General features: G+C 34.1%; 48 protein-coding genes, 2 pseudogenes and 3 riboswitches. Of the genes and pseudogenes, 23 read left to right on the forward strand and 27 right to left on the reverse strand.

From position 1 onward, the window contains the following. Nucleotides 1–565, forward strand: a 565-nt coding sequence (locus V7056_RS12535) for a MurR/RpiR family transcriptional regulator (protein WP_499702397.1), incomplete at its 5' end; no start/stop codon positions are given. A 157-nt stretch (nucleotides 566–722) separates the two neighbouring features. On the opposite strand, the gene V7056_RS12540 is transcribed toward V7056_RS12535, so the two are convergent. After that, the gene (locus tag V7056_RS12540) at nucleotides 723–1,331 is read right to left on the reverse strand and encodes a TetR/AcrR family transcriptional regulator (protein ID WP_499702399.1); all 609 of its coding nucleotides are present in this window, start codon (nucleotides 1,329–1,331) and stop codon (nucleotides 723–725) included. Between the two features lie 178 nt (nucleotides 1,332–1,509). Between V7056_RS12540 and V7056_RS12545 the strand changes: the two genes are divergently transcribed. Beyond that, nucleotides 1,510–2,697, forward strand: a complete 1,188-nt coding sequence (locus tag V7056_RS12545; RefSeq protein WP_499702400.1) for a YhgE/Pip domain-containing protein — start codon at nucleotides 1,510–1,512, stop codon at nucleotides 2,695–2,697. A gap of 66 nt (nucleotides 2,698–2,763) precedes the next feature. On the opposite strand, the gene V7056_RS12550 is transcribed toward V7056_RS12545, so the two are convergent. The 6 genes from V7056_RS12550 to V7056_RS12575 all read right to left on the reverse strand — a co-directional run bounded on the left by V7056_RS12550 (nucleotide 2,764) and on the right by V7056_RS12575 (nucleotide 8,260). Further along, nucleotides 2,764–3,585 carry an MBL fold metallo-hydrolase gene (locus V7056_RS12550; RefSeq protein ID WP_499702474.1) on the reverse strand — a complete coding sequence of 274 codons (822 nt, stop codon included), beginning with the start codon at nucleotides 3,583–3,585 and terminating at the stop codon, nucleotides 2,764–2,766. Nucleotides 3,586–3,714: 129 nt separating this feature from the next. Then, nucleotides 3,715–4,023: a YbaK/EbsC family protein gene (locus tag V7056_RS12555; protein ID WP_499702402.1), complete on the reverse strand. Its 309-nt coding sequence runs from the start codon at nucleotides 4,021–4,023 to the stop codon at nucleotides 3,715–3,717. 15 nt (nucleotides 4,024–4,038) lie between these two features. Next, a complete protein-coding gene (locus V7056_RS12560; protein ID WP_499702404.1) occupies nucleotides 4,039–4,197 on the reverse strand; it encodes a hypothetical protein in 159 nt (52 codons plus the stop codon). A gap of 66 nt (nucleotides 4,198–4,263) precedes the next feature. Beyond that, nucleotides 4,264–5,355 carry an MBL fold metallo-hydrolase gene (locus tag V7056_RS12565; protein ID WP_499702406.1) on the reverse strand — a complete coding sequence of 364 codons (1,092 nt, stop codon included), beginning with the start codon at nucleotides 5,353–5,355 and terminating at the stop codon, nucleotides 4,264–4,266. Between the two features lie 444 nt (nucleotides 5,356–5,799). Further along, nucleotides 5,800–7,545, reverse strand: coding sequence for a sensor histidine kinase (locus tag V7056_RS12570; protein ID WP_499702408.1), 1,746 nt, complete (start codon nucleotides 7,543–7,545; stop codon nucleotides 5,800–5,802). Between the two features lies 1 nt (nucleotide 7,546). After that, nucleotides 7,547–8,260, reverse strand: a complete 714-nt coding sequence (locus tag V7056_RS12575; RefSeq protein ID WP_499702409.1) for a response regulator transcription factor — start codon at nucleotides 8,258–8,260, stop codon at nucleotides 7,547–7,549. Between the two features lie 199 nt (nucleotides 8,261–8,459). Between V7056_RS12575 and V7056_RS12580 the strand changes: the two genes are divergently transcribed. Together V7056_RS12580 and V7056_RS12585 are read left to right on the forward strand one after the other, a co-directional pair. After that, the gene (locus V7056_RS12580) at nucleotides 8,460–9,491 is read left to right on the forward strand and encodes a M23 family metallopeptidase (protein WP_499702410.1); all 1,032 of its coding nucleotides are present in this window, start codon (nucleotides 8,460–8,462) and stop codon (nucleotides 9,489–9,491) included. Between the two features lie 12 nt (nucleotides 9,492–9,503). After that, nucleotides 9,504–10,262 (forward strand): alpha/beta fold hydrolase, encoded by a 759-nt coding sequence (locus V7056_RS12585; protein WP_499702412.1) that lies wholly within the window; start codon nucleotides 9,504–9,506, stop codon nucleotides 10,260–10,262. Nucleotides 10,263–10,306: 44 nt separating this feature from the next. Here V7056_RS12585 and ribH read toward each other — a convergent pair whose 3' ends face one another. From ribH to V7056_RS12610, 5 genes are all read right to left on the reverse strand, one after another. Continuing rightward, nucleotides 10,307–10,768, reverse strand: coding sequence for a 6,7-dimethyl-8-ribityllumazine synthase (gene ribH, locus V7056_RS12590; protein WP_087999656.1), 462 nt, complete (start codon nucleotides 10,766–10,768; stop codon nucleotides 10,307–10,309). Between the two features lie 14 nt (nucleotides 10,769–10,782). Next, nucleotides 10,783–11,976, reverse strand: coding sequence for a bifunctional 3,4-dihydroxy-2-butanone-4-phosphate synthase/GTP cyclohydrolase II (locus V7056_RS12595; RefSeq protein WP_499702414.1), 1,194 nt, complete (start codon nucleotides 11,974–11,976; stop codon nucleotides 10,783–10,785). Between the two features lie 12 nt (nucleotides 11,977–11,988). Beyond that, nucleotides 11,989–12,636 carry a riboflavin synthase gene (ribE, locus tag V7056_RS12600; RefSeq protein ID WP_499702416.1) on the reverse strand — a complete coding sequence of 216 codons (648 nt, stop codon included), beginning with the start codon at nucleotides 12,634–12,636 and terminating at the stop codon, nucleotides 11,989–11,991. A gap of 1 nt (nucleotide 12,637) precedes the next feature. After that, nucleotides 12,638–13,723, reverse strand: coding sequence for a bifunctional diaminohydroxyphosphoribosylaminopyrimidine deaminase/5-amino-6-(5-phosphoribosylamino)uracil reductase RibD (gene ribD / locus V7056_RS12605; protein WP_499702418.1), 1,086 nt, complete (start codon nucleotides 13,721–13,723; stop codon nucleotides 12,638–12,640). A gap of 236 nt (nucleotides 13,724–13,959) precedes the next feature. Then, nucleotides 13,960–14,112, reverse strand: a riboswitch (FMN riboswitch). A 232-nt stretch (nucleotides 14,113–14,344) separates the two neighbouring features. Beyond that, nucleotides 14,345–15,616 carry an APC family permease gene (locus tag V7056_RS12610; protein WP_499702419.1) on the reverse strand — a complete coding sequence of 424 codons (1,272 nt, stop codon included), beginning with the start codon at nucleotides 15,614–15,616 and terminating at the stop codon, nucleotides 14,345–14,347. Nucleotides 15,617–15,744: 128 nt separating this feature from the next. On the opposite strand from V7056_RS12610, the gene V7056_RS12615 reads away from it, so the two are divergent. Next, nucleotides 15,745–16,668, forward strand: a complete 924-nt coding sequence (locus V7056_RS12615) for a LysR family transcriptional regulator (RefSeq protein ID WP_499702421.1) — start codon at nucleotides 15,745–15,747, stop codon at nucleotides 16,666–16,668. A gap of 45 nt (nucleotides 16,669–16,713) precedes the next feature. On the opposite strand, the gene V7056_RS12620 is transcribed toward V7056_RS12615, so the two are convergent. Beyond that, nucleotides 16,714–17,673, reverse strand: a complete 960-nt coding sequence (locus V7056_RS12620) for a LacI family DNA-binding transcriptional regulator (RefSeq protein ID WP_499702423.1) — start codon at nucleotides 17,671–17,673, stop codon at nucleotides 16,714–16,716. Between the two features lie 274 nt (nucleotides 17,674–17,947). Here V7056_RS12620 and V7056_RS12625 point away from each other — a divergent pair, with 274 nt between their 5' ends. Next, nucleotides 17,948–18,127 carry an H-type small acid-soluble spore protein gene (locus V7056_RS12625; protein WP_087999650.1) on the forward strand — a complete coding sequence of 60 codons (180 nt, stop codon included), beginning with the start codon at nucleotides 17,948–17,950 and terminating at the stop codon, nucleotides 18,125–18,127. 86 nt (nucleotides 18,128–18,213) lie between these two features. On the opposite strand, the gene V7056_RS12630 is transcribed toward V7056_RS12625, so the two are convergent. Beyond that, the gene (locus V7056_RS12630) at nucleotides 18,214–19,104 is read right to left on the reverse strand and encodes a LysR family transcriptional regulator (RefSeq protein ID WP_499702424.1); all 891 of its coding nucleotides are present in this window, start codon (nucleotides 19,102–19,104) and stop codon (nucleotides 18,214–18,216) included. 121 nt (nucleotides 19,105–19,225) lie between these two features. Here V7056_RS12630 and V7056_RS12635 point away from each other — a divergent pair, with 121 nt between their 5' ends. The 5 genes from V7056_RS12635 (at nucleotide 19,226) to V7056_RS12655 (ending at nucleotide 23,004) form a co-directional block, all read left to right on the forward strand. Further along, on the forward strand, nucleotides 19,226–20,263 hold the full coding sequence (locus V7056_RS12635) for a YeiH family protein (protein ID WP_499702426.1): 1,038 nt from the start codon (nucleotides 19,226–19,228) through the stop codon (nucleotides 20,261–20,263). A gap of 318 nt (nucleotides 20,264–20,581) precedes the next feature. Continuing rightward, the gene (gene bcaP, locus V7056_RS12640; protein ID WP_499702428.1) at nucleotides 20,582–21,988 is read left to right on the forward strand and encodes a branched-chain amino acid transporter BcaP; all 1,407 of its coding nucleotides are present in this window, start codon (nucleotides 20,582–20,584) and stop codon (nucleotides 21,986–21,988) included. A 141-nt stretch (nucleotides 21,989–22,129) separates the two neighbouring features. Continuing rightward, nucleotides 22,130–22,351 carry a hypothetical protein gene (locus tag V7056_RS12645; RefSeq protein ID WP_499702430.1) on the forward strand — a complete coding sequence of 74 codons (222 nt, stop codon included), beginning with the start codon at nucleotides 22,130–22,132 and terminating at the stop codon, nucleotides 22,349–22,351. Nucleotides 22,352–22,376: 25 nt separating this feature from the next. Next, a complete protein-coding gene (locus V7056_RS12650; protein WP_499702432.1) occupies nucleotides 22,377–22,658 on the forward strand; it encodes a hypothetical protein in 282 nt (93 codons plus the stop codon). 220 nt (nucleotides 22,659–22,878) lie between these two features. Further along, complete coding sequence (locus tag V7056_RS12655; protein ID WP_499702434.1) at nucleotides 22,879–23,004, forward strand: YjcZ family sporulation protein; 126 nt, start codon at nucleotides 22,879–22,881, stop codon at nucleotides 23,002–23,004. A 56-nt stretch (nucleotides 23,005–23,060) separates the two neighbouring features. Here V7056_RS12655 and V7056_RS12660 read toward each other — a convergent pair whose 3' ends face one another. Together V7056_RS12660 and V7056_RS12665 are read right to left on the reverse strand one after the other, a co-directional pair. Continuing rightward, complete coding sequence (locus V7056_RS12660) at nucleotides 23,061–23,366, reverse strand: hypothetical protein (protein WP_499702436.1); 306 nt, start codon at nucleotides 23,364–23,366, stop codon at nucleotides 23,061–23,063. A gap of 84 nt (nucleotides 23,367–23,450) precedes the next feature. Beyond that, complete coding sequence (locus tag V7056_RS12665) at nucleotides 23,451–23,600, reverse strand: hypothetical protein (RefSeq protein WP_499702438.1); 150 nt, start codon at nucleotides 23,598–23,600, stop codon at nucleotides 23,451–23,453. A gap of 348 nt (nucleotides 23,601–23,948) precedes the next feature. On the opposite strand from V7056_RS12665, the gene V7056_RS12670 reads away from it, so the two are divergent. Then, the gene (locus V7056_RS12670) at nucleotides 23,949–24,128 is read left to right on the forward strand and encodes a small acid-soluble spore protein H (protein WP_499702440.1); all 180 of its coding nucleotides are present in this window, start codon (nucleotides 23,949–23,951) and stop codon (nucleotides 24,126–24,128) included. 522 nt (nucleotides 24,129–24,650) lie between these two features. Here the strand turns inward: V7056_RS12670 and thiC are convergent. After that, nucleotides 24,651–26,426 carry a phosphomethylpyrimidine synthase ThiC gene (gene thiC, locus V7056_RS12675; RefSeq protein ID WP_499702476.1) on the reverse strand — a complete coding sequence of 592 codons (1,776 nt, stop codon included), beginning with the start codon at nucleotides 26,424–26,426 and terminating at the stop codon, nucleotides 24,651–24,653. 132 nt (nucleotides 26,427–26,558) lie between these two features. After that, a riboswitch (TPP riboswitch) is annotated at nucleotides 26,559–26,674 on the reverse strand. Nucleotides 26,675–26,930: 256 nt separating this feature from the next. Further along, a riboswitch (TPP riboswitch) is annotated at nucleotides 26,931–27,040 on the forward strand. Nucleotides 27,041–27,158: 118 nt separating this feature from the next. Between thiC and V7056_RS12680 the strand changes: the two genes are divergently transcribed. From V7056_RS12680 to V7056_RS12700, 5 genes are read left to right on the forward strand one after another with little or no spacing between them, the layout of a single operon-like run. Continuing rightward, nucleotides 27,159–27,761, forward strand: coding sequence for a thiamine phosphate synthase (locus V7056_RS12680; RefSeq protein ID WP_499702442.1), 603 nt, complete (start codon nucleotides 27,159–27,161; stop codon nucleotides 27,759–27,761). Then, nucleotides 27,758–28,849 (forward strand): glycine oxidase ThiO, encoded by a 1,092-nt coding sequence (gene thiO / locus V7056_RS12685; RefSeq protein ID WP_499702444.1) that lies wholly within the window; start codon nucleotides 27,758–27,760, stop codon nucleotides 28,847–28,849. Before V7056_RS12680 ends, thiO begins: the two co-directional genes overlap by 4 nt. Nucleotides 28,850–28,872: 23 nt before the next feature. Next, on the forward strand, nucleotides 28,873–29,076 hold the full coding sequence (gene thiS, locus V7056_RS12690; RefSeq protein WP_499702446.1) for a sulfur carrier protein ThiS: 204 nt from the start codon (nucleotides 28,873–28,875) through the stop codon (nucleotides 29,074–29,076). A gap of 2 nt (nucleotides 29,077–29,078) precedes the next feature. After that, nucleotides 29,079–29,846 carry a thiazole synthase gene (locus V7056_RS12695; RefSeq protein WP_499702448.1) on the forward strand — a complete coding sequence of 256 codons (768 nt, stop codon included), beginning with the start codon at nucleotides 29,079–29,081 and terminating at the stop codon, nucleotides 29,844–29,846. Continuing rightward, entirely contained in the window at nucleotides 29,843–30,856 is a 1,014-nt protein-coding gene (locus tag V7056_RS12700; protein ID WP_499702450.1) for a ThiF family adenylyltransferase, read from the forward strand. Before V7056_RS12695 ends, V7056_RS12700 begins: the two co-directional genes overlap by 4 nt. A 44-nt stretch (nucleotides 30,857–30,900) precedes the next feature. Here the strand turns inward: V7056_RS12700 and V7056_RS12705 are convergent, their stop codons facing one another. From V7056_RS12705 to V7056_RS12720, 4 genes and pseudogenes are all read right to left on the reverse strand, one after another. Beyond that, nucleotides 30,901–31,710 (reverse strand): DUF8832 domain-containing protein, encoded by an 810-nt coding sequence (locus tag V7056_RS12705; RefSeq protein ID WP_499702451.1) that lies wholly within the window; start codon nucleotides 31,708–31,710, stop codon nucleotides 30,901–30,903. A 79-nt stretch (nucleotides 31,711–31,789) separates the two neighbouring features. After that, nucleotides 31,790–31,990, reverse strand: coding sequence for a cation transporter (locus V7056_RS12710; protein ID WP_499702453.1), 201 nt, complete (start codon nucleotides 31,988–31,990; stop codon nucleotides 31,790–31,792). Between the two features lie 69 nt (nucleotides 31,991–32,059). Further along, nucleotides 32,060–32,389 (reverse strand): annotated as a pseudogene (locus V7056_RS12715) (copper ion binding protein); the annotation flags it as partial. Between the two features lie 15 nt (nucleotides 32,390–32,404). Next, entirely contained in the window at nucleotides 32,405–32,704 is a 300-nt protein-coding gene (locus V7056_RS12720; RefSeq protein WP_499702454.1) for a metal-sensing transcriptional repressor, read from the reverse strand. A gap of 116 nt (nucleotides 32,705–32,820) precedes the next feature. Between V7056_RS12720 and V7056_RS12725 the strand changes: the two genes are divergently transcribed. Further along, complete coding sequence (locus V7056_RS12725) at nucleotides 32,821–33,369, forward strand: hypothetical protein (protein WP_499702455.1); 549 nt, start codon at nucleotides 32,821–32,823, stop codon at nucleotides 33,367–33,369. Between the two features lie 73 nt (nucleotides 33,370–33,442). On the opposite strand, the gene V7056_RS12730 is transcribed toward V7056_RS12725, so the two are convergent. The 5 genes and pseudogenes from V7056_RS12730 to V7056_RS12750 form a co-directional block, all read right to left on the reverse strand. After that, nucleotides 33,443–34,615: a murein hydrolase activator EnvC family protein gene (locus tag V7056_RS12730; protein WP_499702457.1), complete on the reverse strand. Its 1,173-nt coding sequence runs from the start codon at nucleotides 34,613–34,615 to the stop codon at nucleotides 33,443–33,445. A gap of 177 nt (nucleotides 34,616–34,792) precedes the next feature. Further along, on the reverse strand, nucleotides 34,793–36,454 hold the full coding sequence (locus V7056_RS12735) for an acyl-CoA dehydrogenase family protein (RefSeq protein ID WP_499702459.1): 1,662 nt from the start codon (nucleotides 36,452–36,454) through the stop codon (nucleotides 34,793–34,795). Between the two features lie 12 nt (nucleotides 36,455–36,466). Beyond that, nucleotides 36,467–36,833, reverse strand: a pseudogene (locus tag V7056_RS12740) (class I adenylate-forming enzyme family protein); the annotation flags it as partial. 85 nt (nucleotides 36,834–36,918) lie between these two features. After that, nucleotides 36,919–37,299 (reverse strand): MerR family transcriptional regulator, encoded by a 381-nt coding sequence (locus tag V7056_RS12745; protein ID WP_499702461.1) that lies wholly within the window; start codon nucleotides 37,297–37,299, stop codon nucleotides 36,919–36,921. A 159-nt stretch (nucleotides 37,300–37,458) separates the two neighbouring features. Next, nucleotides 37,459–37,914, reverse strand: coding sequence for an SRPBCC family protein (locus V7056_RS12750; protein WP_499702463.1), 456 nt, complete (start codon nucleotides 37,912–37,914; stop codon nucleotides 37,459–37,461). A gap of 249 nt (nucleotides 37,915–38,163) precedes the next feature. On the opposite strand from V7056_RS12750, the gene V7056_RS12755 reads away from it, so the two are divergent. From V7056_RS12755 to V7056_RS12775, 5 genes are all read left to right on the forward strand, one after another. Then, entirely contained in the window at nucleotides 38,164–38,934 is a 771-nt protein-coding gene (locus V7056_RS12755; protein ID WP_499702465.1) for an isocitrate lyase/PEP mutase family protein, read from the forward strand. 23 nt (nucleotides 38,935–38,957) lie between these two features. Beyond that, nucleotides 38,958–39,527 (forward strand): bifunctional transcriptional activator/DNA repair enzyme AdaA, encoded by a 570-nt coding sequence (locus tag V7056_RS12760; RefSeq protein WP_499702466.1) that lies wholly within the window; start codon nucleotides 38,958–38,960, stop codon nucleotides 39,525–39,527. A gap of 202 nt (nucleotides 39,528–39,729) precedes the next feature. Continuing rightward, complete coding sequence (locus tag V7056_RS12765) at nucleotides 39,730–39,876, forward strand: hypothetical protein (RefSeq protein WP_158093232.1); 147 nt, start codon at nucleotides 39,730–39,732, stop codon at nucleotides 39,874–39,876. 203 nt (nucleotides 39,877–40,079) lie between these two features. After that, nucleotides 40,080–40,277 (forward strand): hypothetical protein, encoded by a 198-nt coding sequence (locus tag V7056_RS12770; protein ID WP_499702469.1) that lies wholly within the window; start codon nucleotides 40,080–40,082, stop codon nucleotides 40,275–40,277. 880 nt (nucleotides 40,278–41,157) lie between these two features. Next, nucleotides 41,158–41,409 carry a hypothetical protein gene (locus V7056_RS12775; RefSeq protein ID WP_499702470.1) on the forward strand — a complete coding sequence of 84 codons (252 nt, stop codon included), beginning with the start codon at nucleotides 41,158–41,160 and terminating at the stop codon, nucleotides 41,407–41,409. A gap of 268 nt (nucleotides 41,410–41,677) precedes the next feature. Here V7056_RS12775 and V7056_RS12780 read toward each other — a convergent pair whose 3' ends face one another. Further along, nucleotides 41,678–43,000 (reverse strand): ArsB/NhaD family transporter, encoded by a 1,323-nt coding sequence (locus tag V7056_RS12780; protein ID WP_499702472.1) that lies wholly within the window; start codon nucleotides 42,998–43,000, stop codon nucleotides 41,678–41,680. Nucleotides 43,001–43,349 lie beyond the last annotated feature (349 nt).

Consider the following 43,349-nt stretch of genomic DNA (forward strand, 5'->3'; position numbering starts at 1 on the left):
TACAATTGCTAATAAAATATTCAAATCTAATATAAGAACATTGGAAAATACAGCACAAATTTTGGAAGGTTCTTCATTTAAAAAAGCAGTTGAATTAATTCTTTCTGCTAACCGTGTAGAACTTTATGGAATAGGTGGATCATCTGTTATTGCTATGGACGCATTCCATAAATTCATTCGAACTGGCATAAAAGCAAATTCATACACAGATTCACATTTTCAATTAATGGCCGCTTCACAGCTTTCAAAAGATGACTTAGCAATCGTCATCTCCCATTCAGGTTCAAACAAAGATACAATTCGTATACTACAAGTATTAAAAGACTCAGGTGCCAAAACAATTGGAATTACTGGTTTTCCAAAATCAGCATTAAGTCAAAATGTAGACGTTGCACTCTTTACATCATCAGAAGAAACAGAATACCGTCCTGAGGCACTTGCATCTAGAATTGCTCAATTAAGTATTATCGATGCTTTATATGTAAACGTCATGATTCTAAACGAACACAAAGCCAAAGCCTCATTTGAAAAAGTTCGCACTGCAATTTCTGAAACAAGGTCATAAACCATTAATGGGTTTGGATTAACAAATATATAATTAGACAAGTAATTAGAAGACCAAATATCATTTGATTTGGTCTTTTAATTTTTAGCTCAGGGGGTCAGCACCATCCCAGAAAGCGAGCATTCTGGAGTGGAATTCAACGCATTCTTTTATCTATTTATTTAACCATTCCCCCAAGTATTTGACTCATAAATTTAACAATCTTCAAATGCACAATTCCCATTTCCTCCGGTGTATGAGGTACATCTCTTTCTAACCATTGTTCAATTACTCCAAAAAAGGCTGAAGAAATAAAAGCAGTAGAATATTCATACGGTATCGTGAGCGAATGTTCAGTACCAATTAACTTTACTAACTTCTCATATAACGCAGTTTTTAAGATATTCTTCATTTTCTTTGGAAATGCTGGGTCACCCTTCGAACTAATAAGCACTTTAATAAAACGAGCATTTTCGGTTAAATATTCAAATACTTTTATGATTGGTGGATATTTTAAATCATTGGAATAATGCTCAAAAAGGTCCGACGGATTCATATCCTTCATAGCATCTTTTAAACCAACAAGTATTTCAGTTTGATTTTTATCCATTAGATCATACTTATCTTGATAATGAAGGTAAAAAGTCCCTCGATTTAAACCAGCCTTCATTGTTATATCTCTTACTGAAATTGATTCAAATCCTTTTTCTTCAATTAATTCTACGAATGTATCTCTGATTAATTGTTTTGTTTTTGCCACCTTTATTTCACGTAATGTTTGTGTCATTTTTAACATCCTTATACATTTTTTCGTTTTACTGATCATATTATGAGAAAGTGTTCATTAATGAACATTTTCTATTTAATTGGTTATTGTGATTGATTAGAATCCAATGTAATATTTCTTCATGAGAATAGTCAACACGGTGTTTAGTAATTTACCAAAGCAATAAGGAGGCATAAAAATGAATTTACTAAAACAAAAACAAGCGTTACTTGCTCCAATCTTAGTATTAGTTGTTGTCGTTATCTTTTCACTTACTTTAGCTTCATCTGTTAACCCAACACCAAAAAACCTGCCCATCGCAATTGTAAATGAAGATGAAGGAGTAACTGTTCCAACAAAAGGTGAGATCAATCTAGGAAAAATCATGGTTTCAAAAATAAATGAAGTAACAAACTCCCAAAATGAGAGTGCTGTTAATTGGATTCATGTATCAAGTGAGGATAAAGTAAGAAGAGGTTTAGATGATAAAAAGTATTATGCAGCACTGATTCTTCCAAAGGATTTAAGTCAAAAACAAGCTACATTAAAGACAGCTAATCCATCTCCTATTGAGATAAAAGTATTGTTAAATCAAGGAATGAATGCCAATGCATCTACAATATCTGGCCAAATTCTAAACAATGTAGTGAACCAATTAAGTATGAATATACGTACCGAAGTATTAAGTGAATTAGAGAAAAATAACAGTTTAATTTCAGCAAAACAAGCTAGCGTTTTAGCAAGTCCAATAATAAATAATATCGAAAATGTAAATGAAATCGGCACAAATACAGCGAATGGAAATGCACCAGTCATTTTAATTACCCCTTTATGGATGTCTAGCTTAATTGGAGCAGTCATTATCTTTTTAGGTAAAAAGAAAATAAATATGACAACATCAGTTAATAAATTTAAAGTAATACTTGAACAAGTAGCTTTAGCCATTATTTTAGCATTAGTTGCTGGGTTCGGAATCACATACATGGCTGATTGGATTGGCTTTATAATTCCTAACTTTATGGATACTGCACTATATTTAACGATTGCATACTTTAGTTTCCATATATTAATATCTGCAGTCATGTCTTGGGTTGGTTTTGGAGGAGTTGGTCTATTCGCTCTAATTTTCTTCTTTGCCGGATCAATTATTGGAATGGCACCAGAGCTTCTACCAAAATTTACACATGACTGGATTTATTCATGGGTTCCAATGCGATTTGGAGCAGATGGTTTAAGGGAAATTTTCTACTTTGGAAAGGAACTATCATTCAGTCATTCAATGGTCATATTAGTATGGATTGCATCAGTTTCTACTATTATATTATTTGCATCTACATTCAAACAAAATAAGATTGCAAAGGAACAACAATTATCAATAAATGAATAAGAATTTCATATATCCGAATACAACAAAAGGACCATTCATTATGGTCCTTTTGTTCTGTTAAGAATCTTAAGTGTTAAATAGTTTACCCTTTAACGCATCTATATATCTGCTTGCAGATTTTCTTACCACAGTTTTTGCATTGTCTTTTACGACTCCATGAAACGCATTATATACTCTATCAAATGTCATCTCATTTACAGTATTTGAAATGTCTTGAACCTTACTTGCTGGAAGTGGGATTAGATTTGGGTAACTGTACATAAAACTAACCCAATTCGGGTCGGCAACGACTTGTATAATATCTCCCGTTAATAAAATCCCTTTTTGATTATTTCCATTTTTCCATTCTAAAACTGCACCACCCTTAAAATGACCTCCTAAACGATGAAGTACAATTCCTTTATGTAATTCATGTGTTTCTCCAGACCAAAAAATAATTCGGTCACTAGTTCTGACAACCCACTCTTTGTCATCCTCATGTATATAAATAGGGGCATCAAAAGCTTCAGCCCACTCGATTTGGCTTGAATAATAATGCGGATGAGAAAGGGCTATTGCATCAATTCCTCCTAACTGATTAATCGCTTCTATTGTTTGATCATCAAGTAAAGTGATACAATCCCATAAAATATTAAATCCATCATTTTGAATCAGATAGGCTGTTTGACTGATACCAAATTTTGGACTCGTTTTTATACTATATAATCCCTCCTCCTCAAGTATGATGTTATTTTGATAGGTTCCCTTTTTCATAGATTCTAATGTGGTCCATGATTGCCCATTTGGATTTACATATTGTCTTTCTTCATTACAGATTAAGCAACTTTTCGGATGATGAATTGAACTTTCATATTGGACTCCACAAGTAATACAAATAAAGTTTTCCATCTTCATCTTCAACTCTCTTTCATAAAGATCTTAATGATTTCCAACAATAAAAAAGACATATAAATATGACATGATGTCTCGAAAATGTTAATTTCGTATCCATACATTTATATGTCTAATAAAATCTAATTATTTTATTTTCACTACTGTTCCTTTAGTCATCTCAAGCAGTTCATTGGGTGTTAGTTGAAAGATTGCTTTTGGATGACCCGCTGCGGCCCAAATTTCTTCGTATTGAAATAGGTCTTCATCTATAAACGTTAAGAGTGTATTTTTATGCCCTATAGGAGACACGCCACCTATTACAAAACCAGTGTGTCTACGAACGAATTCTGCATCTGCTTTCCCCAATTTTTGATTCAACAGCAATTCTATTTGTTTTTCATTTACTCGATTTACTCCACTTGCAATCACTAATACAGGATCATTACTCTCCACTAATCGAAAGATAATTTACTTGGCAATTTGAGCCACTTTGCAATTTAATGCATCTGCTGCTTCTTGTGCAGTTCTGGCACTCTGTGGTAATTCAATCACTTGATTGTTATACCCTGATTGAATAATCACGTCTTGTACAACTTGCGCACTTTCCTTTAAAACGCCCATCATCATCACTTCTTTCTACTATAATGTAGTAATCATTCTATATACTGACAGAAAATCCTTCATGAAGAGTATTCATTTCCACCAAATTGAAGTCGGAAATTCTTTTGTACTAATATTCATCAATTCACCTATTTTAGGCGTAGCAATGTTCAAGTTATTTTGCTTCGCAGCTTTCAACACTCTTTCAATTGGGTCATACCAATCGTGGAATGCTAGCGTAAATGCACCCCAGTGAATTGGTATCAGTACTTCTCCCTTTACATCAATAAAGGCTTGGACTGTTTCCTCAGGCAACATATGGATTGCAGACCAGCGTTCATCATATTGGCCACATTCCATTAATGCAACATCAAATGGACCATATTTTTCACCAATTTCCTTAAAATGCGACGCATAGCCACTATCACCACTAAAAAAGATTTTATGCTGATTGCTCATAATAATCCAAGAACACCATAAAGAAGCATTGCGATCAGTTAGACTTCTCCCTGAAAAATGTCTTGCAGGTGTACAAGCAATTGTTAAGCCTTCAAATGAAAATTCATCCCACCAATTATGTTCTGATATTTTATCTGTTTTAACGCCCCACCTTTCAAGGTGACCTCTTACACCTAGCGGAACAATGAAATGTTTTACTTTATGCTTTATTTTTTGGATTGTTCCATAATCCAAATGATCATAATGATCATGTGACAAAATAACTGCATCAATAACTGGTAAATCAGCTATCTCGAACGGTAAACCTCCACTATATCGTTTTCCTCCAAACTGGGGAAATGGGGAGGGAACATTACCAAACATTGGATCAACTAAAATATTCTTTTGATCGATTTCGATATGTACAGCCGAATGTCCAAACCAAGTTATTTTTGCTTCATCTTGATCTGACAAAATGAACTTCTTCATATTTGTCATTGGAATAGGAACGCTTGGTTTTCGGTTTGGATTAGTCTTTACAAAATCTCTTAACATTGTATAAGTGGTTCTCAAATCTGTACTCATACTAGTTGGTATTTGATTTTGAAATTTTCCATTCTGATAGTTTTCTAACTGGTGAAAGGTTTGTTGTTTCTCTTTTGAATATGTCTTACCGAAATGCGGATAGTTATTCATAAACAGATAGGCAATCATAATGACTAACAATAAAATAATAATAAAAAGCATTTTCTAAATTACCCTCCAAGTAAAGTTCGTTAAACAAATCAAATCTTGTTAACGAATTTTTTCAATATTAAAAATCACTACGTTTTTTCTTAACACTACCATATAGTTTCACTGTTAAACAAATATAAAGAATAACGCACTCACTTAGTTTATGGGCGAACAAAAAAGCACCTTTTATGATGAACATAAAAAGTGTTTTTGGTGGGTCTTGTTAGGTAAGAGTATTGGTAAATTTAAAGCATTGGATGCATACCTTTTTCTTTTTGCTCTTCAAATATCTTATTAACTGGTAATTGCTTGTATTCTTCATTTTTTCATAAAAAATTAGACCACATAGATAATTGTGGTCTTGTCTAAAACTATGTTAAAATTCCTAGAATAATAATCTATTTTTTTATGCGTGATAGAGTTCAAAAGACTGAGTGAAAAATCTTCCCACTAAATTCAACTACCACTCCAAATAATACTGATTACTGTCCCATGTCCAACCTTAGAGTTCACTTTGATTTGTCCACCCATAGCTTGAACTAATTCCTTCGTTACAGCCATACCTAGTCCACTTCCCTCAATTGCGCTATTTGTATTCGTCCCCCGATAGTATCGATCAAACAATCGTTCAATCGTCTGTTGATCCATTCCTTTACCGTTATCTTTGAAATCAATATGCCAACCGTTCTCTGGAAGTGCGACTAATTCAATATCCATTTTTGTTCCTGATGAATTATGAATAAGTCCGTTTGCTACGATATTATCTACTATTCTATCAAAACCTTGTGGATATATTCTCGCCATAATTGGTGTGGACGGAGTTATACAATTTACTTGACTATTTTCATACATAGGATGTGATGTAGCGCGTAATACTGAATCGGATAATAGGCAGCATAAGTCTTTTTCCTCTATATTGATAGGGATAACACCGTTCTTAAGCCTATATGTCAAAGCAAGATCATTGATTAGCTTGTTCATATATACGGTCTTTTCTATTATTGTTGAAGCAAATTGCCTTACTTCTTCGTCTGACCAACTATATTTCTCAGCTTCTAGCATATATGCATAACCCTGAATAGACGCGAGTGGTGTCTTCATATCATGTGTAACGCCAGCAATCCAATCTTCTCTGTTTTTCTGGGTTTGCTCTTCAGCGTCCTTGCCTGCTTGCAGTGTTATTGCTAGTACATGAATGGAATCCATGACTTCGCTAAAAATACGATATCCGTGCTTCCAATCCCCCTTTTGATTCCTGCCTTCATTTTCCGATTGAACATTAGTGTAATCACCTTTTCCTAACTTTTGAATCCAACCGAGTATAGAAAGGACTGGCGTTCCAAACCGGTTTGCATACCAGAGGGAAAGTAAGATGAAGATTAGTAAAGCTGATATTAAGAAAGCTGTAATTCCCATAATGATGACTTGTGCTTCAGTTTTAAAAAATGGGGCAGGCACAGTTGAACTTGTGACTTTATCAATTGGAGATTGTAAGACCCAAGTTAACCCCTTTTTTTTATCATATTTTGTATCCATCACGATGCCGTACATAGCTTGGTTATGGGATCTCATCGCAAGTTCTTGTATGGTATAAGATGTCACGGCATCCTTTGGCTTTTCCCAAGACGCAACTTCCATCCCCTTACGATCCAGTACTTGTACCCAACTACCCGATTTGTTTAACTGTACAATTGTACTGTAGGAAAATGAAATCTGCTGTTCATGTATTAAGCCGTCATTTATTATTTGTTGAAGCAACTCCTTTGTTGGAGATTTGGGTGCTCCGTAAAGTAATGTATAATAGTGTCCATCCTTCTCTTGTATCCATAGTCCTAATTTATATGGAAATGTCTCTTTGTCTAGCCAATAATCCATCAGTTGACCGGGAATATAACTAGAAGGCAAGTCGGTAGGTGTATTGAAAGACTGAACGACATTCCCATTCGAATCTAGACTCTGTAACCAGCCGCCATCTGCTTTTAGCTGTTTTATAAAAACAGAATCTACAATTAACCCTTTCGAGTCAACTTCCGCTTCCGAAATGAGGCGCGATATTCCCATTGGAGCAAAGTTGCGATTAATTTCAATATCTTCTAACCTTCCTAATACCCAAATCACGATCATAATTGCTATTGCCACCAAAAAAAGCCCTGTCATCGCTAACTGCAATGCAAATCGTATTGCAAACCGCCTACGGATCATCTTAATCTTCCCCTTTAGGCTGAATCAGTTTATACCCCATTCCTCTTACATTAACAAGGAATTTTGGTTTAGATGGATTTTTTTCAATTCTCTCCCGAATACGATGTATATGAACCATGACAGTGTTGTCATCATTATACATGTCCTCTCCCCATACACGTTGATATAGTTCACTTTTACTGAATATACGATTAGGGTGCTTACAGAGAAACAATAGCAACTGGAAAACGAGTGCCGGACAATGAGAGGTATGACCGTCTACTGTCAACGTTCCTTCTAATTCATCAACTTGAAAGTGGCCAAAATCATATAAAATGGTAGTAGCGTTCTCTTGTGGTTTAGCCTGCATGTACCTGCGTAGTTGTGCTCGTATCCTTGCTACCACTTCCAACGGGTTAAAGGGTTTAGCTATATAATCGTCTCCTCCAACAGCGAATCCTGACAGTATATCAAAATCCGATGTTTTTGCTGTAATGAACAATATTGGCGCATCCGTAGTTCGACGAATAAATGGACAAATATCCAGACCACTTGACCCCGGCATCATAACGTCAAGCAGCACAATATCATACCGTTTATGTTCACATGCCTGAAGAGCAGACTCACCATCAAATGCCGTATCTATATGAGAAAAACCTTCTTTTCTAAGCACGGTGACCATCATTTCTACAATTGATCGTTCATCGTCCACTATCAAGACTTTGACTTCCTTCATTTCTCATTCCCCCAACTAGAAATATCTTCCATTTTATCATATCTGCATATCCTCATTGTCTAAGGAATCTTAATACAACCTTAACTTTTACATTGCTAAACGATAAATAGTTTATGTAGAGTTAATTTTCAGGTAATCGGGTGATAAGTTTCGTGCAATATACTATGTTTAATTACTTAATCAAAGGAGGAGCAGAAGAGTGGCGAACTATTTGGAAGGACGCTTTGTACGACTAGGAGTTACCATCATACTTTTACTCATGTTTTTCCCTTTTTTAGCAAGTTGTGGAGTTCAAACTAAAAATCATCAAGAGGCAGCTTCAATGAACTCTAATAGAGATACAATTACAAGTAATACAAATACAATTCGCGGAAAAAACATTGCTTCTATGTTACTAGACGGTGAATATAAAAAACTCTATCAACAGTTTAGTATTTCATTAAAGGATATTGTAAAGTTGGAGCAGTTCAGTTCCATGGGGCAATCTTTTGTTGCAGACATTGTTTCTTTCAAGCAAATATCAAACATTAAGTTAAATGGGAGTGAGTCATTTGTTTGGAACGATCAATCAGGGGGGAAAGGATTGACTGCAACCATAGATTCAAAAGGAATGATAACTGGAATTCAAATCATTCATTACACTAATCATCCGAAAACTGATGAAGCTTACTCCAAGACGAAATTCGATTTGCCATTTAAAGAGGAATGGCTTGTCATCTGGGGTGGAAAAAATATATTCGTCAATTACCACTATGAGTATGAACAAGTACGTTATGCATATGATTTTGTTAAAGAAAAGAATGGATATAGCTATAAAGGAAATCCAAATAGAAATGAAAATTATTTCGCCTTCAATAAAGATGTTCTCGCACCCGCTGATGGAATAGTCGTTGCGTATGTAGACGGCATATTGGATAATTCCCCTGTTGGTAAGGTTAATGAAAGCCAGCCTGCTGGGAATTTTATTACCATTAAACATAGTAATGGAGAATATAGTACAGTCGCTCACTTGAAAAATGGTTCTGTAAAAGTAAAGTCAGGCGATAAAGTTACTGCCGGTCAACTGATTGGGAAGTGTGGCAATTCAGGAAACTCCACTGAGCCCCATATACATTTTCAAGTATCGACAACAATCGATCAATCAAACACAACCACAATTCCAATCTCATTCCTGAACAACATACAATTAATTCGCGGTGATTCTGCGACAGGAACGATCAATAAAAAATAAGGAGCTGCAAATATGAAACCGATTCAAAAGAAGAAGATTTTGACAAATAGCGGTATGATAGAATTCGCTCAATTAGGCGAAGGAGTAACTACAGTTATCCTCATTAATGGAGGAAGTGGTCCAATTGAAGGATGGTACAAAGTTTTTCACGAGTTAGCAGAGGAGACTACGGTGTTAGCATATAATAGATTAGGTGTAGGAAAAAGCGATTACCCTAAAAGTCCCCAACATGGGATCTTTATTGTAAACACTCTTAGACAACTACTTAAGGAAATAAATGTTAGTCCTCCTTATATTTTAGTTGGGCATTCCTTAGGTGGATTATATGCAAACTTGTTTGCTAGACAATATCCAGACGAAATTGCAGGCGTTGTTTTGTTGGATGCTAGTCATCCAGAAGATATAAGTATTAATGAAACACAAGGTGTACTCATCCGTGGTATGAATAAATTTTTAAAAGCTTTCGACTCTTTTTCGTCCCACAAAAAATGGAATGAAGTAAATTTTGTTGAAGAAACAGCTAAACAAATACAGCAGGCAGGTTCTTTTCCTGATGTACCGTTACTCGTAGTTTCTGGAGATAAATCGCCAAAAATGATGCCTGAACATGCCATTCAAATCAGAAAATCTAATCAAATGTATCTTGTGCAACTAAGTAATCAAGGTAAACACATATTAGCTACTAAAAGTGGTCATTTCCCTCAGCTATCCGAACCAGAATTAGTTATAAGCGCAATTCAAGAATGTATTCAAATGACGAAAAAAAATTAAAAGAGAGGCATGTTAGCCTCTCTTCTTTGTAGTTAATTATGAAATTAGTTGATTTCTCGCAATAAATTAGCCATTTCAATTGCGGATATACCTGCATCCCAACCTTTATTTCCAGATTTTGTACCTGCTCTTTCGATTGCTTGTTCAATATTTTCAGTTGTTAGAACACCGAAAATGACTGGTATACCAGTTTGTAGAGAAATTGAAGCAACTCCTTTTGCTACTTCATTACATACGTAATCATAATGAGTTGTTGCTCCGCGAATGACCGTTCCAAGTGTAATGATTGCATGATATTTATTGGTATCTGCCAATTTTTTAGAGATTAGTGGTATTTCAAATGCTCCTGGTACCCATACTACATCAATATCCGATTCTTCTACACCATGGCGTAGTAATGCATCTTGTGCACCACCAAGTAATTTTGACGTAATGAATTCATTAAAACGACCAACAACAACTGCAATTTTCAATCCTGACCCTATTAAATTCCCTTCAATTTTCATTTTAATCTCTCCTATTAGTAGTTTAGTAAATGACCCATTTTTTCGAGTTTAGTTTGTAAATATTGTTCGTTATCTGCTTTCATTTCAGTTTGCAGAGGAACCCGCTCATTAATTGAAATCCCGTAAGTTTTTAACTCTTCTATTTTTAATGGATTATTTGTTAATAAGTTGACTTTCAAAATCCCTAAGTCCTTCAATATTTGAGCAGCTATTTCGTAATTTCTTAAATCTGCTTCAAAGCCGAGATGAAGATTCGCTTCGACTGTATCAAGACCTTCCTCTTGAAGTTTATAGGCCTTTAATTTATTAAGTAGCCCGATGCCTCTTCCTTCTTGGCGCATATAAACAATTACGCCTCTTCCTTCTTCTTCAATCATATTTAATGCAGAATGTAATTGAGGTCCACAGTCACAACGACATGATCCAAATACATCACCTGTCAAACATTCCGAGTGAACTCTTACAAGTACTGGCTTACCATCATCAATGTTTCCTTTCACAATGGCCGCATGTTCTTTATCGTCGACTGTATTGGAAAAACCAATCATTCTAAAATCACCATAATCAGTTGGTAATTTAATTTCAACCTCTCTCTTAACTAGCCTTTCCTTCTGTTTCTGATAATCGATTAAGTCTTTAATCGTAATCATTTTTAACTGAAACTTTTTAGCGATATTGATTAATTCTGGTACTCTTGCCATTGTTCCATCATCATTCATAATTTCACAGATGACTCCAACTTCCTTAGCTCCCGACAGTCGTGCTAAATCTATCGCAGCCTCTGTATGACCTGGTCGTTCAATAACCCCACCACTTTTTGCAATTAAAGGAAACATATGCCCTGGTCTTCGAAAATCTTTTGCACTACCTTCTTCTTTTAACAATTGTAAAACTGTATTAGATCGTTCAAATGCAGAAATACCAGTTGTTGAAGTGTGATGATCAATACTGACTGTAAAAGCTGTCCCATGTGTATCCGTATTTTCTGTTACCATTGGATTCAAATTAAACTGATTTGCAATTCCCTCCGATATAGGGACACAAATTAATCCACGTCCATAGGTCGCCATAAAATTAATATTCTCTGGTGTCGCATACTCACCAATGACAACAAAATCACCTTCATTTTCACGATCTTCATCATCACAAACAATGACGACTTTGCCTTTTTTTAAATCTTCAATTGCTTCTTCTATTTTAGAGAACATATCATTACTCCTTTATAAATAGCCATTTTGTGATAAAAATGAAGTTGTTATGTTTGAGTCTTTTTTTACTTCATGTAACCCAAGCATTTTCTCGACATACTTACCTAATAAGTCAAATTCAATATTAACCGTATCACCTACGTTTTTACTGCCCAATATTGTATAAAAACGAGTATGAGGAATCAGTGATATGGTAATGACTTCATTTTCAACTTTAAATATTGTTAAACTCGTACCATCAATGGTGATACTCCCTTTTGATAAACAATATTTTAAATAGTCACTTGGAATGTTTATTTTATAAATAACTGCATTTTCAAGAGGTTTAATCGCAAGTATTTCACCCGTTGTGTCAATATGTCCGGAAACAATATGTCCACCAAATCTTCCGTTTGCAGCCATTGCTCGTTCTAAATTCACTTTATGATGATTTGATAACATTTTTAGATTAGTAGATTGATAGGTTTCTGGCATAACATCTACTGTAAATTCGTCTTTGGTAAAGCTTGTAACTGTCAGGCAGACTCCGTTAATTGAAATACTATCACCTAGATGAACACCTTCTAGAATTTTTTTTGCTTGTATTGTTAGGACTAGTGTTTGTCCTTTATTGACCGTATTTTTGAGTGTTCCAATTTCCTCTACAATTCCAGTAAACAAGTTAATTCACCTCGTTTTGAAGATGCATTCGAATATCAGCTCCAATTGTTTCTACTGATAATAAAGTTAAATTGGAAACATCCTTCATCATTTCATTACCTAAACCATTTAATAGATTACCATGATGGATTCCACCAATTAGTTTAGGTGCATAATATAATATTAGTTCGTCAAATAAGTTTTCTTCTATGAATGAGGTATGAATCTCACTTCCACCCTCTACATAAACGGAATGGTAGCCCATTTCTGCTAAAAGAGAAATGACTTCTCTTACCTTAACTTTTGACTCACATGTTTTTATCATTTCAATTCCTTTTTCTTGATAAGGAATCAGTTCTTTTTCGGTTATTCGATTACCAACAAAAATAATTGTTTTTGCTTCAATCGTATTTGCTATCTTGGAATCGATTGGTGTTCTTAAGCTCGAATCTAAAATGACTCGAACAGGTTGTCTAGTTTCTTGCTCCAATCGTACTGTTAAAGATGGATTATCATTAAGAACAGTTCCAACGCCTACTAAAATACAATCATGTATTCGACGTTCCTCATGCACTTTTTCTCTAGCTTTTGCACCAGTAATCCATTTACTGTCTCCTGAGTATGTGGAAAGTTTCCCATCTAAGCTAAGCGCTGCTTTTAAAGTAATATGCGGTCTTTTTTTGTTTATAAATGTAAAGAAGCCTTTATATAAATGCTTTGCTTCCTCATGACAAACACCGACCTCAACCTCTATACCAGCTTCTTTCAACTTTGAAAATCCTTTTCCACTAACTTTTGGATTATCATCTTGCACTGCGATGACCACTCTTTTAACCTTTTTCTCAATTAATAAATCCGCACATGGTGGCGTTCTACCATGATGACTGCATGGCTCTAATGTTACATAAACTGTTGAGCCAATCGATTTTGTTCCAGCCATATTTAAAGCATGAACCTCTGCATGTGGCTCACCTGCTTTTACATGACACCCTACCCCAACTACAGAACCGTCTTTTACAACAACTGCTCCTACTGGTGGATTGGGACTAGTTTGTCCAATTGTTGAGCTCGCAAGTTCAATAGCTAATTTCATAAATAGTTGATCCAACTTATCACACCCTCTAATTCAAATTCATTTGAAAAAGTGAAAAAGCCCCTTAAGAATGTACTTAAGGGGCTTTAGATGTTTAAGAAAGGAAGCATACTTAAATAAACGCCAAAACAATCCATAAATTTACATGATTGTTACGCGTTTATTGTTGCGCAATTGATTAATAGACACAACAAACTAAGCCTATATCAGACGAAAATTTGAAAATATCAAACTCGTACTGATATATGCACTCCATCCTTCTCCCATCCAGACTATACTGTCGGCTCTAGATTCTAACTAGATCAGCAAACATATAAAAAAACATATGCAGCTCACGGGCTTAGTATAAAAAAATTTTATACAACACCGCCGGTTGGGACTCTCACCCGACCCCGAAGGACACACTAATTATCAAATTTGTTTCATTATAACTAGCAAATTATTCAAAGTAAAGTATTATAGATTTCAAGTTTTATCATAGAAATAGCAAATTATTAGTGAATCCCTATATTTTTCTAGTAAAATTCTGAGATGAAAAAAAGAAAAAGATCACCTAAAATCGATGATCTTATCTACGGGTTATTTATCATTTTTTCCATTCGAGCACTTATATTTTTCTACACTAGACATTTCTTTTTACAAGTCATTTCCTACCTGACAAACCATTTTTTGCTCCTTGATTGATTCTTTTTTTTGAAGCCAACCAAAATAGACTGCTACTACTACAATTGCTAATAAAATATAAATTGATGAAAATAATAATATACTAAAAAAGCAAATTGCTAGAATAGCTGACCCGATTTTTAGTAATAAAGAATCAAAAATACGCATACATGCTAAGACGCCAAGTAAAGCGTTACATAAGAAGAAAGCATTCGCAATTGCTACTAGTTGCTGAATGGAAATAATGTTCAGAAAGAATAATGTAAATACAATAATATGAATACAAAACAAGCTTAGTAAGCCACGTGTAGCTACATTATTTTTATTTTTGTACGATAACCATGATGGTAACAATCCGTTTTTAGCTTGATCTGAAATCAATCTTGATACTGCTCCTATGACAAGTAAGACAGTGCTAATACAGAGTGCGATTGTTATAGTTGAAATAATTGGAGTGGCCCAATTGCCAAATAAGCTTTCAAGTAAGGGTGCCAAAGATTGATTTGCTGCACTTTCGGAATCCGATTGAATCCATTGGAAAGCGAGTGCAACCGTTAGACTGACAACTGCAATTATTGAAAAGCTTAAAGCAACTGCTTTTGGAATTGTCCGTTCAGGCGTTTTTGCTTCTAATGAATAGCTACCAATGACTTCCCAACCAATTAGTGCCCAAAATAACAGAAGTAAGCTTTGACCAAAATCAGAAACAGTAATCGGATTCGATAATATGATGTCTCCATCTACTGTAAACAATGTGTGCAAACTTCCCACTAATAAAGTTGCAACAATAAACGTGGACATGATAAATGCAAACTTACCGACATCGGTTATATTTCTTGTTAAAATTAAATAAACAAAACATAAAAGTCCGAGTGCTAACCATTTTTCATGAAACAGTGATTGTGAAGTAAGTAGCTGTAAATAATGTCCCGCTGTTCCTAACACAGCAACTGGTCCGAAACAAACTGCAAGTAAAAAGAAAATGGCTGATAAATTCTTTATTTGGGTCCCAAATGCTCTTTCAACTGCTAAAGGTACGCCTGAATCTCCAGGGATCATCAAGCTTAGTTTTCCAAACATATGAGCAAATAGCATACTCAAACCTAACATAATCATCCAAGCAAAAATTGCGTAATTTCCAGCTGTGTCAAAAACAGCTGGAGGTAAGATAATGATACCCGAACCTAGAATAGGCCCAACCATTAATCCACTGAGCAACAAAAATCCAATTTTACGATTTTTCATACATCACCTCAAAAGTTATTGAATCAAATACTAATCTCGTATATCTTAAGTATATGAAACATCAATAAATCGGTAAAATGAATAGTTATGATATAAACCATCGGATTTTTCGATAATTGGAGGTTATTATGGAAATTCGCCATTTGATTACTTTTAAATCAATTGTAGATATGGGTGGATTCTCAAAGGCTGCAGTTCATTTAGGATATGCACAATCAACTGTTACAGCACATGTTCAGGCTTTAGAACAGGAACTAGGCGTACCATTATTTAATCGTATCGGTAAAAAAGTACAATTAACAGAAGTTGGTGAGCATTTCTTATCTCATGCGATCGAGATGATTCAATTATATTCAAAAGCGAAAGATGTCTTTCAAATGGAAAAAGAAGAAACTGCCACCCTACGAATTGGTGCACCTGAGTCGTTAACGATTTACCGACTCCCATTTATAATCCAGGCTTTTCGAAAAAAATACCCAAAAGTAAATATCATAATGAAGTCAGGTTCATGCTGGGACTTGCAAGAATCATTAAAACGAGGCGATCTTGATATCGCATTTTTCTTACAAGCTAATGTTTCTGATCCAGATTTAACGATGGAAACATTAGTTGAAGAACCACTTGTCATCTTATTACCACCTCAGTCTGACTCATCAAGAACACTTTCATCATTTTCGTTATATGAAAATGAAAATATTCTACTAACAGAACAAGGAAGCTATCGTGATTATTTTGAAGCATTTTTGTTGAGTAAAGGGATCCAAACAAAAACAGGAATTGAGTTTTGGAGTGTCGAGGCAATAAAACAATGCGTTATGTGTGGATTAGGAGTTTCTATGCTACCACTTGTTACTGCGAATCAAGAAATTGAGCAAGGTAAAATGCAATCTATTAAATGGGATACTAGTCTTGGGAGTGTTTTTACAATTATGTCATGGCATAAAAACAGATGGCAGTCTCATGCAGCTAGAAATTTTTTGGAAATTGTAAGGGAGCATGCTCAAGGCTGGAATTCAAAAAAGCACGACTCATCCAAGTCAAAACCTAATTGAGGTTTTATTCGGAATTAGTCGTGCATTTTTCATTTCAATTTTTACTTAAACTGTACTACGTTCAATTAATTTAACTGACATTTCTGTTTGCGATTGTTCATTAAGTAGAGCTTGATGTAATAGCTTTTGGCCCATTTCTTTTATAGGCATTTCAACAGTTGTTAGTTTCATGTATTTGGCAATTGGTTGATTATCGAAGCTAATGATTGCAAGATCTTCAGGGATGACGATGCCTTTCTCATTACAACAAGTTAAAATCCCTGCTGCTACTTGATCACTAGTAACTAGTAAAGCTGTCGGTCTATTTTTTGATTCAATTAAAGTATTAACGATTCGTTCCCCATCTTCAAAATAGCTACATTTTTTTATAATTTGGTCATCATGATAGGATAAGTTGTATTTATGAAGGAAATCCTTATAGGCTAAATTTCTTTGAAGGCTATTTGTACCACTACTACGTCCGATGCAGTAACCAATTTTTCTATGACCTTTTTTGTACATGTATTCTAAAGCAATCGTAAAGCTCTTATAATGGTCAACAAAAGTCGAAGATATTCTAGTATTCCTCGTATCCTCACATAAGATTACCGGCCCATATTCTAAATATGCTTCAACTACTTCTAGTGGGCAAATTCTTGAACAAATAATGAGAGAATCTATTTGTTTGTGCTTCAACATTTCCAGTGCTTCCAATTCTCGCTCTTTGTGATAATCTGTTTGAAACAACACAAGCTTATAGTTATTCTTAATCGCTTCAATAGAAATCCCCTCTATTAACAAACCAAAATATGGATGATTTGAATACGGAACGACTACCCCAATTAAATGAGTTTTCCCTTTACTTAAGTTAACAGCATTTAAATTTCTTTGATAATTCGTTCTTTCAATTGCTCGTAATACAGCATTTCTTTTTTCATCACTAACATACCGTTCATTGTTTAGTACCCTTGAAACAGTCGTAACTGAAACGCCAGCAATCCTTGCAATATCTTTAATATTAGACATAACTTCACCTTTTCAAAATTTTTCTTGCTATGAAACCAGTTCCATACTTTACGCTAATTTTAATAAAAAAGGAGGAACAAATATGTATATTTTATTTGGTATATTTAGTTTAATTTTTATGTGCAGTATCATCCTACTTTTCGCTTCTATCGCTATCATACAACAAGAAAAGCAAATGTTTAAAAAGAATGATTGGAAATGATCAACTTTGCTGAATACTATTTATGGCATTCGTAAATAATATGATGGGTTCTAATAAAAGGAGGTCATTATTATGGATACTGAAAGAGCACTTGAAATAATTGCTTCACCTAATATGATTAATGTAACTTGTGATGGAGTTCCAATTTATATTCAGCATGTAAATAAGAATGAATCAACCGCTAGAGTTTATCCCCTAGATGAGCCTCATAATGACAAAGAAGTTTCATTAAGTAATTTAACGGAACACTAAATCACTAAAAATGGAGGTTTCAGTTTGTAGACAAAGTATAAAAGTTTAGAGATTCAGGCTGAAACCTCCACTTACTAATGGAGGTTTTATTTTTGCTTCTTATAAAAATCTTGTACTAACCCGATGAATACTTGCATCGATTTAGTTTGCAGTTGAATTGGTTCAGTTAGTATTGAGAAGTTCCTTTTGATTGGTGTACCTTCTACGTTTAACAGAACAATGGTATTTAGTAATTTTTCTTTTTTCACTGTTAAATCGGATAAATAACTGATTCCAAGACCAGCCTCTACAGCTTCCTTAATTAACTGAGTACTACCAAACTCAACTAATTTGGTTGGTCTAATGTTCAATGTTTCAAATAAACGATCTGTAGCCTCTCTTGTTCCAGATCCTTCTTCGCGAACAATCCAAGTTTCATTTTCTAATTGTCCTATTGTTACCTCTTTATTTTTTGATAAAGGATGATTTACTCCTGCCATTATAAAAAGCTCATCAGTAGCAACTGTTTCCATAAATACATTTTGATGAACATATTCGCCCTCGACTATTCCAACATCTATTTGATGCTTTAAAACTGCTTGTGCAATTTCTCTTGTATTACCAATTTGGACAGATGGGATAATATTTGGAAATTTTAACTTTACATTTGCTAATATATGCGGAAGTACATATTCTCCAAATGTATAACTGGCCCCTATTTTTAATACTCCATTCGCTTCATGCATTAAATCATCTACTAATGTCGACATTCGTTTGTACAGACCTGTAATTTCTTTCGCATGTGAGTAAACGATTTCTCCCGCTTTCGTTAACTCTACAAATTTGTTCGTTCTATTTAATAACTTTGTTCCTAGATTTTTTTCGAGTATTTGTATTTGTTGACTGACTGATGGCTGAGTCATATGAAGCTCTTCAGCTGCACGAGAAAAGTTTTTTTTCTCAACAACTTCTATAAAAACTAAAAGTAAATGGTCCATCTGTTCACCTCTTAGTATCGATTTTGCTTATGATAACTATCATAATCATTTATTTTTCTTATCGTCAATCATCGCGTACGATAAGTATATAAATTGAATTGTGGATTAGGGGATGATAGATTTGGAACCGAATTTATTCGTACAAAAAAATTCAAAAGAACCAATGATAGATAAGGAAAAAATTTACTCGTTAATTCTTGGAATCGGATTTACAATTTTAATAGCTTGCATCGGGGTTGGATTATCTAAAATCCCTAAGCTTGGTTATATTGGTCCGTTTGCCTGTGCCATACTTTTTAGTGTTCTATATAGACAAATTTTTGGATATCCAGAACATATACGTATTGGCATTCAATTTTCCTCCAAATACTTTTTAAGATTTGCGATTGTATTATATGGATTAAAATTAAATATGAATGTCATTTTTCATCAGGGTTTTATGATCATGATAAAAAGTATGATAACAGTACTCTTTTCTTTTATCGTGCTGATGATGATTGCCAAATTGATAAAGGCAGATATGAATCTTTCATTACTATTAAGTATTGGAACCGGAATATGTGGAGCTGCTGCCATCGCCGCTATTTCACCAATTATGAAAGCAAAGGAAGAAGATACAGCAATGGGGATCGGAATCATAGCACTAGTAGGAACTATATTTTCAATAATTTATCCACTCCTCTTACCCTTCTTACATCTAAATTCTGCAGAATACGGAACTTGGGCCGGCCTTAGCCTTCATGAAATTGCGAATGTTGCTTTAGCAGCCGCACCAGCAGGAGAAAATGCATTAGCATTTGCTTTATTATCAAAACTATCAAGAGTTTTCCTCTTAATACCTGTTAGTTTTTTATTTATTTTTTGGATGAATAAAAAAGGAATAAAAAAAGACACTGAAGTCAAATTTACATTCCCTTGGTTTCTAATCGGTTTTATCTTGATGAGCTTTTTAGGAAGTTTTTTCCTAGGTGAAATAATGGAAACAAAGGAACTAAAGAATCCACTCGATTTTTTAACATCATTTCTATTAACAATGGCAATGACTGGTTTGGGTTTAAACATCAATGTAAAGGAACTACAAACGAAAGCCTTTCGTCCTTTCATTGCAATTTTGATTACTTCATTATTTCTATCAATCTTTACTTTTATTTGTTTATAAAAAAGACATGAAAATTCCATGTCTTTTTTTTCCATTATTATCCTTAGATAATAAATACACATTGTAATATTTATCCACTGTTTTGAATTTTCAACCAATTAATGACTAATTACCCATGTTTTTTTGCGTTTTTTTGAAAAAATAGTCGAAAAATTCTTTGTATAAACTGTAAACGTATGTTATTATAAAAATCAATTAATCCTAACAAATAATATTTTTTCGTTAGTAATTGTCAGAATTTTCTATTATTTATACAAAACTATTAAAATAGTTAGGTACATTTTAGAAAATCACATCAAGAATTTTAAGGAGGTTCATATGAGTTTATTTCGTAAAAAATCTGTCGCAAGTGCAACTCCAAGTAGTTCACTTAACAAAGTACTAGGTGCATTTGACCTAACAATGCTAGGGATTGGAGCTATCATAGGAACTGGTATTTTCGTATTAACAGGGGTAGCAGCAGCTGACTATGCTGGACCAGCACTTATTCTTTCATTTATTATTGCAGGGTTAGCGTGTACTTTCGCTGCATTATGTTACTCTGAATTTGCTTCCATGATTCCACAAGCAGGAAGTGCTTATACTTATAGCTATGTTGCTTTCGGTGAAGTAGTTGCTTGGATATTAGGTTGGGATATGGTACTTGAGTATGGACTAGCTTCATCAGCAGTTGCTAGTGGATGGTCAGGATACTTCCAAAGTTTATTATCAGGATTTGGAATTCATTTTCCAACTGCATTAACAAGTGCATTTGATCCTAGTAACGGAACTTATATAGATTTACCAGCTGTAATCATTGTTTTAATCGTAACTTTTATTCTTACTAGAGGTGTTAAAGAGTCAGCTAAACTTAACACTATAATGGTAATTATCAAATTAGCTGTAGTAATACTTTTCATCGCAATTGGCGTTTGGTATGTTGAGCCTACAAACTGGACTCCATTTATGCCAATGGGATTTGGTGGTGTAACAGCTGGAGCAGCTGTTGTAGTATTTGCTTACTTTGGTTTTGATGCAGTATCAACTGCTGCTGAGGAAGTTAAAAATCCTCAACGTAACTTACCAATCGGTATTATCTCTGCATTAGCAGTATGTACAGTTCTTTACATTGTTGTTTCATTAATTCTTACTGGTATCGTTCCATTCGATCAACTAGGCGTAAAAGATCCTGTGGCATTTGCATTAAACTTCATCCACCAAGATTGGGCAGCTGGATTCATTTCTCTAGGCGCAATCATCGGTATTACAACAGTATTAATGGTAATGATGTTTGGACAAACTCGTTTATTCTATGCAATTAGTCGTGATGGCTTACTACCTAACAAAATGTCAAAAGTTAACAAGAAAACTCAAGTACCTGTAGTAAGTACTTGGATTACTGGTGGATTAGTAGCAGCATTCGCTGGATTAATTCCATTAAATAAATTAGCAGAATTAACGAATATTGGTACACTATTCGCATTCTCAGCTGTATCACTTGGTATTTTAGTATTAAGAAAAACTCAACCAGATTTAAAACGTGGCTTTAGAACTCCATGGGTGCCTGTTGTCCCAGTTTTAGCTATCGTATTCTGTGTATATTTAATGCTTCAACTATCAGCATTTACTTGGAAAGGTTTCGTAGTTTGGTTAGTAATTGGTTTAATCATCTACGCTTCATATGGATACAGAAATAGCCGTTTAAATCCAGAAAACAAGTTAAATGATTCAGATCACTCAGCTTAATTAAAAAATATCCCATTATAGTTGCCTATAATGGGATATTTTTTTGTCTGATTAGATATGATATCTTAATAGTTGAATTGATAATGAATAATGTAAATTAAAATGAAAATATATGCCAATTAACTGTAGGAGTGAATTGAAATGAGTTATATTATAGGAATATTGGTTATTTCAATCAGTATTTTAATGATCTATCAATTGACCAAAAAGAATGTATCTTCCTCTAGTCAATTCGGAGTGTATGATCATACTAATTCTGGCAAAATTCCTGAACATATTGAACAAATACCAATCGTAGAAACTAAACATGAAATACTATACGAAGTATCACCACAATCTACAAATAACGCTGAATCAATGTAAAGGATGAAGATCAGGAGTTGATGAAATGTTCCCTTTAAAAAATTACTATGACTCTTTTATTAAAAAAGAGATCATTGGGTTAAAAAGAGAAGTTGCTTTAAAACGTTTGAGTAATTTGCTTGCATGTCAAAAAATTAGCAAGGATACAGTTGATGTTGTACATATCCGCTATTTTACTTGTACTGAAACACTTCAGCCTACTGATACATATTTAGGAACAATAGCGGTTAAATTCGCTAATGGATATGTTATAGACTCAGCCATTTCTACACCAAAGGAAACTAATAATCAAATTCCATTTAAATAAGTTTTTCTGTCACAAATCACTAATGACTGCAAAGTGCGGTCTTTTTTTTAGCAATATTTATTAATGGGTTAAAGCCTATTTAGTGTATAGACTAGTTCCATAGTTATCAAAAAAACATACGATACATTATCCACCTCTCCTAATTGTAATATTGCTACATTCCCCTAACAGGGAAGTTTTTCGAAAGCCCCACAAATTTAGAATGAAGGAGGTATAATGTATGAGTGATGGATTTAGACATCATAACAGCTTTGCATTGATTGTTGTATTATTCATCCTATTGATCATTGTAGGAGCAGCTTGTTTCGCAGGTGATCATTTTGGAGGCGGCTATGGCGCTTGGTAATAACTAAAAAATATAAAACCTCTTGAATATATTCAAGAGGTTTTTTTATTTAAAATTTAAGCATTCAAGACTTCTGATTGTTGATAATTTCTCTCCATGGCAATCATTTGTATTTTAACATGAATATATTTCTCAAAGCCTATGTAACGATCTAAACTTAATACATAGCTACGGTCTAAAGAAAGTAAAATTGCAAATGCACTGGTATAAAGTGTAAGACTGATTAAGTTCATATTACCCGATAGAATAAAATTAATATGCATGAAAAGACAAATCAAAATTGAAGGAAGTAGCATTAAACCCACGATCAATAAAATACCGATTATGATTTGTACAACTGGAATCGTGTAATTAAAAAACATATAATGCTTTAAAGCAAAGTGTTGAATGAAATACTTATAAAATTCCGGGACATTAGGCTTTTCAACAGCCATTATAAAATAATTTTAAATAAAGACTCCAGGTTCGCTATACCAATTTTTTTCTGTAATTTTTGTGATTCCAGCAAATAACCATCCTACTCCAAATAGAATTCTCATCAGTGTAAATAATGCTTGAAATGCGTTTTCTTTTAATTGATGCATAATTTTTTCCATTAATTTTAGTCTCCAATTCCTTTGACTAGAAGAATAATCCTATTGCGCTTCCTCTACTTATCATCTTGTTACTAACTGGTAAAATATTTTAAATGATATTAGTCGCCTTATTTGCCCCCTCATTTATTGAAAATGATTATCACTAACGATAAAATACTATCAATAATGATAATCATTGTCAATTAGTTTTTATATTCCAAAATCTACCACTTTTTATACATCTCATTTTTGTTAATTGAGTGACCTATCCCTCTGTTTTTCCGCTAAAAAAACACTTGTTAATTTGAATACTTTCATTACTAATGCACATACTATTTGAGGTTTTAATTAATTTGTGGAGGTTATAAAATGAATAAACAGCGAGCACAAGAAATCGCATCATCTGCAGTCATGGCTAATGTCACATATAATGGAGTACCAATTTATATTCAACACGTAGATGATCAGGCAGAAACTGCCAGAATTTATCCGCTTGGGCAACCACAAAACGAAGAAGAAGTATCGTTAAACAGCTTATTAGAGCATTAATAAAAGGCTGCTTTCGTATACTTCGTTGCTATTTTAGAATGCGTTAGTTGATGACAACTCCAGGATTCTCCCTTTCAGTGGGGCGTAAGCTGAGCCTCCTGGGTCCACAGGATGTGGATCATGCATGCGTTACGACAGGACGTCGTGGTTTTAGCATGCCTACCTTGCTTGGCCTGTGGGGTCTCAGCCTTCCCCCTACTCCCACAGGAATCTCGCACCTTCCATTGTAATCAATTTCTGGTTTTAAAGTTACAAACCCAATAAGCAACAATCTTATAGAAAATAGCCTAATAAAAAATAAACCTCCCAAATTGGAGGTTTATTTTTTTATATTACCAATATAGACTCTCTATGTAATGACACTTTGTACATACATTTATATTATCGCTTTTTTGAAATTCATGTTTACAATTTTTTTGGATATTCATTAACTCTTTTCTCAGTTGACTCACTTCTGACTCTAGCTCTTTTAGTTGCTTAGCTATTTGGATCACCCGGTTCATTCTAGGCTCCCCCATTCACTCATTGGTATATTTCCCCACCATTTTTTCTAAATTCATCAGCCTTTTCTTTGAGACCCTCATCGATAACTAACTCAAAATCTTTTTCATTCACTAAATCCCTAATATCTTGAGAGATTCTCATACTACAAAATTTTGGTCCACACATCGAACAGAAATGAGCTGTTTTTGCACCCTCAGCGGGTAATGTTTCATCATGATATTCCATCGCTCTTTCTGGGTCTAGTGATAGGTTAAATTGATCTCTCCATCTAAATTCAAATCTTGCTTTAGAAAGCGCATCATCTCGTTTTTGTGCTCCCGGATGACCTTTTGCAAGATCAGCAGCATGTGCTGCAATTTTGTATGTAATAACACCTACTCTAACGTCTTCTTTATTCGGCAATCCAAGATGTTCCTTTGGTGTTACATAGCAAAGCATTGCTGTACCAAACCAACCAATCATCGCAGCACCAATTGCAGAAGTAATATGATCATAGCCCGGTGCGATATCCGTCGTAAGTGGTCCAAGTGTGTAAAAAGGAGCTTCATTACAAATTTCTAATTGTTTATCCATATTTTCTTTAATTAAATGCATTGGTACATGACCTGGTCCTTCAATCATTACTTGGACATCATGCTTCCAAGCTATTTTCGTCAGTTCTCCAAGTGTTTCCAATTCAGCAAACTGAGCTTCATCGTTTGCATCAGCAATGGAACCAGGTCTTAATCCGTCTCCAAGTGAGAATGTAACATCATAGCGTTTCATAATTTCACAGATTTCTTCAAAATGTGTATATAAGAAATTTTCTTTATGATGTGCAAGACACCACTGCGCCATAATTGACCCACCTCTTGAAACGATACCTGTTACGCGTTTAGCTGTTAATGGTATATAGCGTAAAAGTACACCAGCATGAATTGTAAAATAGTCGACACCTTGCTCCGCTTGTTCGATTAATGTATCTCTAAATACTTCCCATGATAAGTCTTCAGCTATTCCATTCACCTTTTCTAATGCTTGATAAATAGGTACTGTTCCAACTGGTACTGGTGAATTTCTAATAATCCACTCGCGAGTCGTGTGAATATTTTTTCCGGTAGACAGATCCATCATTGTGTCTGCTCCCCAGCGTGTTGCCCAAGTCATTTTTTCAACCTCTTCTTCAATAGATGAGGTGACGGCTGAGTTACCAATATTGGCATTGATTTTCACATGAAAATTACGACCGATTATCATTGGCTCGCTCTCTGGATGATTTATATTTGAAGGAATAACTGCTCTTCCTCTCGCTACTTCAGACCTGACATATTCAGGAGAAACATGCTCCCTTATTGCTATAAATTCCATTTCTGGCGTGATCAATCCTTGTCTTGCATAATGCAACTGCGTAATATTTGCACCATCTTTTGCTCGTAATGGTTTTCTATCTAGTGCTTGGAAAACCTCTATATTTTTCTGTACAACCTCACTTTTAAAGCCGTTATCTTCAGGTTTTACTTCACGGCCTTCATACTCGATTACATCTGCTCGCTCGGTAATCCATTTTCCTCTTATAGACTTAAGTCCTTTTCGAATATCAACTGTTTCGCTTTCATCGGTATAAGGACCGCTTGTATCATAAACTCGTACAGGATCATTTTCCTCTTCCCCAAATGAACCTGTTGTTGGACTTAACTTAATTTCACGCATTGGAACTAACAAGTCCGCTCTTGATCCTTCTATATAGACTTTTTTACTTCCCGAAAAACTAGACATGATTGAAAAATTCATTTCATTTACAGAATTGTTCATTATGATTTCCCCTTTTTAATGTGGTTAAAAAGAACAAAATCCAATCCATGATAAGCATGAAAAAAAGCCGTATCTTAAAAATATAAGACCCGGCTAACGGTTAGTTTGAATACAATAATGACAAATTATCACCACTGTAATAAACGCAAACTTCCCCACGCTGGTATGAACCAGATCAGGTCCTGAGGGTTAAGAAACTTAAAGCGCGTTTCTCTCTCAGCCCAACTTATTGGACACCCCTAGTCAAACTATTCTTTTGTACAGACTTAATATAAACCTATGATTCAATTTTGTAAATCATTTTATTTCCCTAAAATTTTACAAGGTTGGATGAAAATTCATATTCATGCCTGAAAATATTAACTATTTTTGCATTGAAAAATTATTTTTAATTAGATCTTTAAGTGTCTATTTTGCTAACTTTTGAAATACTATTTACAAACTATCATTTTTTTAATCTTGAATTATTTTATTTTTATGCTATGCTAAATTTAATTTTCATAGTGTATTCATCACTAGGGGATCCCTTGATAAGGGCTGAGAATAAAGTAATTACTTTTAAACCCTCATAACCTGAACAGGTTCGTACCTGCGTAGGAAAGTGGCGCAATGTCTTTTTATGCGTTTATTTGTGTATCTTACAAACCACTTTCCAGTTTTAGGAAGGTGGTTTTTCTTGTTTTAAAAGGAAATTTACAATACATACAGCCTATTTCTCAAAAAGGAGGAACAAATTTGAAATTAATCGCAGTGACGAATAATATGTATTCTGTTCATGATCTTGCTTCAAAGATTTATCAAATACATGATGTTGTTGATTTTGTTCATATACGAGAAAAATCTAAAAGCAGCTCGGCGCTATTTACGCTATTAAACCTTTTAATAGATAACGAAGTTCCTATGAACAAGATTGTCATGAATGACAGATTAGATGTCGCGTTGCTTACCAATCTAAAAAACATTCATTTGCCAACTCACGGCCATCCGGTCAAGTTAGTGAAAGAACAATATCCAACAATGAACGTCGGTCGCTCAGTCCATTCAGTAGCAGAGGCTATTTCCTCTGAAAAGGATCTGGCCAATTATGTCATTTATGGACATTGCTTTGAGACAAATTGCAAAAAAGGTTTACGTCCAAATGGAATTGATCAGTTAAATGAGATAAAAAAAGTTCTTACAATTCCAGTTTACGTAATTGGCGGAATAGCTCCTGATCATCTTCCTATATTAAAAGAGTGTCAGGTTGATGGAATTGCAGTCATGTCCGGTATTTTTTCTTCTGAAAACCCGCGTGATGCTGCTCTAAAATATATGGAGAGGTGCACTAGTATTCTATGAAACAACATTTTGATGTAATCGTAATTGGTGGTGGAATCATTGGATGCTCTATCGCTTATTACTTGGCAAAAGAAAAACTAAACGTTGCCGTACTCGAAAGACAAAAGGTTGGTTCGAAATCAACTAGCGCTGCAGCAGGCATGCTCGGAGCTCATTCTGAGTGCAATGATTCAAAGATTTTTTTACCTTTTGCAAGAAGCAGTCAACTAGCATATTTTGAACTGAAAGAGGAGCTTAAAAGACTTAGTCGTATCGACATTGAGCTGAAAACAGGTGGGATTTTTAAACTAGCTTTTAATGACGATGAAAAAATGCAATTAGCTTCCCTTCTGACTCAACCAACAGTCAAATGGTATAAACCAACTGAGGTTCAAAGAAAAATACCTAATATAACAACAAATATAATTGGCGCAGCATATATAGAGGATGATGTAAGCGTGCTTCCTACTTCTGTCTGTACTGCTTTTTCCAAAAGTGCACAAGTGCTCGGAGCTACAATACACGAGAATACTAGTGTTTTAGACATTAAAAAAAATGAAAATACATTTATGATTCATTCTACAAATGGACAATTTACAGCTGAAAATATCGTCATTGCAAATGGGGTTTGGAGCACTTCTTTTTTTAAGCAGCTCGGACTACATAATCGTCTTACCCCAGTTAAGGGAGAATGTCTTTCTGTTACAAGTGAACATATGACGCTGGAGCATACAATTTTCCACGATCATAACTACATTGTTCCTAGAAACAATGGAAAACTTGTTATTGGTGCAACGATGATTCAAAACGAATGGGATGAAAAACCAACCCTACTAGGCATTGAATCATTAATTGAAACTGCCAAAAAGATGCTACCTGAGATAACCAAAATGACCATTGAATCATGTTGGGGAGGTTTAAGACCACAAACCTTTGACCAAAAACCATTTATCGGAAAACACCCTGATGATGACAATATATTTTTTGCAACTGGACACTTTAGAAATGGCATTCTTCTAGCTCCTGAAACGGGCAAAATGATTCGAGATTTTATTCTGAAACGAAAGATCAAACCTGAGTGGGTAGAAGCGTTTAAAGTGAATCGATAATTTTAAAGAGAGGTGTATGACGTTTGAACATCCAATTGAACGGCAATACTATTCAGCTTGCTGAAAATATTTCCACAGTAAAAGATTTACTTCATTCTTATCAATTAGAAAATCGAATCGTTGTAGTAGAAGTAAATAAAGAAATATTGTATCGAGAACTGTACGGTACTACAGTTCTTTCAAATGGAGATATGGTAGAAATAATACATTTTGTAGGTGGAGGTTAATGATGTTAACAATTGGAAAACATACATTTCATTCAAGATTGTTTCTAGGCACAGGCAAATACCCTTCTTTTGATATTCAAAAAAAGGCTGTTGAGGTATCCGAAACGGAAGTATTAACATTTGCTGTTAGGCGAATGAATATATTTAAGGAATCCCAACCAAACTTGCTTGAACAATTAGATTTAACGAAATATAAGCTACTTCCAAATACCGCTGGGGCTAAGACAGCAGAAGAAGCAGTTAGAATAGCTAAACTTGCAAAAGCTTCAGGACTATGTGACATGATAAAGGTTGAAATAATTGGTTGCGACAAGTCGCTATTACCAGATCCAATTGAAACGTTAAAAGCATCTGAAATATTACTTTCAGAAGGATTTACTGTATTACCTTATACATCTGATGATGTCGTTTTAGCAAGAAGGCTTGAAGAACTAGGAGTCCATGCAATCATGCCCGGTGCATCCCCAATAGGGTCTGGGAAAGGTATTTTGAATCCTTTAAATTTACAGTTTATCATCGAACAATCCTCCGTTCCTGTTATTATTGATGCTGGAATTGGTTCACCTAAAGATGCAGCATATGCTATGGAATTAGGTGCAGATGGCGTGTTACTAAATACTGCTGTTTCTGATGCTGCTGATCCAGTAAAGATGGCTATTGCAATGAAAATGGCTATTGAAGCAGGTAAGCTTGGCTTCGAAGCCGGAAGAATACGTGAAAAAAATTACGGGGTGGCCAGTAGTCCGATTACAGGGTTGGTGAGTTCTTGATTGACCGATATATAAAACAGCAATTATTTTTAGGTAAAGACGGACAAGAGAAATTACAACATGCAAGTGTACTAGTCATTGGAGCAGGAGCACTCGGCTCATCAATAGCAGAAATGCTAGTGCGTGCAGGCATTGGTGAACTGACGATAGTCGATCGTGATTATGTTGAATGGAGTAATTTGCAAAGACAACAGCTATATTCAGAAGAAGATGCTAAAAAAAAGTTACCAAAAGCAATTGCAGCAAAAAATAGATTATTAGAATTAAATAGTAGCATAAATATTAATAGTTTTATAACAGACATCAATGCTAAAAATATTGAGGAGTATGTTAAAAAGCAAACTATTTTAATTGATGCAACTGATAATTTTGAAACAAGAATGATTGTAAACGATGCAGCGGTAAAGTTCGGTGTTCCATTTATTTTTGGTGCATGTGTGGCAAGCTATGGTATTACCTTTCCAATTATTCCTGGAAAAACACCATGTTTAAGTTGTTTATTAGAACATATACCCATTTTACATGATACATGTGATACGGTTGGTGTCATTAGCCCCATCGTTCAAATTATTACTGCTTTTCAAGTTACATCAGCTTTAAAGCTCATTACTGGTACAGAAGTAATACCACTATTACAATCTTATGATGTTTGGAAAAATGAAAAAGCTGACATTAACATTGAAAAGTTAAAACATAAAAATTGCCCTACGTGCGGTGATCAGCCTATTTTTCCGTACTTACAAAGTGACCCAGAAATGAAAACAGATATATTATGTGGAAGGGATGCAATTCAATTAAGAAATATGTCCTCCCTTTCACTTTCTCTTGAGGAATTATCGAAGAAAATAATGAATGATGTGAATGACTTAATAGTGAATCCTTACTTACTTTCTTGTTCGTTAGAAGATTATAGAATTGTATTATTTAAAGATGGCAGAGCAATTGTTCATGGGACAAATCAACCTTCACAGGCAAAGTCTATTTATAAGAAATTAGTAAGCTTTCAATAGGCATCATAAAAAGAAGAAGCTAATATGATAGCTTCTTCTAACAATTATTTTACTTTCACAGTAAAGTCAACTGTGAATTTTTGTCCATTATGTTGAAATTGTCCCCATATTTTATACAAACCGCTTTTTGGAAAATTTGTCATAAATTTTGCTTCTGGTCCTGTAGAATCTTCATTCATTGGATGAACATGTAGGTAGTTTTTTGTATCTTCACTAATTGCGACTACATGTCCAATTGCACCTAAGTATGGTTGTAAATTACTAATTGGTTTTTTGGATTTTTCATCCTTTATAGTAAAGGATAAAGTGATATCTTTATTTGGCGTTAACTCATCTGTTTTAAAAGAGATTTCTTTGCCATCAACTACTTTTGTTTGGTGCTGGTCTTCCTTTAGAACCATTGGACTTCGTTCACTACCTAAAACTTGAATCGTTTTCGTTTTTACTGTTTTAGCAGAGTCTTTTGGCACAAAATCTGCAAATAATTTATATGTTCCACCTGATGGAAAGCTTGGTGTAATGGTAAATAAACCATCTCCTTTATACTCTGGGTGGATATGGTCAAAATAAGATAAATCATTACTTACTACGATTAAATGCATTAACTTTTCATGTTCAACTTCAAAATCCTTGATTATCTTACCTTCTGAATCTTTAACGGTAATAGCTAGTTCCGAATTCTCTCCACTTTTTGGATTTTGATCGAATGTAAAACTTACTTTAGTTTGCTTTTCTTTTTCTTTCTTTTCATGATTCATTCCATGATGATTCGATTCCGTGTGATCTTCATTGGTTCCGCATCCACTTAAACCGATCAATGTGATTGAGCTAAGTATTAACAGCAATTTTTTCATTGATATACTCTCCCCATAAGTATAATTGTTATCCTTTTATTGCTAAACAAAAAGCGAACCTTAGTCCGCCTTTGTTTTTTTATAAGATATCGTATCCTTGATCTTCAATTGCTTCTTTCACTTTTTCTACTGTTTCTGTATCTACATGTTTGAATGATACTTCTTTATTTTCTAAACTAACAATTATATTGTTTGTATCTGACACACTTTCTACAGCTTTTGTAACCGCTGCTTTACAGTGTCCACAAGTCATTCCATTTACTTTTAAAATTGTTTCCATTTGATATTTCCTCCTTAAATTTTTACCCTTTTTAATCGTAGTGCATTAATGACAACCGATACTAGTTGTAGTATTCATCGCTAAGTTTACGTTAATTTTTGTAATACCTTCCATTTTTCCGATTACCTTTTCAATTCGAGCAGAACATGCTTCACATGTAATACCTTCAATATCTAGTGTTGCATGTTCAAGTGCAACCTCGTAACCGATGTTGTAAATTTTATCTATTATATCAGTAGTTTGATATTTCTGATCGTACATAATAGTGGCTTTTTCTAAAGCAAGATTTACGTTTGCTTCAACGCCATCCATTGGGTTTAAGCTTTTTTCGATTCGGGTTGCACATGCAGCACACGTCATTCCTTCAATACCGAGTGTTAACTGCCTTGCTTCACTCATATATATCAGACCCCTTTATTTTACGTAGCGTTTAATAACCTCCATTAATTCAGTTACCGATGCTTCTCCATTGTTTTCTTTCACTGCTTTTACCATACAATGATTAGCATGTCTCTCAATTAATGAAAAGCTTACTTTTTTCATTGCAGCTTCGATCGCCATAATTTGAGTTAATATATCTATACAATAACGGTCTTCCTCGACCATTTTTTGAATACCACGTACTTGACCTTCGATTCTGCGAAGACGTTTCATTAAATTTTCAATTTCCTCTTCACTTCTAGGTACCATAGAATCTTCATGACAATTTTCCATTTTATCACCTCACTCACATTATATACTCATAGGGGGTATAGGTGTCAATTTTTTATTCTATTTATTTTTAATTGTCCATATGATGATACAAAGTAACTAATTAGGGGGTATTATTAATGTTGACCGGTTGGATCTGCATAAGCGTCTCAGTTCTCATATCATTTCTATCTATTTATAATCGTCCAACTAAGGATGATCGAATGAATCAAATGATGTATATGATGATGATTAGTATGACAATTGGGTTATCAATTGGTGTATTAGTTACTCTAACGATGCCTCAACAATTTTTCTATTCACTATTACTATCAATGGGGCTTTCAGCATTAATTGGCTTATGTATCGGACTGCGACTTAACTTTCTTGCATTGTTAGAAGGAATATTTACTGGAATGATGTCCGGTATGATGGGGAGTATGATGGTCTCAATGCTATCAATTACAGAAGCAAAAACGCTATTGTTAATTTGTTTATTACTTGTCACATGTACTTCTATTTTTTGTTCAATCATGTTCTTAAGCGATCAATTCCCAAAGCTTTTATCCTCATTCTTTCCAGCTATTTTTATTTCTAGCCTGCTGATTATTTTTACGGTTTACTATACTTTTTCACATGATGAAAGTAATTTCACCTCAAGTGATATTCACAATCCACACTCTCAATAAATGAAAAGGCATCCAAATTGGATGCCTTTTTTCATTAAAAAATTTATATAAATAATGAAATGAATTGATTGCTTTAAAAATGAATGTATTTTGCTGGATCAACTGCATTTGATTTTGCCTGATTCCATTGTCCTTCATGTAATTCAAAGTGAAGATGCTGACCAAATGAATTACCTGTGTTCCCCATTGTTCCGATTGCTTGGCCTTTAGAAATACTTTGACCAGATGACACTTTAAAACTACTCATGTGGGCATAGACAGAAGTAAATACTTTCCCATCAATATTATGTGTAATGAATACAACATTTCCATAACTAGATGATTTGTATGCACGGATCACCACGCCATCTGCAACTGAAACAATTGGTACATCGCCTTTTTTGACAATATCGACTCCTGAGTGTTCTTCGCTATCAAATGAACGGTATCCGAAACCAGAAGATACATAACCATCTGCAGGTCGCATAAATTCACCACTTGAATGAGAATTTTTTGAAGCAGATTTTATTGCCTTTTCTTGTTCTATTAAAAGCTCTTCCTGTTCTTCTAAACTTAGTACATCATGTTCTTTTTCATGTATTTCAGATTTCAGTTTTTCTAGCATAGCCTTCATTTGAATTTCTTGATTCGCAAGTGTACGATTTAGATTTTGAAGCATTTCTTTATCGTTCTCTAATTTAGTTTGAGAGGTATATAAATCTTTTTCTTTCTGTTCAACTTTCTTCAAATCATTCTGTTGCTCAACTAAAATATCTTGATCTGAATCCATAAATTTCGCAATTGCATTGATACTTTGAAATAACTCTCCAATATTAGATGCACCAAATAAGATATCTAAATACTTCTTATTTCCTCCAGATTTTTGAAGTGTTCTCAGTCGATCGTCTATAATGACTTGACGTTGATCTAAACGGTTTTGAAGATTCATAATCTCATCTTGCATAATCGCAATTTCTTTTTTACCTTTTACTAATTCTATTTCTTTTTCTCTCATCACTTCTTTTGCATGTTCAATGGAAGTATTGATAGAATCTAAAGAGTTTACTAAAACTTCTTGTTTATTCCTTAATTGTTCAATCTCATTTTTTGCCTTTTGAGCTTGTTCTTGAACCTTTACCCGTTTATCTTGAATTCTATGAATCTCTGTACTTTTATTACTTGAAGCAAATGCACCATTAGGTAGTAAAGCAAATGACAAACTACTTGCTATCGCTACTAGTGCAAACTTATTAACAATTCGTTTCATCTTCTTCTCCCTAAGTCTTGACATATACTTTTACATGTTAACTTAGGAATGTAACGTTGCCATGCCAATTAGACAACATTCATATTACAACTCTTTTACAAGTCCTTTTCAATGCAACGGAAACAAAAAACAGGAGACCACTAGTTGGATTTCCTGCTTTCGTATACTATTAAGAACTTATTTTTTAATAGTCATTTTGTTATTAACAATTTCATCAAAATACTTTAAAGTAAACGGCTCTCTGATCAATTCATCTCTTTGATAACGTTCTTGCACAATAACCTTTGCAACATACTCTTTACGAGTATTTCTTTTTGCATCCTCAATTGCAATCGCTGCTTCTAATAAATCCGCCATTTTGTTCGCAATTTTTTTCGCATAAAAAGTTTGCATATTCTGATCTATTGTTGAAGCATAATTTACTACCTCTTTTAAGTCATTTAGTTTGTGATTAACTAACTCTTTTTCATTTCCTAAAGATTCCGTTGAATCTGCTATTTTTGCTTCAATAAAAGATATAAAGGTCGGGAAAACATTTTTCTTAAGTAATCGCAGAACCTCTAAGCCTAAAATATTGGCAGATCCTTCCCAAACGGTCAATACTTGAGCATCTCTTAATAAACGTGGTGTAACAAAATCTTCAATATATCCATTTCCTCCGTGCATCTCAATTGCTTCATGAGAAAAATGAATTGCTTCTTCTGCTGTACGCATTTTTAAAATTGCAATTAGCAATCGGGCTAAGGCTTGTTCTTCATTTGTTCCATTTTCTTTACCAATAACACGATCATATAGAGCAATTAAATCAAACACTGCACTTGTTTGTACTTCTTGAATCGTTGCAAGCTTCGTTAGGGTTTCTTTAATCATTGGATAATTTGTTAACATTTGTCCAAACGCAGGTCTATTTTCAGCATATTGTTTAGCTTCAGTATAGGCTCTTCTCATGATGCCAATGGATGCTATAGCATTGCAAATTCTAGATAAATTCAACGCTTCCATCATATAATAAAAACCTCTACTTGCATCTCCAATTAAAAAGGCTTTTGCCCCATCAAATTCTACCTCACCAGAAGGAACTGCTCTCACACCTAATTTATCTTTTAAACGTCGAATGGTTAATCCATTATTTGTACCATCCTCGTTTTTCCAAGGCACTAAAAATAAACTTAAACCTTTACTCCCAGAAGGTGCACCCTCAATTCTCGCAAGGATCGTTGTTACTCCACATTGACCTGCATTACTAGCAAAATATTTTTCTCCGTAAATTCGATAATGTTCATCTTCTTTAATCGCCTTAACTACGTTTGCACCTACATCAGAACCACCTTGTCGCTCCGTTAAAAATGTTGCTCCCTCGTATAATTCTGTCTCCCCAGTTGATAGTAAATGTGGTAAATATTTTTCCTTCAAGGCATCATCTGCATATCGTTCTACTAAAAATGCTGTAGCCATTGATAATGTCACAGGGCAGTAGAAACCTGCTTCAGTTTGCGATAATAAGTAACCTTGTGCAAATGAGTAAATATAATTTCCTTTTATCCCTAATTCAGGTATCGGTTTGTGAAGATATCCTACAATTCCTTTATCATAAGTATCTTTTACTGTTTGTTTATACCCTTCATTTACCCACACATGAGAAATATCATTTCCGTATGCATCATACTTAATCAATCGAGGCTGCCCTTCGCGGTCTGTGTGAATTGCTCGTTTATCAAATTCATTTGCACATAGGCTTCCGAATTCAATTAATTCATCATTTGCCCAGTTAAAAAACTCTTTATCTAAATGTTTTTTTAATAACTCATGTAAATGAAGATCTTCTTCATAAAAGTTCATTTTTACACCTACCTAACGTGTTTTTAATACTGTTTTTAATATTTTTCCAGTTGCATTTCTCGGAAGCTCATTTACAACTTCATACAATCTAGGAATCTTATAGCTTGCTAATTTACCATTAAGAAAACGTTTACATAAATCCTCGTAGTCAGTCGTTTGATCATTTACAACAAGATACGCTTTCACAGTTTCTCCCCACGTATCATGATGAATTCCAACTACCGCAACTTCCCTTATCATCGGTATGTTCAAAAGCAATTCCTCTACTTCTTTTGGATAGATATTAACTCCACCTGAAATGATGACATCTTTTTTTTCGGTCAACGATCCAATAAAAACCATCTTTATCTACTTTGGCTAGATCTCCTGATTTTAACCATTTAATCTTTGTTCTCTAAAAACTAAAGCTTCCTTATCTTTATATTTTCGACTATTCACCTGCAACAAACTAGATAAATTCATCTCTACACCTCTATCTCGGATAATGTTCGTTCAAGCTTATTTTTCATTTTCTCGATCTCTTTTTTTAAAAATGTTAGCTCATTTATTTTTTGCTCAATTTCATCAATCTTCTGATTGCCGTATTCAATCGTTTTTTCCAATTGCTTTTTTCCAGTACGATCATTTGTGAATAAATTAATCATTTCTTTTATTTCCTGCAGATTGAAGCCCAAATATTTTCCTCTTTGAATTAAATAGAGACGCGTTCGGTCTTTTTGACTGTATTTTCTTCTTCCACTTTCGGAATAAGTTGGATGGAGTAAGCCAATTTCTTCATAATATCTCAGCGTTCTAGGAGTCATATCAAACTCTTTTGTTAAGTCACGTATTGAATAAAACGCCAAAAATCCCCTCCCCTTTCTGGATCATACTTTTATTATAAAGTTTACGTAAACGTAACTTTCAAGATGAGACACTTCGACAAAATCATACAAATATCATCTGTTTCTCTTCTTTTAACGAACTAAATTGTCATCCTACTACAAATGTGTAAATTGATTTATTCAAACCATTTTCTCAGCAATTTTTTTCAGTTCATTTGCCCGAGTGGCAATAAAAGATTTCATATATTTCTTTAAAAATAATAGATCGGCTAATACACCAAGGTAGCCGAGAGGAGATTTATATTCAAAGAGGTCAAGCATTAACGTACCGCCTTTAACTTCTTTGAACTCATGAGTATGAATGAACGAGTGAAATGCTCCCTTTACCATTTCATCTTGAAATTTATATGGTCTTTCCATCAACGTGATTTGAGCAGTCAATCTTTGCTTAATACCAAAGTGAATAGCTTCCCAAATGACACTGTCACCAAGCTCTAGTTGCCCTTCCATTACTCCACCAACAACTCTTTCCTTTGTTTTTGAAGCTGTCATCGTATGAATCGTAACATTCCTCGCAAGATCAAAACATACATCGATTGGTGCTTTAATGAATTGTTGATGTTCTATGAAAGGCATCCTATTAACTCCTTTAACCGACTATTCTTTCTATTATTAGAATCAAAAAAGAAAACCATGATTTGGTATTCCTTTTTACTATTCTTTATCCTAGGGTATTGTCCCTTTGTTAATTTCTCAACAAACAAGAATTAATTCTTATTTCTTAATAAAATCACGTTGGTTTTGACTATAAGAGCAAGAATGAGGACGAATTTACCTAACCTTCATTGCTAAAATGGGAAATAACTTATATTAGGAGGAAGTAACATGAATAAAATACAAATTTTTAATGATCTCCATACATCAGAGGATTTATTATTTTTAGGCAATGCTTGGGATTTACTGTCAGCATTAATACTTGAAAAAGCTGGATTTAAAGCGATTGGTACAACTAGTTGGGGGATTGCTAATTCAATCGGGCTTGCAGACGGAGAATTAATTGATTTTGATCGGCATTTACGTATCATAGAGTCTATTGCGGAGAATGTAAACATTCCTGTTTCTGCAGATATTGAAGCAGGCTATAGTGAAGATATAAAAACGATTGTATACAATGTTTTACGAACTGCAGATGTTGGCGTTGCTGGGATTAATATTGAAGATTCATTTAAAAGTCGTAAAGGTTTAAAGAGCATTACACAACATAGTAAACTCTTAACAGAGATCAGAACTGCTTTAGACAACAATGGTTTTAAAGACTTTTATATAAACGCTAGAATTGATACTTATTTCCAAATTGAACATCCACTTATCGATACGCTAAATCGCGCAAAGGCATATGTTGAAAGTGGCGTGAGTGGGATTTTTGTCCCTGGATTAAAAAAGGAAGATGAAATAAAAGAAATAATCTTACATGTAGATGCACCACTTAACATATTATCTTTACCCGAGTTAACAAATTGTAATAAGCTTAAAGAACTAGGAGTGAAACGCTTTAGTTTCGGTAACGCTTTGTCAGATCAGATAATCTTACATTTGGAAAAGACTGCCGAACAATTAATTGAAGGTAAAGATACATCGATTTTATATGAGGTTTAAGAATGAAAGGGTGAAATGAATAGATGACTAATATTAATCTTTCGTTTGAAGAAATGTGGGAGAAAATTCTTGCATGTGATCGCAAGTATGATGGATTGTTTTTTACTGCAGTAAAAACGACGAAAATATATTGTCGACCTTCTTGTAGATCAAGGAAACCTAAAAAAATAAATGTAGATTTTTTTTATGACATAAATGAAGTAGAAAAAGCAGGTTTTCGAGCTTGTAAAAGATGCCAGCCAGATATAGATCACTCACCCCAAGTCATCCTAATTAGAAATGTGATTACCTTCTTATTAAAACATTATCAAAATAAGCTTGTATTACAAGATATTGCAGATCATGTGGGTATTAGCCCCTTCTATCTCGAAAGGCTTTTCAAACAAGAAACATCAGAAACTCCTCGCACGTATTTAGAAAAACTTAGAATAGATAAAGCTGCTCATCTTTTAAAATACACCGACCAATCAAATCTAGAAATTTGTTATCAGGTAGGTTATCAAAGTCCCTCAAACTTTTATAAAATATTTAGACGAATTAAAAACTGTTCACCAACCGAATATCGAAATTTAGAATTTGTAAATCGTAATTAAGGAACCCATAGTAGTTCCTTTTTTGCGTTGATGATTATTTCTTTATAATTCGAACCTGATTTCCGGATTCTTCTTTTAATTTTTCCTATTAGTTTCTAATATAGCAACAACAATTATTCAACTTATCCCTTCCACTTATTGTTAAGATATTGTTCGAAACTATATACGAAATATGCGCATACTATTTTTGGAGGTGATAAAAATGGGTCACAATCAAAATCCACATGCTCATGTAAAAAAGAAAAAGCAAAATAATGGTCAACCAGAACCTGCTGCGGTAAATTCTGAAGGCTATTTTGCTCCTAGTAAATCAAATACTGAAGCACTAAATGAAGTAAAAAAACAATAAAAAATGACCGTCTTTGACGGTCCTAAACGAAAAGTTAAGCTGATCTTCTTGTCCAAAAATACCCCACCCCTGCCAATTTATATAAATTCTTCCTTCTTTAAAAAAAGAATTTTACTATACAGTTTGTCCCCCAATCATAAAACATGAATTGCTCATAATATTATAATTCAGAGTAAAATTCTTACAAAGAAAGGAGACATACTATGGCACTTCAATTAATGAAAATTCTTGTTGATGCTACTGCTACAATTGAAACTGATCCAACTGCTTCCAGATACTTTTATATCACTACTTCAACTACAGCAGGTGGTGCTACTTTAAATATAAACGCTGCAAGTTTCTTAGATGATACTGGCGCTGCTGTGACTTCCCTTCTTACACTTCCTACATTATATCTGTGATTCCGTATTCTACCAAGCCATCTTTGTTTGTATATACTGACCTTACACCATCCGAATATGTAAAAAATAATAAATTTGATGTTTGTAGTGGAATTGGAGGAGCCGAATATCCGTATGTTCCAAGATTTACAGTTGTGATTAATAATTCCCACCGAATGCCATTAAATCGATAAAAAACTCGATTTCTAGTATCTAAAAATAGACTCCCACATTCCGGATTCACTGGACGTTTAGAAAGTGTTCCAGCTTGAATCGATATGTGATATCCCCTGCATTTATCACAAAATTCAAATTAGATAAATCATCTTTAATAATATTCTGTCACTCCCTTCATCAATACTATGAATTCATCGTTTTTCTAAATATATGATGTTCGAAAGGGATAAATCCTAATTTCTAGATAAAAAAGCACTACTTCTTTTAATTGGAGAAAATGCAATATATATCCCAAATGTATATTCGATGTAATAAAAAGAAGTCTTGGAATCAATTAATCCTCAAAATCCTCTTTTATCATTAGACTCTGTTAAAAAAGAATGTTGATTTCCATTCCAGGTACTCCGCTTTCCATGGGGCGAGACTTGAGCCTCGGGTCCACACGATGTGGATCATGCATGCGTTACGACAGGACGTCGTGGTTTTAGCATGCCTACCTTGCTTGGCCTCCGGGGTCTCAAGTTTCCCGCATCTCCCATAGGAGTCTTCGCACCTTCCATTCCAATTACGCTCTCGAATCAGCTATTTCTTTTCATACTCTTAATGTATTTAGCTAAAAATCAACAATTAATATTAACAGAGCCTATCATTAAAAAGGCGTATGCGAAAAACATTAACCAAAACTAAAAAAGGTTATGTATAATAATGATAGAAGGTGATATAAATGGAAAAATTATGCGGTAAATGTTCAAAAGAAGCAGGTATGACCAAACAAGAGCGTTACGAACTTGCTAAGTCACGTATCCCTAATACAGTTTATACTTGTACTAACTGTAAGGAAGAGCATTCTTTAGAAATAAAGAAAATCAAAATGGGTATACAGGTAGAACCGATTAAAACTACGAGTGAAAAGCCGAAAGCTCAAAAAAAGAAAAAAGACAACGAAAAAGAACAGCTACAGTTTGAATTTTTCTAAGTATAAAACTTGTTCAATAAGAGGTTTATTTGCTTAAGTTGTGGGGCTAGTGCCCCACAGTTTTTTTATATAGTTCATTTCTATACACTAGTATGCCTACCTTTATTGAGGAGGCTCAGCTCACGCCCCATGGAAAGCTATCACCTGCAGTGGAATTCAACACTCTTCTTTTATCTGAGTCCCTTAAGAGAAAAATGTATTAAATTCAACACTCTTCTTTTCCATCAAAATATAAAAAGATGACAAGCTAAAGCTTATCATCTTTCTATTACACTAAATATCGAAGGAAAATATAAATATGTGAAATCACTAGTGATAAAATTGTAATTGGTAAACCGATTTTTAAAAAATCCCAATATCCAAATTTATATCCTTCACGAGTAGCAATACCCGCTGCAACTACATTCGCTGAAGCACCAATTAAAGTACCATTCCCACCAAGACAAGCTCCTAAAGCAAGTGACCACCATAGTACTTCAACCTGAGATGAGTCAGGTGAATATCCCATTCCAACTGCTAAGTCCTGAATTAATGGAATCATTGTTGCAACAAAAGGAATATTATCAATCGTAGCAGATGCTATTCCTGAAACCCATAAAATTAAGGGGGCGGCTACATTCATATCGCCATTCGTTAATTCCAATACTTTTTTTGCAAGCGACCCAATTAATCCGATATCAATTAATCCACCTACTAAAACAAAAAGCCCGGCAAAGAAAAAGATTGTTACCCACTCTACACTCGCAAATACTTTTTCTAAATCATGTTCTTTTACTCCGATTACCATTAATATGGTCGCCCCAAACATTGCAACAAGTGCTGCATCTAAATGTAGAACCGAATGTAAAACAAATCCTAACAGTGTAAAACCAAGAACAGTAAGTGATTTATACATAAGTAAACTATTTTTTATATAATCTGATTCATTAATTGACATTAGTTTCTGAATTTCTGCTGGCGTTGTTACTAACCTTTTTCGATAAATAAAATAAATAATAACTGTTATGACGGCTACAATGATTGCAATAACAGGCGTTAAATTAAATAGAAATTCATTAAATGTTAAATGTTTATTAGCCGATCCAATCATTATATTCGGCGGATCTCCAATTAAAGTTGCTGTTCCTCCGATATTTGAATAAATAACCTCTAGCATTAAAAAAGGAATCGGATCCACCTTTAAAATTTTTGTGATTGATAACGTTATCGGAACGATTAATAAAATAGTCGTTACATTATCTAAAAAAGCTGAAGCTATTGCCGTTAATAACGACAGTGTAACCAAAATACGTATAGGTTGTCCTTTTGAAATTTTTGCTGCTTTAATCGCAATAAATTCAAAAAATCCTGATGTACTTGTTATGTATACGATGATCATCATCCCGATTAATAATGTGATTGTTTCCCATTCAATATGTGTTGTTAATGCAGAGTGTAAGTCAACTACACCTATCGCCACCATAATTCCCGCACCCAATAATGCAATTAGCGCTCGACTAATCTTTTCACTAATAATAAAGGCGTAAGCAATTAAAAAAACGATGATGGCGGCATAATATCTCCAATTATAACCGTGTTCTAAATGCTCCATCTAAAATTCCTCCATAAATATTTTAACTAAGTTCCCTTGATGAATTGAATTCTCTTCATGTTCCACTATATATTTTCACACAACAAATATGAGACTCAAATATCAGCTTAATATACTAAAGAACTCTTACTAGGCTATGTTTTAAGTATTTGACCAAGTAACTATATTTTAGCATAATTCTTGGAGTTGGAGCCCACTACAGTCTTTTAGAACTATATTGCTCTCTATTTTGCTTGTAAGACATGGTTCTTACTGCCTCTTTTAATAATATTTTTAACTTTTTGAAACTTTTTCCCTCTCTAAATACTCTAATATATGAAAGGGGGTTAAAGAGTGATTGATATTAACC

Origin of the sequence: Bacillus sp. JJ664, from assembly GCF_036962205.1 — a bacterium.
Classification (GTDB): Bacteria; Bacillota; Bacilli; order Bacillales; family Bacillaceae_G; genus Gottfriedia.

Coding starts and splice junctions, on each gene's coding strand:
- V7056_RS12735 (WP_499702459.1), bottom strand. CDS start 36,454: ATGAACTTTTATGAAGAAGATCTTCATTTACATGAGTTATTAAAAAAA.
- V7056_RS12765 (WP_158093232.1), top strand. CDS start 39,730: ATGGGTCACAATCAAAATCCACATGCTCATGTAAAAAAGAAAAAGCAA.
- V7056_RS12780 (WP_499702472.1), bottom strand. CDS start 43,000: ATGGAGCATTTAGAACACGGTTATAATTGGAGATATTATGCCGCCATC.
- V7056_RS12595 (WP_499702414.1), bottom strand. CDS start 11,976: ATGTTCTCTAAAATAGAAGAAGCAATTGAAGATTTAAAAAAAGGCAAA.
- V7056_RS12585 (WP_499702412.1), top strand. CDS start 9,504: ATGAAACCGATTCAAAAGAAGAAGATTTTGACAAATAGCGGTATGATA.
- V7056_RS12650 (WP_499702432.1), top strand. CDS start 22,377: ATGTTCCCTTTAAAAAATTACTATGACTCTTTTATTAAAAAAGAGATC.
- V7056_RS12750 (WP_499702463.1), bottom strand. CDS start 37,914: ATGCCTTTCATAGAACATCAACAATTCATTAAAGCACCAATCGATGTA.
- V7056_RS12575 (WP_499702409.1), bottom strand. CDS start 8,260: ATGAAGGAAGTCAAAGTCTTGATAGTGGACGATGAACGATCAATTGTA.
- V7056_RS12560 (WP_499702404.1), bottom strand. CDS start 4,197: ATGATGATGGGCGTTTTAAAGGAAAGTGCGCAAGTTGTACAAGACGTG.
- V7056_RS12730 (WP_499702457.1), bottom strand. CDS start 34,615: ATGAAACGAATTGTTAATAAGTTTGCACTAGTAGCGATAGCAAGTAGT.
- V7056_RS12720 (WP_499702454.1), bottom strand. CDS start 32,704: ATGGAAAATTGTCATGAAGATTCTATGGTACCTAGAAGTGAAGAGGAA.
- V7056_RS12540 (WP_499702399.1), bottom strand. CDS start 1,331: ATGACACAAACATTACGTGAAATAAAGGTGGCAAAAACAAAACAATTA.
- ribH (WP_087999656.1), bottom strand. CDS start 10,768: ATGAAAATTGAAGGGAATTTAATAGGGTCAGGATTGAAAATTGCAGTT.
- V7056_RS12760 (WP_499702466.1), top strand. CDS start 38,958: ATGACTAATATTAATCTTTCGTTTGAAGAAATGTGGGAGAAAATTCTT.
- V7056_RS12725 (WP_499702455.1), top strand. CDS start 32,821: ATGTTGACCGGTTGGATCTGCATAAGCGTCTCAGTTCTCATATCATTT.
- V7056_RS12630 (WP_499702424.1), bottom strand. CDS start 19,104: ATGGACCATTTACTTTTAGTTTTTATAGAAGTTGTTGAGAAAAAAAAC.
- V7056_RS12565 (WP_499702406.1), bottom strand. CDS start 5,355: ATGCTTTTTATTATTATTTTATTGTTAGTCATTATGATTGCCTATCTG.
- V7056_RS12610 (WP_499702419.1), bottom strand. CDS start 15,616: ATGAAAAATCGTAAAATTGGATTTTTGTTGCTCAGTGGATTAATGGTT.
- V7056_RS12545 (WP_499702400.1), top strand. CDS start 1,510: ATGAATTTACTAAAACAAAAACAAGCGTTACTTGCTCCAATCTTAGTA.
- V7056_RS12550 (WP_499702474.1), bottom strand. CDS start 3,585: ATGGAAAACTTTATTTGTATTACTTGTGGAGTCCAATATGAAAGTTCA.
- V7056_RS12645 (WP_499702430.1), top strand. CDS start 22,130: ATGAGTTATATTATAGGAATATTGGTTATTTCAATCAGTATTTTAATG.
- V7056_RS12660 (WP_499702436.1), bottom strand. CDS start 23,366: ATGTTTTTTAATTACACGATTCCAGTTGTACAAATCATAATCGGTATT.
- bcaP (WP_499702428.1), top strand. CDS start 20,582: ATGAGTTTATTTCGTAAAAAATCTGTCGCAAGTGCAACTCCAAGTAGT.
- V7056_RS12710 (WP_499702453.1), bottom strand. CDS start 31,990: ATGGAAACAATTTTAAAAGTAAATGGAATGACTTGTGGACACTGTAAA.
- V7056_RS12705 (WP_499702451.1), bottom strand. CDS start 31,710: ATGAAAAAATTGCTGTTAATACTTAGCTCAATCACATTGATCGGTTTA.
- V7056_RS12775 (WP_499702470.1), top strand. CDS start 41,158: ATGGAAAAATTATGCGGTAAATGTTCAAAAGAAGCAGGTATGACCAAA.
- V7056_RS12570 (WP_499702408.1), bottom strand. CDS start 7,545: ATGATCCGTAGGCGGTTTGCAATACGATTTGCATTGCAGTTAGCGATG.
- V7056_RS12615 (WP_499702421.1), top strand. CDS start 15,745: ATGGAAATTCGCCATTTGATTACTTTTAAATCAATTGTAGATATGGGT.
- V7056_RS12620 (WP_499702423.1), bottom strand. CDS start 17,673: ATGTCTAATATTAAAGATATTGCAAGGATTGCTGGCGTTTCAGTTACG.
- V7056_RS12770 (WP_499702469.1), top strand. CDS start 40,080: ATGGCACTTCAATTAATGAAAATTCTTGTTGATGCTACTGCTACAATT.
- V7056_RS12695 (WP_499702448.1), top strand. CDS start 29,079: ATGTTAACAATTGGAAAACATACATTTCATTCAAGATTGTTTCTAGGC.
- V7056_RS12755 (WP_499702465.1), top strand. CDS start 38,164: ATGAATAAAATACAAATTTTTAATGATCTCCATACATCAGAGGATTTA.
- V7056_RS12655 (WP_499702434.1), top strand. CDS start 22,879: ATGAGTGATGGATTTAGACATCATAACAGCTTTGCATTGATTGTTGTA.
- V7056_RS12625 (WP_087999650.1), top strand. CDS start 17,948: ATGGATACTGAAAGAGCACTTGAAATAATTGCTTCACCTAATATGATT.
- thiO (WP_499702444.1), top strand. CDS start 27,758: ATGAAACAACATTTTGATGTAATCGTAATTGGTGGTGGAATCATTGGA.
- V7056_RS12665 (WP_499702438.1), bottom strand. CDS start 23,600: ATGGAAAAAATTATGCATCAATTAAAAGAAAACGCATTTCAAGCATTA.
- V7056_RS12670 (WP_499702440.1), top strand. CDS start 23,949: ATGAATAAACAGCGAGCACAAGAAATCGCATCATCTGCAGTCATGGCT.